Genomic DNA, 57,671 nt, shown 5'->3' with positions numbered 1-57,671 from the left:
CAGGCTATTGACAAAACCAACAGCGCCAACTTGCTGTCCATGCCGTCTATCGTCACGTTAGACAATGAAAAAGCCAATATCTTGGTTGGGCAAAACGTACCGTTTGTCACAGGTTCTTACACCACCAATGGCAACAGCTCAACCAATCCGTTTCAGACCATCACACGGCAAGATGTTGGTGTAAACCTCAACGTCATTCCACATATCGGCGAAAATGGCACAGTACGCCTTGAGATATCACAAGAAGTGTCATCATTGGTTGAAAGCACACTCAACAACACCAGCGGCGTGGTGACCAACAAAAACCTGATTCGTACCACCGTATTGGCAGATGATCAGCAAACCATCGCGCTTGGTGGCTTGATGCGCGACAACAGCACTTATAACCAACAAAAAGTCCCAGGTTTGGGTGACCTGCCAGGCATCGGCGGTTTGTTCCGCTCAAAAAGTAAAAATGCCGACAAAACCAACCTAATCGTGTTCTTGCAGCCAACAATTTTACGCAATGGCAGCGCGGTTGCCAGTGTCACCGAGCGCAGCCTTGACGGCATTCGCACCATGCAACTGGTGATTGACAAAAACGGCACGCTCAAGCAGCTACCGCTCAATGTTCCACCGATGTATCCAAACCCTGCACCTGTGCCACGTCAGGGCGAAATTAACATTGCAACCAATGATTTGGTACGCCCGACTGCACAAAACCTAACCAACACACCCGTTGCAGGGCGCAGCATATCCCAAACCGTCAACACACGTGATAACCCACCTGTCGCGCCTGTCAGCGTGACCGCGTCTGGTGCAAATAGCACACCGATCACCGTGATACCCACGCCACCTGCCGTTATCCCTGTGCTTGACACCACCGCGCCAAATCCCTAAACTTGAGCAAATTGCCCCCAAATAGCCACTTCAAATTGTCATAAATTCAACCATTTAAGAGATATTGCCATGTCTACAACGCCCACATCACCGACCACCCAATCACCCTTGACATGGCAGCTGATTGGCTTATCGCCCGCGTTGAGTGATTTAACCTTGGATATTGATCGCGACTTGACCGTCGGACGCAATGCACAAAATGATATCGTATTGGCAAGTGGGCAAGTCTCACGCCAACACGCACGTTTGACAGTACAAGATGGGCAAGTGTGGTTGCAGGATTTGGGTTCAGCAAATGGTACATTCGTCAATGGCAGCCGTATTGCAGATGCCCCTGTCGCGCTGCAGCCTGGTGATGAAGTCGCGTTTGCAGAATTGGCATTCGTAGTGGCAAGCGATGACTTAGCCGACGGTATGGACGCGCTTGAGGCGATGCTCACCACGCCTAATGCACAGACCACAGACGTTTATACCATCAGCCACGAATCACCGACAGCCAAAGATTTTGCCACAGATAACGCGATTCACAACACCGCCACCACCAATATCGACACACCAACCATCAGCCCCGTACCTGTTACCAAGCAGCCACAGCCTGCCCCTGTGCCAACGCCCACAGCAACTGATGATGTTATGCCCAAAGCCGCCGTACCTGCGCCAACACCCAGCGACCCTGCACCTGCATTATTGCCAACCGCCAGCGAGGATCACCACGAGCTTGCCAAACAAGGCAGCAAGCATAGCACCGTTGCTATTGCCGTCGTTGTGATCGTGGCGTTGATCATCATCGTGGCATTGTTTTTTCGCTAACCGTTCCGAAAAACCTACCTAAATCTACCAAATGGCAAAATTAGCGTTTTCTTTCTACTTCACCGTTGTTAGCTTGCTGCCATTGGGCTAAAGTCTTACATCAACTCCATAGACTGACACGGTGGAACTCACCGCCTTTTTAACTGTTAGACAGTTAAAACTTTTGTTGCGTTGTTTAAAATATTGATACTGGCATTGACATCACGGTCATGTTGTTTGTGACAGCTAGGGCATTGCCAGTTACGCACATTTAAGGTCAAATCCGCTTTAGCCATAACAAAACCGCAATTTGAGCAGGTTTTGCTTGACGGATAAAATCTATCCACTTCTTTAACGACTTTGCCCCATTGGTTTGCCTTGTAAATCAGTTGGCGTTTAAACTCGTAAAAACCTAAATCGCTAATGGCTCGGCTTAATTTACGGTTTTGCACCATGCCTTTTACGTTCAGATTTTCAATGCAAATCACATCATAGCCTTTAACAAGCTGTGTGGTGAGTTTGTGGCTAAAGTCTTGACGGATATTGCTGATTTTGGCGTGTAATCGTGATAGCTTGGTTTTCGCTTTGGCACGATTGTTACTACCTTTTTGTTTACGGCTCAGTTGTTTGCTTAGACGTTTGAGTTTTTGTAATTGCTGTTTAAGCGGTTTGGGTGCTTGGATTTTTGTACCGTCTGATAATACGGCTAAATCGGTAATACCTAAGTCTATACCTACCACTTTGCCTGTTTTGGGTATGGGCTGTGGTGTGTCTTGTAATTCAACAGCCACCGATACAAACCAGTGGTCGCCTTTTTTAAAAATCTTGGCAGATAGGATTTTACCATCATAGCGTAAGGGTTCACGCATTTTCACCCAACCAAGGTTAGGAATTTTGATACGTTTGTGGTCTATTTTAAATTGGTCGTTGGATAGGCTAAATCTGTCGTTTACGCCTTTTTTGCGAAATTGTGGGTATTTGGCTTCGCCTTTAAAAAAGCGTTTAAATGCGTCTCCTAGTTGCATGATAGCAAGCTGTGGACTACATTTAGTAACTTCCATCATAAAGGGAAATTGGGTGCGTTTGATGGCGTTCAGCTGTTTGCGTAAACTGCCTTGTGAGGGTTTGTTTAGTTTGGTGCTGTCAATTTCGATACCGTTTGCTAGGCAGTCGTCACGGTAGGCTTTATCTAATTTGTATTGGTTTTGCCATTCTGCCAATGCCCAGTTATAGGCAAGGCGAGCGACACCGCAAGCTTTAGCAAAGTAGGTGGCTTGTTTGTCGGTAGGGTCAAGTCGAATGATGTGTCCACGAATGACGGTCATTCTAAAACCTCTTTGACGGCTTCGAGTAGTTGTTTATTTTTTTTACTGCGTGAGCCGTAAAGCCGTGCTGAAAATACGGTGATAATTTCGAGTACGTCTTGGGCGAGTTCTTCTTCAAAGGATAGGTTTTCGCCTTGATTGATGCTTATTAATCTATTTATCATGGGTATTATTGAATAGATTTAGTTAGATTTCAATAAGCAGTTAGTAACCCTGCCACCAACGCATAAAAGCACTACCAAAATGCGCTGTTGCACCCATTTTAGCAAAATAAATGCAAAAAAATAAAAAAAACACTTGCAACCTGTGAAAATTTTGCTAAAATGCTCACCACTTTCAAGCAATGCCAAGCAAACGCTAGCCAATACAAACAGCAGCGTCGAAGGCAAAACTGCTAAGCCGGCTTAGCTCAGTTGGTAGAGCAACTGACTTGTAATCAGTAGGTCGCCAGTTCGATTCCGGCAGCCGGCACCATTTAGCAGATCAGTCTTGAAAGACCCTTTGGTGGGATTCCCGAGCGGTCAAAGGGGACGGACTGTAAATCCGTTGCGAGAGCTTCGAAGGTTCGAATCCTTCTCCCACCACCATATCTGCGATGTAAAGATGTAAAATCAGCTTGCGGGTGTAGTTTAGTGGTAGAACCTCAGCCTTCCAAGCTGATGGTGCGGGTTCGATTCCCGCCACCCGCTCCATACCTGCGCGCTTACATCTTGCCTGATAGCCAAAATGGCTCATCCTATGCTCATATAGCTCAGAGGTAGAGCACTCCCTTGGTAAGGGAGAGGTCCCGAGTTCAACTCTCGGTATGAGCTCCACGTTTGTGGAAATCCAATCCCCTAATTCCTATAATATTTTCAATTGCTAGCTTTGGTATATACCAATAAAATTTTTTACAAAAAAAATTAGCTAAACCTTACCAAAACCTAGTAAGATTTAATGTTTTGTGCTATATTATTTCATTCTAAACCTATAAATTTAAGATAAAATCCCCACATTAACAACTGTGCGATATTTTGTCTTAAACGCTTACTTGCGGCTTTAGGCAAGAATCGTTAAAATTGCGTCAAGCAATCACCCAAAGCGTTATCAAACGTACTGGGCTAACTTGAGAGGATAACACCATGGCAAAGGCCAAATTTGAACGCACCAAGCCGCACGTCAACGTCGGCACCATTGGACACGTTGACCACGGCAAAACCACATTGACAGCGGCGATTGCGACCGTTGCAGCCAAGAACTACGGCGGTGAAGCCAAAGACTACGCCTCAATCGACTCAGCGCCAGAAGAAAAAGCGCGTGGTATCACCATCAACACCTCACACATTGAATACGATACCCCAACGCGTCACTACGCGCACGTAGACTGCCCAGGGCACGCTGACTATGTTAAAAACATGATCACTGGTGCAGCCCAGATGGACGGCGCGATTCTAGTCGTATCAGCCACTGACGGTCCGATGCCACAAACACGTGAGCACATTCTACTATCACGCCAAGTAGGCGTACCATACATCATGGTATTCCTAAACAAATGTGACATGGTAGACGACGAAGAGCTACTAGAATTGGTTGAAATGGAAGTACGCGAGCTACTATCAAGCTACGACTTTCCTGGCGATGACACCCCAATCATCAAAGGCTCAGCTCTAGAAGCCCTAAACGGCAATGATGGCAAATACGGTGAACCAGCTGTTGTAGAACTACTAGAAACCCTAGACAGCTACATTCCAGAACCAGAACGTGCGATTGACAAACCATTCTTGATGCCAATCGAAGACGTATTCTCAATCTCTGGACGTGGTACCGTTGTAACAGGTCGTGTAGAATCAGGCATCATCAAAGTTGGTGAAGAAATCGAAATCGTCGGTATCAAACCAACCCAAAAAACCACCTGTACAGGTGTAGAAATGTTCCGCAAAATGCTAGACGAAGGTCGTGCAGGTGAGAACTGTGGTGTACTGCTACGTGGTACCAAACGTGAAGAAGTACAACGTGGACAAGTCTTGGCAAAACCAGGCTCAATCAAACCACACACCAAATTTGACGCAGAAGTATACGTGTTGTCAAAAGAAGAAGGTGGTCGTCACACTCCATTCTTGAATGGCTACCGCCCACAATTCTACTTCCGTACCACTGACGTAACTGGCGCGATCACTTTGCCAGAAGGCGTTGAAATGGTAATGCCAGGTGACAACGTTGAGATGAGCGTTGAATTGATTCACCCAATCGCGATGGACAAAGGCTTGCGCTTTGCGATTCGTGAAGGTGGTCGTACGGTAGGTGCTGGCGTGGTTTCTGAAGTAACTGCGTAATTGCACTTAGGTCATACACCTAAAAAAGAGCTGCCTGTTGGTGGCTCTTTTTTTTATGGATAGGCTTTAGGATAAATGAGAGTTATGTAGAGAATGCAAAACGCAGTAGGGCAAGTTAGTGATTTGATTTGGTTAAATAATCAGACAACGCAGAATAATCGCACCGCCAGTGCAAATCATATCCATCAGATAGCGCATTTAGAACGTGTATTATTCGATGATGCATGGACAGCATTGAGCATTGAACATTGGCTAAGTTTTACTGGGCATCTAGCGGCTGTGCGCTTATCACTCGACGGTCAGCTAATCGGCTATGCGTTGATTAGTCAAGTGTTTGACAGTGCAGACTTGTTGCGCGTTGGGATCGCGCCCGATTATCAGCGGCAAGGGATAGCGCAGCAATTGCTCACCACAGTGACGGCGCAGCTTAAGCAGCAATCTGTCGAAAGGCTATTGTTAGAAGTGCGCGAGGACAACACAGCAGCGCGTGCCTTATATGGCAAACTTGGTTTTCAGCAAATTCATATCAGAAAAAATTATTACAAAAATACCGATGGTAGCCGTTGTGACGCCCTGATTTTACAACTAGATCTGACCACTTGTAGATGACCAACTTAACGTTGCCAAGAATCACGATACCGCTGTTTGAGTGCCGCTTGCAAATACGGCTCAACGTCAGTACGGCTGACTTGGTGGTCAAAGTAATGCCATGTTTGGTTAATCAACAATTCGATGGGATAAAAATTGGTTTTATATTGCATTTTTTCGCTATCGGGTACCCAATAGCCCAAATACAAATAGTCCAGCCCTTGCTGCTTGACATAGTCAATTTGGCGCAAAATTGACAGTGTGCCAAGACTCAAGCGTGGTAATGCTGGATCATAAAACGTATATACCGCGGATAAACCATCGTCTAGCGCGTCGCATACCGCGACCATAACAAGTTTTTGATCTTGCCAAAATTCGATACAAAACGAATCGGTGAAGCTAAATTGCAAAAACCGTTGAAAGCTTGCATAGCTTGGCGGATACATATCGCCGTCGCTGTGACGCGCGCAGATATAACGCGCATAAAGCTGATAATGCACCTCGCTTAGCTCATTACAGCCGATCACATGGCTATGAATACCTTGTCCACGTTGTAGGACACGCCGCTGACTGCGACTGGGCATAAAGTCTTGCACAGGCACACGCGTGGTGATACAACGCTGACAATGTAAACACAGCGGACGGTATAGGTGCTGACCACTGCGCCGAAAGCCCAAGCGCGAAAATTGCGAAAACAACGCCATACCCATACTGTGTGCATCTTTAAGCTCAATAAACTCAAGCCGTGCTGCACGGTCAGGCAGATAACTGCATTGGTGTAACGGGGTAGATTGGCTGGCAAGTAAGCTTGGGATTGATTGGTTAAATTTATCCATCGTGTGTTATGACTGAATGTCAATGATCGCGTGGTTGTGGTATTGCCAGATGTTATCATTGAGCAAGTCTGCAAGACGATGAGGCTTGCCACTGATCGCTGACCAATTGATATTCGGTTGGGTCACCTGTTTTGCCAATTTGGACAAAAATTCATCGCGTGGTAGAATACTTGCGCCAAGGCTTAACAAGTGAGCATTGGGCAACTGACAATCCACCCACGCAAAACCCGACAACTTGGCTAAACGCATGAGAACAAAAAATGCTGCCTTGGATGCATCGGTTGCGCGATGAAACATCGATTCACCAAAAAATGCCTGCCCAAACTTTAAGCCATATAAGCCGCCAATCAAATTTTGATCGGTCAAATGATCGGTGGATAAGTCAGGCTTGTGCTGCCAAATCTCAATACTATATGCATCGCCGTGTGCATGCAAGTTTTGGTAGGCATCGATCATCGACGCATGAATCCACGTACCGTCACTATATGCTCGCGCCTCACTACAGGCATGGATAACCGCACCAAACGCGGTATTAATCGTTAGCCACCAATCGCTACGTTTTATACGTCGGGTAAGCGATTTGCTGGGTTTAAATGTCTCAGGATAAATAACGCAGCGCGGTTCAGGTGACCACCACATGATCGGTTCACCTGGGTTAAACCACGGGAACAAGCCCTGCTGATACGCACAGCGCAAGGTATCAACATCTAAATCACCGCCAATAGCGACCAACCCCGTACCCTCAGGATCGGCCTGTGTTGCGTCTGGAAATAAAAAGCGATAGTTTAAATCAGCCAACGTATTACCCAAGACCCATCAATGCTCGTGATCAATTTCGACATCGTCAGGGTGCGCTTGTCCTTGAGCCAATGCCAGTGCGTCGAGGTATTTTTCGGCATCCAGCGCTGCCATACAGCCTGTTCCTGCTGAGGTGATCGCTTGGCGATATTGGTGATCAGCCACGTCACCAGCGGCAAACACGCCTTTAACACTGGTGGCAGTGGCATTACCGTGCAAGCCGCTTTTGACCACAATATAACCGTTATTCATCTCCAGCTTGCCTGCAAAAATATCGGTGTTTGGCTTATGCCCGATAGCAACGAACATACCAAGTACATCAAGCTGCTTTTGGCTGCCATCTTGCACATTTTCAATGATTACGCCCGTTACGCCACTGGCATCGCCAACGACTTCTTTGACTTGGCTGTTCCACTCGATGCTAACATTGCCGATGGCTTGTTTTTCAAGTAGTTGATCGCGCAAGATTTTTTCTGAGCGCAGTGTATCACGGCGGTGTACCAAAGTCACATGACTGGCAATATTTGACAAATACAACGCTTCTTCAACGGCTGTGTTGCCACCACCAATCACCACCACGGGCTGATCTTTGTAGAAAAAGCCATCACAGGTTGCGCACGCCGATACACCCATACCCATGAACTTTTGTTCAGACTCTAGTCCCAAATACTGCGCTGATGCGCCCGTGGCGATAATCAGCGCGTCACAGGTATAAGTAGCATTGCCGCCTGTCAAGGTGAACGGACGCTTGTCAAAATCCACCGCGTTGATATGGTCATAAATCAGCTGCGTACCAAAGCGTTCGGCGTGTTGTTGCATACGCACCATCAGGTCAGGCCCCATCAAGCCCTCAGGATCACCTGGCCAGTTATCAACCTCGGTGGTTGTGGTCAGCTGTCCGCCAACTTGCATACCTGTAATAATGACGGGATTTAGGTTGGCACGTGCAGCATAAACAGCAGCAGAGTAGCCTGCAGGCCCTGAGCCCAAGATGATTAAAGAATGGTGAAAAGTATTAGTCATAACGTTATCCAATATGTCAAACGGTTTAAAAGCCATCAAATTAGGTTTAGCATAGAGTGTTGGCGATAAAATAACAAGTGTTAATTATTGATTGTATGGTTTAGTATTTTAAAACATTTATCGATTTTGTGTTAAAATTACAAATTTATCATTCGTTGCCGTAAAACCACCGACTTCAGGCGGTGGATATAAGGCAATTGTTAAATGCGATGAGTTTTGCTATACTCATCTCACTATATTCAATGTCTTACATTCCACAGTTAAGTTAAGACTAAATTGCGAGTACGCAGTAACTTAACTGGTAAGACGTTTCCAAACACACACTTAAGCTAATTCGTGTCTATGACAATCCTAACGGTAGGATTAGCTTAAAATAAGAACCTAAGATGTACGGTGTGTCGTACGGGCGGTTGCCATTGTCTTAGGTTTGCGGTGGGGCTTCACCGTCTTGCAGAAGGAATCCCCTCACTTTAGGGAGGGGAGGAAGTCAACTGAGATAAATATGCATTTTGCTCGATGCATTGCCATGCATGGCTGCAAAACCACCATGATTGCCCAATAAAAATTCCGCACAGCCAAGGTAAGTTTTGTTATCATAACGCCTTTAACCATGCCGTTTTGCAAGAGATTTTTACGACAGTTTGTTTGATAAACGGTTTGAAAAAATAGACGCTGGCCGGGTCTTTAAAAGACCACAGTAAGCGCAATATTGATTGATCGACGTGTGATAAAAAGGTGGGGCAAGTTGGGGTACTATGTTCGGCGCAGCGTGATAACGTGCTTGTGGTTGGTGGTGGCGTTGCTGCTTGCCATGGCATTGGTCAGTTATTCTGCCAATGACCCCAGTTGGTCGCATTTAAGTTCAACTGCCTTGGGCTCAACCGCAGTCGATTCGGCAGCATTGCAACCAAATGCGCTTTCCACCGCAACAAATGCCGATTCATCCGCTGCCACCGCGTCGATGGTCAGTGGCGATGATGTTAGCAATTTGTTGGGGCTGCGCGGTGCGTGGCTTGCCGATGTGCTGTATTCATTTTTGGGTGCGGCAAGCTGGTGGCTGGTGGTTATTGCAAGCGTCGAGGCGTATCGCGTTTGGCAAACCAATCCACAACCGATGGGCGCAATTCGTACGCTTGGCTATGGTTTTTTGATCGTTGCCACCGCCGCTTTGACAGGCGTGTTGGCACAATCGTGGTTGGCACAAGGTGTTTTGGGGCAGGTAGCGGCGCAAGGCTTGGTGAGCCTTTTGACCTATTGGGGCGCGTTGGTGTTTTTGTGTCTGTTTGTGTTGCTTGCCAGTATTTTGACGTTTGATATTCCTGTGGCGCGGCTATATCGCAACTGGCGCACGCGTGGATCAAATAACCAACCCACGGTTCAAGCTAGCGCAGTGCACAATAATGCGGCACAATCAACCACTTCTAAAGATATCATGCCCACCGCGTCCGAGGCGGTAAACGCATCGACAGCGGTTCATGCTAGCAGTACCGAGACAGACCACGCAACGCAGAATGCCAACATAATTGACGCGCAGCAAGTGCTAGCGCAATTTTTGGATGAAACGGGTTTTAGTGAGAGTCAACTGGGCGAGCAACCCGACAGTAATGAAGGCAATCGCCCGTTTCAGCCAGTTAATGCTGATGCGGCGGCAAACGTCAAAATTACCAAACGCTTAGACGGTCAGTTACAAAACGAGGTCATTCGTGTGCAGTCTGCCAAACCATCCTGCATGGAGCGCGCACCTGCCAGACCCACGCTAACTATTATCCCTGAAGCAGCCCAGCTCGTACCGTTGGCTACGAGTGCGGCAGATACCGCTAACGTTGCGCCTCAACCAAACCTTGCGCCAGATCTTAAAGCAAATCTTGAGCCAAATACTGCGCCTGTGTTTGATGTTCAAACTGACCCAATCGCGCCCCTTGCCCAAACACCGCCTGTATCATCGGCGCAAAACACACCCACGCCCTCTTGGCAATTTGCGCAAGACACCGACAGCGACCCTGTTGTCAATGACTTGACGGATAGCGCGCCAACTGTCGCTCTTGAGCAAGCACAAGCGGTACCACCCACCGACCAACCAGCTGTACAATCGGTAGCTGAAATTTTAGGCTTGCGCCAAATGGCAGTGGTGGAGCAAGAAACCACGCAAGATACACCACCCACGCAAGAGGTTTTGGTTAAAGCGCCTGCTGAGCCTGCTGCAGTGGGCAATATGCAAGCACCCATTGCACAAAATACGCAAACCGTCACACAAACAGCAGCACCTACTGATGCTCAAACAGCTTTTGTAACGCTATCTGAAACTGTATTAGCACCCACGATAGATTTAAGTGATACTGCTCAAACAAATAACACGACAATAGATACCAAGATAGATCCTGCCGAAGTATTGGCAAAAACCCCAATCGCGTCCAACGATACGGCACCAGCAAACACAGCAACGCGTGGTGTAGACCAACGTCCTGTGGAAATTGACAGCGCGTTATCCACACCACCTAGCCAACCTGCGCCTGTCAATCCTGCTGCTATTGAGCAGGATCACGCCAGCCACCGCCAACCATCACATGCCATGCAAACCGCGGCGTATCGTGCAAGCTTACCGCCTTTGCCCGAGCTTAGCTTGCTAGAATTGCCCGACCCCGACCGCAAACCCAGCTACAGCTTAGAAGCCTTGCAACAACTATCTGAGCTGCTTGAAATCAAATTGCAAGAATTTAACGTCAAGGCAACCGTTGTCAATGCCCAATTAGGACCTGTGGTGACGCGTTTTGAAGTAGAGTTGGCGGCAGGTGTCAAAGTCAGCAAGGTCACGGGCATTGCCAAAGACTTGGCGCGCTCGCTGTCGATGGCATCGGTGCGCGTGGTTGAGGTCATCCCTGGTAAGCCGTACATCGGCATCGAGGTGCCCAACCCCAAACGCCAAATGGTGCGCCTCATCGAGCTGCTACAAACCGATGCCTATCGTGACCCTAAAGCCCTGATCAGCATGGCAATGGGTAAGGATATCGCAGGCAAGCCTGTACTAACTGACCTTGCCAAAGCACCGCACATGTTGGTAGCAGGTACCACAGGTTCGGGGAAATCCGTTTTGGTCAATTCGCTGCTGTTATCGATGCTGCTTAAGTACACGCCGACCGAGCTGCGCTTGATTTTGATTGATCCCAAACAGCTTGAGCTTGCCAATTACAACGATATTCCACACCTCTTGACCCCTGTTGTCACCGATATGACCGAAGCTGCCAGCGCGCTGTCGTGGTGTGTGGGCGAGATGGAACGCCGCTATCAACTGATGTCGCTATTTAAAGTGCGTAAACTTGATGAATTTAATAAAAAAGTCATCGCCGCCGAAAACGAGGGACAGCCGCTACTTGATCCGTTGTGGCGACTGCATGACAGCGCAAGCCAAGACAAGCCGCCTAAGCTCAAACCCTTGCCCCAAATCGTCGTGGTGGCGGATGAATTTGCCGATATGATTATGCAAGTTGGCAAGCAAGCTGAGGAGCTCATCACGCGATTGGCGCAAAAATCGCGCGCGGCAGGCATTCATCTGATTTTGGCAACCCAGCGCCCATCGGTAGATGTCATCACAGGTTTGATTAAAGCCAATATTCCTGTACGTGCTGCCTTGCGGGTCAATTCAAAAGTCGATTCACGCACGATTTTGGACGCAGGCGGTGCTGAGGACATGCTCGGGCACGGTGATATGCTATTTTTAGGACCGGGGCAAAACGAGCCAATTCGCGTGCATGGCGCATTTATCAGTGATGCCGAGGTCAATCGCGTGTGTGATGCGTGGCGTGAACGCGGTGCGCCCGATTATATCGACAATATGTTTGATAACTTTGAGTTGTCCTCATCGAGCAGCGGAGATAGTAGCAGTGCAGGCACACTGGGCGATGATGACGCGCTATACGATGAAGTCGTGGCGTTTGTCATGGAAACGCGCAAGGTGTCCGCGTCTAGCATTCAGCGCAAATTTAGCATTGGCTATAACCGCGCCGCGCGTATCGTCGATGCCATGGAAGAAGCAGGTTTGGTCAGCCCCATGGGCAAAAGTGGTAAGCGCGAATTGTTGGTTTAAGCAAGCGCATCATCCCCAGATGTGTCCATACCAGATGCGGCTAAAACCAAATCTTGCACCAACGCGCCCAGCACCACCGTGGCAAAGCTACCTGTAGGCAAGTCAAAACGTAAGGTCAGCGTTGCATTATCGTGCCAATTTGCCGTCAGACGCTGAGGGACAACACGCATGGCGCGGCGTTCTTGGTGTATACCAAACGCCGCCAACCCCTCGGCAAGGGCCTGGTAACATTCGTTGCTGCCGATGACTGCCAGTTCCAATGCTTGGACTTGTGCGCTACTCATCGGCAAGCCGTCGCCCCACAACGCGGCGGTGAGGTAAAGATCGCCTGCTACCAACCGTGCGCGCAGGCTATCATCAATGGTTGGCGCAGTAAATACACTGTGACTGCCTGCCAAGTTCATCACTTCGCCGTCCAAAGGGGTTTGCCATGTGCCATCTTGCACACGTTGAGCAACCATCGCATTAAACAACGCACCACGCGCCGCCGATAAATACAATCCTGTGGCGTGACGCATTGCGTTTTTACGTTTGCTCGGTGTACGCGATTTGGCATTTGTCTTGGCAAACCACGTCAAAGCGTGAGCAAGATTTTGCCCATCATACCCAAAGCGTTGGCTGCCAAAATAATTGGGTACGCCGTCATGTGTGATTTGCGTCAGCTGCTTGTTGAACGCGGCACGGTCAGCGCATTGCACCTCACGCAGGGTAATGTCAAAACGGTTGCCTGTGTGCGTGCCGCGCTGAAGTTTTTTGCCATGCCAGTGTTGTGCTAACATCGTGATGCGCTCGCCATCGGCAAGCGTGGTTGCCATAGATTGAGCAAAATCAGCCGCAGGTAAGTGCTTGTGTGGCAAGCGCAGGCTAAACCACTGCGTCGTCACAGCGTGGCGGTCTTTCAATCCCGAATAGCCAACGTCTTTGACAGGAATTTGCGCCCATTGCGCCAATAATCGCGCCACATAAGCGGTGTTTAGCCCCGTTTTTTGTAACTGTAGCCACAGGTGTTCACCTTGTTCGCTAAAATCAATAGTTAATTGCTCTTCAACGATAAAATCCTGTGAGTAAGTTTTATAGATTGCGCGTGCAATCGTGGGTGTTTGCGGATACAGCAGTGGCGGCAGGTGCATCGGTGTGGTCATAACGCGGTTGTTCGGGCAAAATTTTAACAATTAAAATGTGCATGATAGCAAACCCACGGCTTGAAGTAACGTGGTTTAGCCCAATTTAGCTCAAAGATTTTGGGCATGGTCAGCTGTCAAAACGTGCCAAATTTTGCTATCATAGACCGCTTTTTTGCCAGTTAATCAAACAGCGTGTTTTTAGCACAAGCCTTTGTTTTTAGGAATATTTTTATATTATGCAATCGCCAATATCACCCATCACGCAGCCTGCGCCCACCGAGGAGCAACAACAGGCATTACAGATGGCGATGGCACGACAATCGTTTAAAATCGTCGCTTATGCAGGGGCAGGCAAGACCACAACGCTGAATTTAATTGGCAACCAATTGCGTGGGCGCGGTTTGTATTTGGCATTTAATAAAGCCATTGCCAGTGAGGCTCAGCAAAAATTTGCCCGTCATATCGACTGCCGCACGTTTCACTCATTGGCGTTTCGTCACACGTCGCGTGATATCACCGCCAAGTTGCGCCTACCACGGTTTTCACCGACACGATTAGCGCACGATTTGGGGCTGCATCCGCTGCAAGTGCGCCGCGTGATGGATGGTAAAAACCAATCCGTCACGCTATCGCCTGAACGCCAAGCGCGGATGGTTGCCGATGCGGTCAGCCAGTTTTGTAGTACCCACGCCAGCTACCCTGCACCGCGCCACTTGCTGCTGCCCAGCTGGCTGTCACCCAATGATGCCGAGGAGTTGCGCGAACAGCTGTATCCGTACGTTGAAAAACGTTGGCTGCAATCGATTGACCCACGCCATCCTGCAGGCATTGGGCATGATATTTATTTAAAACTGTGGGCGTTGTCTAAGCCAATTATCCCCGCCGATTTTATTTTGTTTGATGAAGCGCAAGACGCTGATCCGTTGATGATGGGCATTTTGACCCAGCAGCCGACACAGGTGATTTATGTGGGTGATGCCCACCAGCAGATTTATGAGTGGCGCGGCGCGGTCAATGCCATGAAGCGTTTGCCACTACCGCAAACCTTGCTCACGCAATCGTTTCGCTTTGGCGATAAAATCGCCGAGGTTGCCAACACGTTTTTGTCAGCGTTGCAAGAGCAAGTACCATTGCGCGGCAACCCTGTCATGCCTTCAACGTTGGCAAAACAACAGATGCACGGGCAAAAAGACGCCATTTTGTGCCGCACCAATGCCAATGCCATGCTGCGCTTGCTAGATGGGCTTAAGATGGGGCACAAAGTCGCCCTGCAAGCCGATACCGACCGCCTGCTTAAATTCAGCCAAGCCGCCGAACGCTTAAAAAAAGGACAAACCGCGTTTGGCGTACCAGAGTTGGCGTATTTTAATAATTGGCGTGAGGTGCAAGACTACAGCGAAACCAGCGAGGGCAGTGATCTCAAAACATGGGTCAAGCTGGTTGAAGAACACGGCACAAACACGCTCAACGACGCGATTGCTAGCCTCAGCGACAGCCAAAGCGCGGATTATATTATCTCAACGGCGCACAAAGCCAAAGGTTTGGAGTGGCAGCGCGTGCAAATCGACGATGATTTTTTGTACGATGTCACGCAGCAAGCGGTCAAAATCAGCCCCGAGGAGCTGCGCCTGCTGTATGTTGCCTGTACGCGGGCCAAGATGAATTTAGACGTGTTTCATATTCAGCCGTTACTCAACGCCCTGCAAGCCGATACCAAGGTAATTTATCAGTAACTTGTCGCTGAAAAATCTTTGTTTAAGTATGAAAAAATCACCAGTGATTCAACGTTTTAGCACGAGTATGCAAATATTTTGTTAAAACCGTTTAAAATCGCGTAACAAAAAGCGCGTGGTTGTCATTAAAAGTACACATTTTTTCATCAAAATTACACATTAGACAAAAACTGTATACGTTGTTGCCTGATTACGTGGTTTATCACTAACCATTGTCTATTCGTCACTCACATCTTGAGGTCATCATGGTAGATTCTGCTGCCACGCTGGGCGCACCGCACGACCCCTTTGCGGATTCACGCCCCCAGCTTCATCATAAGCCACACATAGCGACCGTCATCGTTTTCTTCGGCGTATTGATTGCAGGTTTGGTGTATATGTTTTTTAATGTGCATCATGACATCAGTATGGCGGCGGAAGCGCCGACCACATTGATGCCATATGTGCTACTTGGCGTCGCGCTGCTCATTGCGTTGGCGTTTGAGTTTGTCAATGGTTTTCACGATACCGCCAACGCGGTGGCGACTGTGATTTATACCCACTCACTGCCTGCGCCTGCTGCGGTGGTGTGGTCAGGGTTTTTTAACTTTTTGGGTGTTTTAACATCCAGTGGTCTGGTGGCGTTTGGGATTATTTCGCTGCTACCTGTTGAGCTGATTTTGCAGGTTGGCTCTGCTAATGGTTTTGCGATGATTTTCGCGCTGCTATTTGCTGCGATTTTGTGGAACTTGGGCACATGGTTTTTTGGTCTGCCTGCGTCCTCGTCGCATACGTTGATTGGTTCGATTGTCGGTGTGGGTATTGCCAACGCGATGATGCACGGACGCGGCGCGACAGCAGGTGTGGACTGGACACAAGTCGAAAAAGTCGGTATGTCGCTGCTGCTATCGCCGATTGTTGGCTTTGGTTTGGCAGCGGTGTTGTTGATTGTTTTGAAAAAAGTGTTTGCCAAACACCCTGAATTGTTCCAAGCACCTAAGGGTAACAAGCCGCCACCCACATGGATTCGCGGTTTGCTGATTTTGACCTGTACAGGTGTGTCGTTTTTTCACGGCTCAAATGACGGACAAAAAGGCATGGGCTTGATCATGTTGATTTTGGTCGGTGTGGTGCCGATGGCATACGGTTTGAACCATGCCATTTCACCACAAGAGAGTGCGCAATTTGGCGCATTGGCTCAGGTGACCGCGCAAGAGCTACGCCAAGTTAGCAATCCTAACGCGTTGGCAGGGATTAATGACCAAAACAGCCGTCAGATTTTGACCACGTTTGTACAAAACAAACAAATGAACGATAAAGTTTTACCTGCATTGGCACATACGGTTGATAGCATCGGCGAACAAGCGCGTGCTGAGCCTAATATGCAGCGTTGGAACAGCCAAGTGGTTGGCAACATCCGTAACGACATGTATTTGACCTCTGAGGCAATCAAAAACCTAAAAGCCAAACAGCCTGAGCTGCTGCAAGGTAAGTTGGGCGAAGATGTGGACGGCTTTAAACGCAATATCGATAACGCTACCAAATTCATCCCAACGTGGGTTAAGGTGATGATCGCGATTGCTTTGGGACTTGGTACGATGGTTGGTTGGAAGCGTATCGTGATCACGGTGGGTGAGAAAATCGGTAAAACTCACTTGACCTATGCGCAGGGCGCGTCAGCTGAGTTGGTGGCGATGTCTACCATCGGTATGGCGGACGTTTGGGGCTTGCCTGTTTCGACCACACACGTGTTGTCATCGGGTGTGGCAGGGACGATGTTTGCCAACAAAAGTGGCTTGCAAAAATCGACCATTGTCAATCTGTTGATGGCATGGGTATTGACTTTGCCTGCGGCGATTATTTTGGCGGGCGGCCTGTTTTGGTTGTTTAGCACGTTGTTTGCTTAAGCCCAAAGCCAGTTAAGCACCGCAATCAAAAAACCCTCAAACAACATTGGGGGTTTTTTTATGCACCACAAAAAGCCAGATATAAAAAAGCCTCTTGGATGTTAAGAGGCTTTTTTGCACGGGTAAAAATGCAATTATTTAAGCATTGTACCATCTGCAGTCACAACTGATTTGTGCGAGTATTCACTGCGCGCAGGCAGGCTGATGGTGGCTTGTTTTTTGATGTAATCGACCAGTGACTGGGTGTATAGCAGCTTGGTGTCTTCAACGCGGCTTGGATCTTTGAAGATAGGCGCAAGGCTCAGATAACCGTCTTTACCGCTTGCGATGTAGTCGTTGGTCACCATGATATAGGTTTTGTTTAAATCAATCGGTGCCCAAGTGCCTGTTTTGCGGTCACGCACTTCTACGTTTTGTACGCGGTTGCCTTTGTTTTGGTTTAAGCGCAAGTCCCAACGCAAGCCATCGGCATATGGATGCGCGCCTGTTGAGGCTTTGTTGCCATTTTGCCCAAAGCTTGCGTTTTCAACCGCGTCTTCTAGCGTGGCAACGACTTCTTTACCCGTGACGGACAGATTGACCAGCGTATTGCTAAATGGCAGCACTTCATTGGCATTGCCGTAGGTGATATCACCTGACTTGAGCGCGATGCGTACACCGCCTGCGTTTTGTAGGGCAAAGTCCGCACGAAGGCTTGCGTCCAAGAACGATTTGGCGACCAATTGTGCCGCATCGCTACCACGTGCTAAGAATTTGCTGTCTTCACAGCCTGCAACGTTACCTGAGTTCGTGGTGCCAGGTACACGCACCAAGCAGAACGTGTCTTTGGCAACACCGATTTTTTCGGTAAGCTTATCTTTAAGCTGGTCTTTATATTTGGCAAGGACGGCTTCTGCCGCTGCGTTTGGTGTGACAGGATACAGATAACTTTGTTTTAACAGTGCGGCGTTGTTATTTTGCAAACGTGCGATCAACGCTTGGTTGTCAGCAGCATTGATGGTTTCATAGGTTTTGCCGTCGCTGCCAAGTTTTTTAAGCGTCATCCCGATCGGCAAAATGCTAGAGCCTGTGCAGCTATCAACCGCGCCTTTGTTATTGAACTTGACGTTCATCACACCGACAGCTTTGGTGTATTCCCACGCTTGTCCCACACACACGGTGTCGCCGTCTTTGTTTTTGACCACGGTTGGGTATGGGCCTTGTGAGCCAAAGTTGGCTTTATTGTCATAGGCTTTGTAATCACCCAACAAGGTGTGGGTGTCACCACCAATAATTACGTCCACACCTGTTAAAGCATTGGCAAGTTTGACATCGTTTTCATAGCCATAGTGTGACAAAATAATGATATGCTCAATGCCTTGTTTTTTAAGCACATCAATATATTTTTGCGCGGTGGTGGTTTCATCCAAAATCTCGGTGGTTGAAAGTGGGCGCGACGAACCTGCTGTTTTGCCGCGTACCTCAAGCCCAATGATACCGACTTTCACACCCTCTTTGGTGGTTTTGATGGTGTACGGCTTGATATAGTCATCGCTCTTGTTGGGAGCCAGTGGGGTGCCAACTTTTGGCACGACGTTAGCACCTAAAACAGCGGTTTGGCACGTGCCGCCGTGCAAGCGGTCAATGAAGCGTTTGAGCACCGCATCAGAATCGTCAAATTCATGATTGCCCACCTCAAACGCGTCAAAACAAATCGTATTCATCATGTCGGCATCGGCATCGCCCAAATAAAAGCTATAGTAGCTCGTACCTGTGACTGCATCGCCTGCGTGTAGTTTTAAGAAGTTTTGTCCTGCAAATTGGTTTGACAAGTCGTTGAACAGTTGGGTCACGCGTGCAAAACCGCCCAGTTCAGCTTGATAGGTTTGCCCGTCTAGGGTGAAGGTTTGGGTAGCGTCAGACTCAAGGTGTGAGTGGTGGTCGTTGATATGCGCTAAATTGAGCGTGACGGGTGTATAGGTCTGGGTATTGACGCTGGCAGGAGTTTCAGGATTGACCGCAACGATTTTGGTTTCGTTGTCGTCATCATTACAACCTGTCAAAGCGGCAACCATCACCGCTGCCAATGCGCTGATTTTAAATAATGGCTTCATAAAAAATCCGTGATATTTAAAAAATATAAAACAAGGGCTTAAAAGCATTGCTAAAAACACTTAAGCAATAGTACGCAACCTAACATAACAACGTGTCAATTTTGTGAAAAATTTGCGTGAGCGATGATTTTTGCCCGCACTACATCACACCCAATGTCATCACAGTGTCATCAATCTATTGGATAATGAACCGTTAAAAATTAGGTTATTTTTAAAACTCAAGGGAATATGATGATGTTAAAATCAGTATCCGCGTTACGCCTAAGCTATCTTGCCATTGCAATAGGGAGTGCTTTGGCCTTATCTGCGTGCGGCGATGATGACAATGAAACCAAAATTGTTGCCGTTAATACCGACACAGCGACCAATACAGGTACACCAAATAACAACACCAATAACAACACCAATAACAACACAGGCACGGCGGATACGAGCACACCGCCTACGCCACCCAAAACTGTGACTTATGAACAAATTTTGGCAAACATTGCAGGTCAAGGCGTTGATTTACCTAAAGTTAATGCCAATTTACTAACGCTTAAAGACAAAGACGGCAAAACCGTAGTGATTCAACAAGGTGGCTATGGCTCAGACGCATTTGTCAATCCCAATAACCCTAAACAGTTCTATGCTATCACTGACCGTGGTCCCAATGCCGATGTTAAAAATGGCATGGACAAAGCCGATGCCAAAGCCTTTCCTGTGCCTAAATTTGCCCCACAAATTGGCTTATTTGAACTACAAGACAGTGGGGCTATCAAGCTGATCAAAACCATCACGCTCAAGCGTCCTGACGGCGTGACTGAGGTCACAGGCTTACCCAATCCAAACTTTGGTGCGACCAATGAATTGGCGTACGGTAAAAATTTAACGGGCGATTACTTTGACCGCTTGTTGCTCAAAGACCCTAGCGAACCCTACAATGCTAGCCTCAACCCGACCCAAACCGACGCCTACGGTATGGATAGCGAAGGCTTGGCAGTGATGAAAGACGGTACATTCTGGATCAGCGATGAGTACGGTCCGCATATTGTGCATTATGATGCCAATGGTAAAGAACTGGCGCGTATTAACGCGTTTAGCGGCAATGAAGCAGGCGCAAGTACGTTTAAGGTCAATGGCAAAACCATCTATCTGCCTGCTGAATTTAAAAACCGTCGCCCTAACCGTGGTATGGAAGGCTTGACTGTAACACCTGACCAAAAATACTTGGTTGGTATCATGCAATCAGCGATGGAAAATCCCAAGTCAGCTGCCAAAAAATCTAACATGACGCGCATTGTACGCATCAACTTGGCAACGGGCGATATCGAACAATTCTTGTATCGCCAAGAACGCGCCGCGGATGGTTCAGTGCTCAGTGATTCAAACTCAGGTCTGGTTGCGATCAACGACCATGAATTCTTAGTGGTCGAGCGTGATGGCAAGTCGCTTGTCGATGATGCCAACGCTACTAAAATGATTTATCGTATTGATCTCAATGGCGCGACTAATATTGAGGCGATTAAAGATAGCGGTGATATCAAACAAGATGCTGATCAAGGTTTGATGATCGGCGGCAAGACACTTGAGGCGTTGACTGCCGATGAAACAGGCTGGGATACACTCAAAGCGCACAATATCACGCCAGTGGGCAAAAAGATGTTCATGGATTTGGTCAAAACTTTTAACTATCCGCATGAAAAATTTGAAGGTATCTTGCTGTTCCCGAATGGACAGGTTGGCGTAATTAATGATGATGATTTTGGTATCAGCTCACAAAACGACAAAGCCAATAAGCGCGATTATGTCACCCAAAAGTATATGGATAAAGCAGGCACTCAAATCGAAACCAACCGCATTTATATCGCGCCGTTAAACCAGTATCAAGCCAAATAATCGCGCATCTTGCGGCAATTTCAACCAAAAAAACCGCCTCTTATCAAGAAGCGGTTTTTTTAATGGAGGCAATGACTAGTGATCGCTTGGCGCCGCCGCTCCAATACCCGTCAAGGAGCGAACATATTGCGCATCGTAGCCAGCTTGGTCAATCGCTGCCCGTGGTGACTTGACCACTACACACCAAGCGCGCCATAAAAGACTAAGTCAGAGACCATGTCGGTGGTCCAATTGTCGCGTTTGGTACTGCGATACCAAGCCAAACCGTAAGCGGCAGCAAAGGCTAGCAAATACATTAGCGCATACCAGTGCACTTCCAATGGACCCAAGGAAAGCGCTACGGGATCATACTGAGGATGAATCATCATAAAGGCATCATAATTATTGGTAATAGAATGTATGAAATAGGCTTATATAAGAAATTTTTTGTCCAACAGTTGAAAAGTACAACTATCGCAAGTCAGAATCTCATCTTATGGATAGAGAGACCTTCCAAGTAAACTCGCCTTCGATCTAATCTGAGCGGTTCATAGACAGTATGAAGCTAGTTACTACCTGGCAATCAACAACTTTACAGCAACCTCAAAAAGACACTCATCTTTGATAGTAATACTAACTTTGCCATTATGAGCATTGGCGATAGCTTGCACAATAGATAAGCCTAAGCCTGTTCCTGAATGCATCGTATTCGTTTTATCATGACGATAGAATCGCTCAAACAGTTTATCGGCTTCAATCTGATTTAATGGTTTGTCTAGACGGTTGGTCATAGTTATTCTTAACCAGAGCTGCTCTGGGGATTGAATATCGTCTTTTGGCGCATTAAGCGAGGTGCTTGAAGTGAGGACAGTAGCGGATATCATAATAGTGCTATTACTAGCCGCATAATAAATCGCATTTGACATCAGGTTGGCAAACAGCCGTTGCAATAAGCCTTTATCACCTAGTACTGTTTTAAAATCACCCGATTTTTCAAAGATTATCTCACGATCCTCAGCAATCATCTCATAATAATCTATAAGCTTTGTGATCAAGCTCTCTATATCGACATGACTGATTTGCGAATCACTCAGCTCTTTTTGAGTTTTTGCCAGTAATAACATATCGTTAATCATGGCGGATAACTGCTTTAACGTATCATGCTGATGATGCAATTGCTCAATGTATTCGTCGCTTTCTCTTGGCTTAGTTAACATGACTTGCGTTTGCGTACTCAGCGTCGCTATTGGCGTACGTAGCTCATGGGCGATATTGTCTGAAAACCGTGATAATGATTCAAAGTTACTTTCAAGCTTGGCCATCATAGAATTATAAGACTCCGTTAGTGGACGTAATTCTAACGGCATATCGCCAACCACAATTCTTTCATCTAACCTTTGAAGATTAATGCCTTTCATCTTTTGTACGATAGTAGCTAGGGGAGCAAAACCCCAGTGTACACTTAGTGCTGCTACTGAAACCAATAATAAGGTAATGGCGATAAGTATCAAGCTCAGCTGGCGATTAAACTGGATAAGATATTGATGATGCACATCGATAGGTAGAGCAATAAATGTCAAAACCTTTTGATGTGTAATGATAATGGCTCGGTAATGCCTATTATTTATCTTGATCATAAACTGCTGATCGCGATAGTCCTGCAATAGTTGTAACAAGCTAAAATCTGCTGGTAGATCATTGATGAAATTACTGGGATCGCTGGACAATAAATTGCCGTTTTTGTCTGATATTAACGTTTTTAAATCATAGTCTAACCAAGAAGAATGTAGATGATTGGCATCAATTAGCGCTTGCGACTTTGATACTGTGAATGGTTCTATGTGATCTTCCAAACTAACCATACGTTTGCGCAGGTTAAAAGCTGCATGAGTAAGGATTTCTGAGTCCATTTGCTCAAAGTGTCCACTCACAGAGCGCTGAACCCATGCGTAGATAATAACCTGAGAGATAATAACGAACAATGTCAGTAAAAAAATAGTTCGCCATAACAGTGACCAATGCCAATTCTTAGATTTATGTCTCATTTGATGTCAGACTGTCTTTATTAATACTGTCGTCGCCCATGCCACTATCCACGTCGACAGCCAGTGGCTCTAACTTGTAGCCCATTCCGCGTACCGTATGAATCAGCTTTATATCAAATCCATCATCAATTTTTATCCGCAGGCGCCTTATAGCCACGTCAATGACATTCGTATCACTGTCAAAATTTATATCCCATACTTGCGAGGCGATCACAGTGCGCGGCAGTACCTCACCTTGACGTTCTAAGAAAAGTTGTAATAAAGCAAACTCTTTAGCAGTCAATTTTATATTAGTGTTGCCTCTATGAACGGTGCGTTTGGCAATATCCATTTTCAGATCAGCTATGTGTATGACCGAGCTTTTATAATCAGATTGATTGGCACGGCGCAATAGGCTTTTTATTCTAACAATCAGTTCAGCAAAAGCAAAAGGTTTGGTCAGATAATCATCGCCACCAATTTCAATACCTTTGATCCGATCGCTTAAATCATCTTTAGCCGTTAAAAATAAAACTGGCGTATGCTTTCCAGCAGCTCGGTAGCGCTGTACCAACTCAAAGCCACTGACGTCAGGTAGCATGACATCCATCAAAACCACACTAAAATCTTCAGTCATTAACGCATGATAGCCATCTAAACCTGTCATGTGATGATCCACGATGAAACCGGCCTCAGTTAAGCCTTTCTTAATATATTCTCCAAGGTTTTTCTCATCTTCTACTAACAGTACTTTCATCGTTGCTTACCTTTATATCATTATAGTTGTCAACAGCGTATCACTATGAACCGTCCTGGTTTTATCGGAGACAGGTTTGCTTGAGTCAGGCAGCATAGCCTGACGAAATTAATGAACAATAGTAGATATTTTCCGCATCAACAGGCGATACATATCCATTGGTAGAATGCAATCGTTCATAGTTGTACCAGTGTACCCAATCAAGGGTTGCTAGCGCAACATCATTTAAGCCATCCCATTCCTGTTTCAAATAATCAATCACCTCCGCTTTATATAGCCCATTCACACTTTTAGCTAGGGCATTATCTGAGCGAGGAAATAGCGAAGCACTGCTTCGCCCGAGTGCAAGACGTAGGGCTATGCCCGAAGTGGAGTCACCAGTCGTACCCACTGATGCAGCAAGCCCCGATTGTTTAAGCCATTCACCGTACTTAATCGATAGATACTGACTACCTTTATCAGAATGATGAATTACCCCGCTTGGTCTACCTCTAGCGTCTAAGGCTTGATTTAGGGCATCTAGGACTAGCTGAGTGTCCATATGATTCGATACTTTCCAACCCACAATAACTCGCTTAAATACGTCAATCACAAAGGCGGTATAGACCCGGCCTGATTTAGTTTTAATGTAGGTAAAATCAGCGACCCACAGCTTGTTTGGGCTATCTGCAGTAAAGTTGCGTTTAACAAGGTCATTCGGCTTGTCTTGGTCGTCTCTCTGCTTCATGGTGATTTTGCCTTTACCCCGCCATACGCCTTGAATACCAAGCTGTTTCATCAGGCGTTCAACGGTACAGCGACCAAGCTTTGGCAGGTCGGCTTGTTTGAGTTCTCTGATTTCTCGCTCAAGCTCAGCGATACGAGCGGCTTGGCTTTCAGTGCTAACCGTCACAGGATTTTGCTTAGCTAGGTGCTTTTGATGCCACGAGCGTAGGGTTTCGGGTGTGCAGCCAAATTTGGGGGCGATAGCTTGGATGGCCGCCCATAATGAGGGATAATCTTTTTGTGATTCAATCAGTAATTCGACGGCTCTTTTCTTAACTTCTGTTGGGTATTTTTTGCTTTTCATAAGGGTATTGTCTCAGAGTTTTAGGTCTCCGACAATCCTGGGACGGTTCACTAACATTGTTAGCTTATCAGCCATATATTTATCAGGAACCCTTGTTATAACAGTGTTCTTTGGATAAAGACAGATGCTGGTATTTGGTTTTAATGACAAGAAGATGACAATATTATGCTGTTCCTAACGAACATGTAATATCCGTGTCATCTAGCTGTCAGCCACCATTTAGTATTCTAAATCAACGCCGCATACTGGCTTGTCTCTGATACAGACTACCTCTACGAGTAAAGCAATTATCCTACTTAAACAGTTTGTTATTTATCTTTAAAGGGTCTTATATGAAAAATTATAGTTCATTAAAAAAAGCAGCTTTACTTTCAGTATCGATGTTAGTGGCATGTTAGCGGCCAATGCGCATACCACAAACTTAGATGCTTCTGTTCTCGGTAATTGTGATGCGCTCACTAGTTTTGCAAGGAACGCAGATCATAACGATGCACAGATTTCTAGCGCGCAAATGAAAGGCTATGTTGATGCGAGAGTCGCGTGTCAGGTACAGCATCAAGATCAACATTTGCAGTCTGAAAAGTATTTTTTGAAAAAATATGGTAGCGATCGTGATACAAATGCTGAAGCCATATTAAATGAATATATCGCGCATTAAAATCTAAAGCGGTAAGAATGACAGCATTGTAATCTTAACGTCATCTACCAGTCAGAATGATTAATGTATCATTTAGGCTAGTTTAACAGCTATTGAACTCAATAGCCTTTAATCCAAACAATAGGAATTAATCATGTCACAATTTAAATTACTGTCTAAATCAATCGCAATGACGGCCATCGCTCTTGTCGTATCGACCTCAGCTATGGCGCATGATCCAAAAATGCATGATGAAAAAGATCAAATGAACTGTGAAAAGATGAAAAAGCATATGGATATGATGGGAAAAATGGATCATAGCAAGATGGACATGAGCGATCCTGCCATGAAAGCGATGATGGCTAACATGGGTAAAATGAAGCAAATGTACCAAAAACACTGCGTTACTAACGACAGTAAATCTTAAAAATTTTAGCTCTGTTAAATAGCAGTCAACACTTAACGGAAATAAATTTTTAGGAAAACATATGAAATTTTTATTGGGTGCGCTCTTTACCGTATTTGTGGCAATCGTTAGCGTGTTTGCGGTTGTTACTAGTGGCGTTGTCAATGTGTGGGAGCTGACCAAGAGCATAGCCCAATGATGTTTAGCTTTTTAGAAACCGCTCGCAATCGTTCCATAGCAAATGCCAGTAAAGATATTGTGGTACCAGATTTAGAGAAGGTTGAGCTAATCAGTTCTGGTGGCGCGGACTATAAGGATATGTGTGCAGGCTGTCACTTGTCTCCGGGAGTGGCACAAACTGACTTTAGTGAGAGCTTATATCCAAAGCCGCCCAACTTTACCAAGGCTGATATTGTCAAACGTTATCAAACAGAAGACGGTGCAAAGCAAAGCTTTTGGGCAATCAAACACGGTATTATGGCATCTGGAATGCCTGCGTGGGGCGCGTCCCATGATGATGCTAGAATGTGGGCAATGGTTGCTTTTATCAGATCGTTACCTGAATTAGATGAAAGCCAATACACGATGCTAACCACTAGGATAGATGGCGATATGATGGACATGTCATTTGATGGTGATATGAATATGTCGGATGATGGATCTGGAATGCAGCATTAATACTTTCTAGATATGAAAGCCTCCTAACTCACGGTTGTCGCTATCACCAATGTAGTACTGAACAGTGTCGCATTTAATGTTTTTAGTTAAGTACATAAGAATTCAAATATAGGGTGTAAGTTTTTAGAATATCGAGCATAACAATAGACGTTTAGGAGTAATTTAATGAGACATTACACACATGTGTTTTCTAATGGACATAACTGGTTATCCGGTCGTGTCCTTTTATTGGTGGTGACATCGTCACTCTCGTTAACGCTAGCCGCTTGCAGCCAATCTAATACCAGTGGCTCTGATTCTCAACCAGTAAAGGTTGAACAGTCTGCTGCCCAGAATGCACAAGTACAGAATGAAAGTTCTGCTCCTGCAAATGCTCCCGTTAACAGATCGTCATCATTACTCAAAAACGTCTCAGCCACGGTTTATAAAGATGCCAACTGCGGCTGCTGCAAAGAGTGGGTAGGCTATGCAAAAAACAATGGATTAAGTGCAACCACGCACGATGTGGAAGATCTATCCTTATTTAAGGAGCGTTATGGCGTACCACAGCAAATGCGCTCTTGTCATACCACCGTTACCACCGACGGTTTTGTCTTTGAAGGGCATGTCCCTGCTAAACACATGGCTGAATTCTTAGCAAACCCTCCTGCACAAGCTATTGGACTTGCCGTACCGAGTATGCCGGTTGGTAGCCCCGGTATGGAGTATGAAGGTAAATTCATGCCTTATAAGGTAATGCAGCTTAATAAAGACGGCACCACAGAAGTCTATGCTGCTATTGATTCTCCTCAGCAGCAGCTGTAGTGTTGGCTTAGATGTGAATAGATTCTGTTAAATATCGAAAATATTGTAACTATAGGCTTAACCACCATCTCTCAAATTAAATCAGGTTATCATTATGAATAAACAGAACATACTGAACCGCCGACGTTTTTTAACCGGATCCTCTGCTGTCCTTGGTGCCTCCTTGATGCCGACTATTGCTAGTAGCGCACTGGGACAATCGAGTCGCTCAGGCAGTCAGGGCGCTACTATTAATAGTGATCAAAACGTTCATAAAGTACCTGTATTGACAGGCAAAGAGTTTGATTTATACGTCAGTAAACAGTCCGTTATTGTGAACGGCAAAAAGAGCATGGCGACGCTCATCAATGATTCACTACCAGCACCGACGCTAAAAATGCGTGAAGGCGATACGGTGGTGATACGTGTTCATAATCAGATGGATGAATCAACCTCTATCCATTGGCATGGACTACTAGTACCGTTTGAGATGGATGGGGTGCCGGGCATTAGCTTTGATGGTATTCCTGCGCACAGCACCTTTACTTATAAATTCAAATTAAAACAATCAGGCACTTATTGGTATCACTCACACAGTGGGTTCCAAGAACAAACCGGTATGCTGGGTGCCATTGTGATTGAACCTAAAGGGCGTGAGCGTCATCCTATCGACGAAGACCATGTGATCGTGCTTAGCGATTGGACCAGCCGCAACCCGCATAATCTCTTGAAGCTGCTCAAACAGCGCGCCGACTTTGATAACTACCATCTACCAGACTTCAAAAAACTGCTTGTTGATATTGCCGAAACGGATATGAAAACCGCGTTTGATAAGCGCAAAATGTGGAATCAGATGCGCATGATGCCCACTGATTTTACGGACTTGTCGGGTGAAAACACATTTACCTACCTTATCAATGGCAAAACGACCGCAGCTAATTGGGCGCAAATCGTCAAAGCAGGACAGCGCGTTAAATTACGCTTTATCAATGCCTCAGCGCAAACCATCTTTGATGTGCGCATACCCGGTCTCAAAATGACTGTGGTGGCAACCGATGGCATTGATGTCGCCCCAGTTGCGATTGATGACTTTCGCATTGGCGTGGCTGAAACCTATGATGTCATTGTCACCCCGACCAAAGATGCGCATACCATATTTGCCCAAAACATAGACCGTTCGGGCTATGTCGCAGCAACGCTTGCCACCAAAGAAGGTGCTCGTGCGGCAACGCCTGCTATGGACAAAATTGAATGGCTCACCATGGCAGATATGATGGGTGCTATGGGTGCTAATGGTTATAAAGCTAAGCACGCTAAAACAGAATATGACTTTAAGTCTGATATGCGTGTGGACAGTCCACGTATGAACCTTGACGATCCAGGTATCAACCTGCGCAATATTAATAGAGAGGTATTGAATTATAGTCAGCTACGCTCTGTCGATGAGGCAATATTTGCGGAGCAGCGCAAGCCTACCCGAGAGATCGAGCTACATTTAACCGGTAACATGGAGCGCTATATTTGGGCGTTTGATGGGGTTAAGTTCAGTGAGGCCACGCCGGTCAATATCAAGCCGGGTGAGCGCGTGCGTATTACCTTAGTCAATGACACGATGATGAATCATCCGATGCATTTACATGGGATGTGGAGCGATTTGCGCATGCCTAACGGTGAGTTTCAGGTGCGCAAGCATACGATGATGGTGCAACCAGCTCAAAAAATTAGCTTTGATGTCACAGGAGAAGCTGGTCGATGGGCATGGCATTGTCATCTGCTCTATCATATGGAAGCCGGTATGTTTAGAGAAGTGGCGGTCGTTTAAGCAAATCTTTGGTTGATAGGTGAGAGATGAGATGAAAATACATAAAGTGGGTTTACGGCTCGCTGGGGTATCATCATTGGTATTACTAGCATCATCATTTGCTAATGCTGCTGACCCTGCCACTGCTAAAAAAGACATGACTATGTCAGATATGGACCGTAGTAGTATGAACATGTCGGATATGGATCATAGCAAAATGGATATGTCTGGTATGGACATGTCGGATATGGATCACAGTGGCATGGATATGTCAGGCATGGACCATGGCAGTATGGATATGTCAGGTATGGACCATGGCAGTATGGATATGTCAGGTATGGACCATGGCAGTATGGATATGTCAGGCATGGACCATGGCAGTATGAATATGTCAGGTATGGACCATGGCAGTATGGATATGTCAGGTATGGACCATGGCAGTATGGATATGTCAGGTATGGACCATGGCAGTATGGATATGTCAGGTATGCAAGGTGGTAAAGCTCCAGCTGATGCTCGCAGTCCTGACTATTCAAACGGTGTTCCCTATGGACGCTATGGTCAGCCTATGATGATGGGTGATATGCCATTATGGGGCGTTTCTGTAGACGATTTAGGCTATCAGTTTGATGACGATCAGATTAATTATGAGGTTAGTGCTTGGTATGGTCTAGATGAGCGCCGTCTATCTTTACGTAGTGAAGGTAGTGTTCAGACCAAAGATGAGAAAGACATTGATAGTCTGACCTCATTGTCTTACTGGAAGCCGCTAAGTATTTTTTGGAATGGCGAAGCAGGGGTCGCCTATGATACCAAGAATGATAAGCCTGCCATTATGGCCGGTATTGTCGGCACAATGCCTTACTTTATTGAAACAGATGCTAGAGCATATCTCTACACCGATGGTCAAGTTAGGCTTGATCTTGGTGCAGAATATGAATGGCGTTTGGGTCAGCACTGGGTTGTGATACCGGAAGTTGGTCTGTCAGCTTTTAGTAAAGACGATATTGACAATCATATCACCAAGGGATTCAATGAATTAAAGACTGAAGTTAGACTGACTTATGAAACCTTAGGTCGTCAACTGGCACCTTACGTCGGTGTGAGCTATGAGACGGCTCTTGGCAGTGCGCGTGGCCAGCGGCGTCAAGAAAATGAATCGGTTGATAGCAGTAGTTTGACTGCCGGTGTTAAATTCTGGTTCTAACATTGTCAAAATTATAGGAGATATATTATGAATACTTCTGATCAAAACAGCATGAATCATCAAAGCCATCAACAGGGCATGAATCCTTATGTGAAGTTCACTTTGATGATTCTGACGTCTACGATTGTAATGTTTATCATGATGTATTTTAATACCTATCAATTGGATCATGTTTATTTTAGTGAGACCCGAGCTTATATGGCATTATATATGGGCGCAGTCATGGCGATTATCATGCTCGCCTTTATGGGTAATATGTATAAGAAGACCAAGGTAAATCTACTGGTTTATGGAATAAGTGTAGTAATGTTTGCTGTAGGTATTTGGGGTGTGCGTTCCCAAGCAACGGTTGATCAAGTCGATTGGATGCAAGCCATGATACCGCATCACTCGATTGCCATTTTGACGAGCTCAAGAGCAGATATTGAAGACCCTAGAGTACAACAGCTCGCTGACGATATTATTAAGACGCAAAAGCGTGAAATCGCTGAGATGCAAGCGCTTATTGAAGAGCTCGAATAGACGGCTATATAATATAGAGGTATGGCAAGCTAAGAAATTGATTATGAAAAAATGGTGATACCTGGTATCAGCGCTATAGTCTTCGCTGGTACCTTTACCTTAAAAGGACAGATTGCACAGATAATTAATGTGATTTTTTACCTACCCCTTCAACTGCAGTAACTGCTCTTTGTTTTACTGTACTTATTATCAATATTTATTGTCTTCAAGGAGTGGTTTTATGAAACATATTGCCGATGAAAAATCTATCAAAGGTGGTCAGTACGATAAAGTACCGGAAAATTATAGCGGTACGGTCTATATTTGTCCTATGCATCCAGAAGTAAGAGATGTTGAAAAAAGTGACTGCCCAATATGTGGTATGTTTCTTAAACCTGAAGACGAGGTTGCTGAATCCAATAACCATGAAGATAGTCATGCGCATTGTCATGGAGCGGATGCTAATAATAGTAATGAGGTAAATTCTGTCGAAGACGATAAGTACGACAAGATACCGGAAAATTATAGCGGTACGGTCTATATTTGTCCTATGCATCCAGAAGTAAGAGATGTTGAAAAAAGTGACTGCCCAATATGTGGCATGTTTCTTAAACCTGAAGACGAAGTTGCTAAAGATGATAGTCACGCTAGCTGTCATGGAAAGGATACTGATAGTAGCGGAGTAAAATCTGTTAAAGGCGGTAAATACGATAAAGTACCTGCTGATTACGATGGCACGGTATATACCTGTCCTATGCATCCTGAAGTGAGAGACGTTAGAAATAGCGGTTGTCCGATATGTGGTATGGCGCTTGAGCCCGAAACGCTTACTATCGGTGAAGAGGACACCTCAGAGCTTGACGACATGACTCGTCGTTTTTGGATATGTACCGTGTTGACTGTACCGCTATTAATATATGTGATGAGCGGTATGTTTGGAGTTGACTTTAGTCAGTATGGTATACCTTCACAGGTTTTACAATGGGCTGAGTTGGTGCTTGCGACACCTGTAGTGCTTTGGGGGGCCGCCCCGTTTTTCGTTCGTGGCTGGCAGTCTATAAAAAGCCGCAATCTTAATATGTTTACTTTGATTGCGATAGGCGTAGGCGCTGCTTATATTTTTAGTATTGTCGCGACCTTTTTTCCCGATATTTTCCCAGACAGTTTCAGAGATGCCTCTGGTCAAGTCGGAGTCTACTATGAAGCAGCAGCGGTCATTGTGACCTTGGTGCTACTGGGTCAAGTATTAGAGCTCAAAGCCAGAAGTCAAACTTCAGGTGCGATTCGAGCTTTGCTTGAGCTAGCTCCACCGACTGCAAGACGTGTCGATGAAAACGGTGAAGAAGTCGAAGTCTCGCTTGATGAGGTCGTCACTGGCGATAAGCTACGGGTTAGACCAGGTGAGAAACTACCCGTAGATGGTACAGTGATCGATGGTAATAGTAATGTTGATGAATCAATGGTGACGGGTGAGCCAATCCCTGTATCAAAAGTAGCAGGAGATACAGTGACTGGTGGTACGGTAAATGGCACCGGAACGCTATTAATCGAAGCGGTCAATGTTGGAGCAGATTCAGTATTATCTAAAATTGTACAAATGGTTGCTGAAGCCCAGCGTAGCCGCGCACCTATACAGAAATTGGTAGATAAGGTAGCTGGGTGGTTCGTACCGATCGTGCTTATTTGCTCCGTCATTACCTTTATTGTCTGGGCAATATTTGGCCCTGAGCCCGCTATGGCCTATGCTTTGGTTAACGCGATTGCGGTACTGATTATTGCTTGTCCTTGTGCCCTTGGTCTAGCGACCCCGATGTCCATTATGGTTGGTACCGGCAAAGGCGCGCAAAACGGCGTCCTCATCAAAAATGCTGAAGCGTTAGAGAGTATGGAAAAAGTCGATACCATTGTCGTCGACAAGACCGGAACACTGACCGCTGGTAAGCCCGAGCTTACCGCAATTGATGCGCAGGTAGGTCAAGATGAAGACGAGTTCCTCGCATTGGTAGCCTCAGTAGAAAGCGCTAGCGAGCATCCTTTAGCAGAAGCTATCGTTAGAGCAGCTCAAGAAAGATCACTCATTATTCCTAAAGCTACTGACTTTAATTCGACTACTGGCGAAGGCGTACAAGCCGTGGTCGATGGTAAGAAAGTCGCTATTGGTAACTCTAAGCTTATGGAAAGCCTAAATAGTTTTGATAATGAGCTGTCCACTAAAGCTGATGTCCGTAGAAAAGACGGTGAAACGGTAATGTTTGTGGCTATAGACGGTAAAGCTGCTGGTATTATTTCAGTTGTTGACCCTATTAAACCAAGCACTAAAGAGGCTATTTCACTGCTTCATGACGCAGGTTTAAAAGTTGTGATGCTAACCGGTGACAACGAAAAAACCGCGCAGGCAGTCGCCAATAAACTAGGTATTGATGAAGTTCATGCGGATGTCTCACCAGAGGATAAAAACCGTATCGTCAAAGAAATGCAAGACAGCGGTAAATTGGTCGCTATGGCGGGTGATGGTATCAACGACGCACCAGCGCTAGCGCAAGCTAATGTTGGTATCGCTATGGGAACCGGTACCGATGTGGCGATGGAGAGTGCGGGCATTACCCTGCTAAAAGGTGATTTAATGGGCATTGCCAAAGCTTATAAGCTTAGCCACGCCACCATGCGCAATATCAGACAGAATCTGTTTTTTGCCTTTATCTACAATGCACTTGGTGTACCTATTGCCGCAGGTGTGCTCTATCCCATATTTGGGCTTCTGCTCAGTCCGATGATAGCAGCGGCAGCGATGAGCTTGTCGTCATTCTCGGTGATTGCTAACGCGCTGCGATTGCGCCGTTTGAAACTATAATTCTGGTACGGTAAAAAGTGTTCTAAAGCACACTGACACATACTGGTCTAAACAAGATCACAAAATATAAGGATACCGTTATGGGCAGCTTTTCTATTACACATTGGCTGATTTTATTGGTCGTAGTGGTGGTCGTATTTGGTACTGCCAAGCTTAAAAATGCAGGTAAAGATCAAGTTCGATTATGTCCTAGCCGATTCATGGTTTTCAGCCAATGCAACATTCAAGCACATCCGTAAAGCCAAAAAACACTTTATCTTTGCATTAAAGTCAAATCGCTTGGTGGCTTTAACACCTGATGATAGACAAAAAGGTAACTTTGTACGTATTGATGAATCTAATCTACCCGATAATACCCCTGTTCACGGCTTTTTAAATGACTACCATGATGAAGTCTTGTTATTACGCCGAGTCTTTACAAACAATGACGATTCGACAGGGGTACTCTATCTGGTGTGTTCGGATTTGCAATGCGACAAGGATACGTTTATCAACAGCTATCAAAAACGATGGCAGGTTGAAGTGTATCATAAGTCGTTAAAGCAAAATGCCAATTTGGGTAAGTCGCCTGCTCACAGCCAAAGGGCTCGGTTTAATCATGTCTTTTTAGCCACGTATGCGGTGTTTAAGCTTGAGTGTTTGAAAATCAAAACTAAGTTAAATCATTTCGCTTTGCGTTTTAAGTTACTCGTATCTGCTAATCAGTCGGCTTTTGCCCAGCTTAAGGCTATGAGCGGTGCGTAACTTCAGATAATATAATAACTGCTAGTTTTCTTTTAAACATAAAATTTCCTTTACCATTATAACCACTTTGATAGCAACACGCCTAACGCAAACAGCGTCACGGGGCGGTCTGACATTCCTTGTCAGTGGCTTTAGGTATTATTCACACAAGCAGAATCCTGTGCTTGCCAAGCTATTATTGAACAAAACCTTACATAAAATCCAGTGGATTAACAAAAAAATTGCTGAATTGATAACGATAAATTTAACAATTTGCTAAATATAACTAACTTTATATTCAATTTTATACCAATTTTACACACAATATTGTCGAAAACTGCACAGACGTTGGTTAAAATAGCGCACAGTTTGCTGTAACGGATAGAAAAAAGGGTGATGACACAACGATTAAATGCCAATACTGGCGTAGGGCTATGGCTCAAATGGACGCTGCTGGTGTGGATGAACGCTATTGTCGGTCTGGTGGTGACGTGGGATAACATGCGTCAAGATGGCGTGCTATACTGGCTGGGTGTAGGTTTGGGCGTGTGTGTGTTTATTCCACTGTATGCCTTGGCGGAGCGTAGCTTACGACGGCGCGGTGTGCGCGGTATTGGCAAGGCATTAACCATTGGCGTTATCATCCGTGCGCTGCTGCAAATTGCCGTCGTGGTCGATGTCTTGGCAGGCATGGTTGGTATCAGTGTGGCAGAAAACGTGGTCGGCGCAGCACCAGGTGACGCAAAGCAGGAGTTTGGCTTTTATTTTGTCACCACTGTGGTGACAGGTGCGCTGCTGTCTGTGGTTGCGTGGGTGCTGACTGCTTTGGTACTACTTGGCATGCGGTTGGTGGCGCGTAGACGGCAGCCACCTTTAGTTACTGATACCACCGACCCAACACAAACCACCGTTGAATAACGAATGCCACAAAAATTGCGACCAATACCGCTAAACCAATACCGCTAAAAATTTAGCCATATCCAGAAATAATATTGATAAAAATTATCATTCGTATTATTATAGCGAATTTCTAGGCGAGTCTATCGACTGCCGCTATCAAAATGATATTGGGGCTTTTTGGGTATGTCATCCGCCACCACACCACCGCATTCGCTGATTGCTCATAAAACACGGCTGGCTACCTGTATTGGTGTGCTGTTGCTGCATATAGCGGTGGGTTGGGCGTTGTTGCATATGCCCGTTGTGTCGCTACAACCGCCCAAAACCACGCCACCGCTAGAGATTGCTTTTGTTGATCTGACTCCTAAAGCTAAGCCCACCGTAACACCGCCTGAAAAAACCAAACCTGTGCCCGTGCCGCCAGTTGAAACTGACCCACCACCACAACCTGAGCCGCCAACTCAGCAAAAGACACAAGCTGAGGTCAGCCCATCTGGCGTAAAATCGGTGACAAATTCGCCTTTACCTGTACCGATGCCTGAACGTGAGCCTATCAGTGAGCCTAAACCGCAACCTACCGCCGCGCCACCAACGGATGTCGAGCTTTTGCCCGATATTCCTTTAGCCGATGCTAATGACACGCCGCCACCCGAGCCGACGCAAGTAGAATCAACGCCAGTATTGTCCGAGGCTGAACCCGTATTGCCCCCTGAAACTGCGCCCATAGCGCACCCTGCTATAGACCAACAGGCGATTTTGGCAGCTCAGCAAGCCGCTCAAGCCGAACTGACTGCCCAACAAGCGCGTGAACAAGCCGAACGCGAACGCCAAGCCCAACAAGCCCGTGAGCAAACCGAACGCGAACGCCAAGCCCAACAAGCACGTGAACAAGCTGAACGTGAACGCCAAGCCCAACAAGCCCGTGAACAAGCTGAACGCGAACGCCAAGCCCAACAAGCGCGTGAACAAGCTGAGCGTGAACGCCAAGCCCAACAAGCCCGTGAACAAGCTGAGCGTGAACGTCAAGCTCAACAAGCCCAACAAGCCCAACAAGCCCAACAAGCCCAACAAGCCCAACAAGCCCAACAAGCCCAACAGCCACAAACCGTCACATTCGGTAGTGGTGACGCACGCTGGCGCGTGATGCCAAAAACCAACTTCACAGGCAGTATGGCGCGGTTAATTGAGAGACAACAGTTGACCCAAGTCGAGGCACGTCTACAAATCAGCCCACAAGGCGATGTTACGGCCGTCAGCATTGTTACCTCATCGGGCAACAGCCAAGTTGATAACGCCTTACGCCAACGCTTACTGGCGGGTAAACTGTATCCGCACCCCACGCCGCGTGTCGGCAACCTATTGATTAATCTCAACTGATCTTAAAAACATGTTGCGCCTGCCGCGCCATTTTTGGAGGAATGATGGATTTTGCAAGTTATTGGCAGTACACCGACGCGGTGAGTAAAACATTATTTATCGTTTTGGTGCTGTTATCGTTGGCATCGTGGATCATCGGTATCATGCGGCTGGTCGGTAGTCGGCAGTTGGCACGTTGTGTTAGCCAAGAACTACGCAGCCAACACCAGCAGCAGGTAGGGGCATGGGCAAACTTAGCACCCGACCAACAACGCGCCGCCGCTGAACAAGCCTTATTGCAATACATCAGCCGCTACCGCTACCAAAGCGAGCAAGGCTTAAGCCTGTTGGGTACGACTGCCGCCATTGCGCCGTTTATTGGACTGTTTGGTACGGTGTGGGGGATTTTTCACGCCCTGCACAGCATTGGCGAGACGGGGCAAGCAGGATTGGCGCAAGTTGCTGCGCCTGTGGGTGAAGCACTGACCATGACGGGGTTGGGCTTGGCGGTGGCGATACCTGCTGTTGTACTGTATAACATCGCCATGCGCTTTAATCGCGCCGCCATGTACCACGCCAATGACACCGCGCGCGCCTTACTGACTGAGGTCATCACCGCGGCACGCCAACTTTAAAATATCTTTTTAATAATAGTAGCACCTAACAAGGAGCGAGTATGGCATTTCAACTGGGCGATGATGAAACGCAAGGCATTCATGAAATTAACCTCATTCCGTTGATTGATATCATGCTGGTGCTGATGATTATTTTTTTGGTCACCGCAACGGTGCTAAACCCCACCGTACCGCTTAACTTACCCAAAACCACCGCATCGGTCAATAACGCGCCGCCGCAAGTCGTGCAAATCAGCATTGACAAAAACGGGCAGCTGTTTTGGGATGATACCGCCATCACACTTGCTGAGCTTGACACACGCTTTGCCGAGCAGGGCAGACTTGCCGAACCACCCACCATCCAGCTTCGCGCCGATCAAGACAGCCGCTATAACACCGTGGCGCAAGTACTTGCCACGGCTAGCCAAAACCAACTGACCAAAATCACCTTTGTTAGTGATCCGCAATGATATTTGGTTAAAATTGCATGCAGATGGTAGCTGATTACCTACTGCCGCTAAACATGTGGTGTGAAAAACGTCAGCAAAAAGTGTAGCGATTTGTTACCGCCGCGCCAATATGCCCTTGCTTATTGTGGTGTTATTCGGTTTAATACCGCTGAACTTGGGCGGCAAACCTTGGCTCAGCAAGCGCCGCGATTTGTAGAAAAAATTTTAAGTTTAATGGACTTGCGCGGTACGAACCTGTGGCATTTGCCACTGTGTTTGTGCGGTGCGATGGGTAGCCTATGCGACATTTTTATTTTGATATAGTGTTTACTGCTGTTGCGCTTGTCTTGGCAGCGTGGTGGGGCTTTTCGCACGGTGGGGCAGGTGCGGTGCTCTCGGCGGTGTTTATCACGCTGATTTTGGCGGTGATGGAGATTTCACTGTCATTTGACAACGCGGTGGTCAATGCTTCAGTGCTCAAGCATTGGGATGAGTTTTGGAAAAAGATTTTCTTGACCGTCGGGATTTTGATTGCCGTGTTTGGTATGCGGCTGCTGTTTCCGATTGTGATTGTTGCCTTGACTGCCGACATGGGTATGATGGAAGTCGTTGATATGGCACTGCACAATCCCAAAGAATACTCTGCCAAACTGATTGCCCACCATGCTGAGATTGCCGCGTTTGGCGGTATGTTCTTGTTGTTGGTGTTTTTAAACTTTTTGTTTGAAGATAAAGATATTCTGTGGTTTGAATGGCTAGAAAGCCGCTTGGTGCGCCTAGGCAGAGTCAATGCCATGAGCGTATTTATCGCATTGATTGTGCTGATGATTTCGCTATCTTGGGTACCTGTGGCAGAAAAACACGCCGTCTTGGTGGCAGGCGTGTACGGGGTTTTGGTGTATTTGGGCACCAATGTGCTCTCAGGCTTGCTTGAGGGCGATGACGATGAGGCGCAGGACACGGACGAAGCCACAGGCGGTAGCGACACCAAAGCCGTCACGGGTGCGATTGCGCGCGGCGGCATTGCAGGCTTTTTATACCTTGAGATTTTGGACGCATCGTTTAGTTTTGATGGCGTGATTGGTGCATTTGCCATCACCGATGATGTCATTATCATCATGCTGGGGCTGGCAATCGGCGCGATGTTTGTGCGTTCAATGACACTGTTTTTGGTTGATAAGGGCACGCTTGATGAGTTTGTGTATCTTGAACATGGGGCGCACTATGCCATCGGCGCGCTTGCTATCATCATGTTATTGTCCATGCGTTATGAGATTCCCGAAATTGTTACAGGTTTAATTGGTGTGGCATTTATCGTGTGGGCGGTGATAAACTCAATCGCGTATCGCAAACGCCATGCGGATGCCTAAGTGTGCGCAAAACGCGGTTGGTGTTGGTGTGCATCAAATTAATTGGGCTAAAAAACGTCACACAATCATAACAACCGCGTAAGGCAAACGCCTAGACAAAATTTGATCATACCGCTATAGTAAACGTGAGTGTTGGCTCACGTTTTTTTATGCCGCGCGTTTTTAAACCAGCTCACAAAGCATAAAAAAATGCGCCGAACCGTTAGCGTTTTTACTGGATGCAATAAAACAATTTTAGGATATAAGGATAGCACGATGGCAATCAGCTTAACCAAAGGCGGCAACGTCAATCTGTCAAAAGAAGCCCCAAGCCTTACCAACATGACAGTAGGTTTGGGTTGGAATCCACGTGCGACCGACGGGCAAGCATTCGACCTTGACGCGGTGGCATTTTTGGTGAATGATGCAGGCAAAGTACGCGCCGATAGTGATTTTATTTTCTTTAATAATTTAAAATCTAGTGATGGGGCGGTTGAGCACACAGGCGATAACCGCACGGGCGAAGGCGATGGCGATGATGAAACCATCAAGGTTGATTTGACGCGCTTGCCTGCCGATGTCAGTAAAGTGATATTTTGCGCAGTGATTTATGATGGTCAAAACCGCAAGCAAAATTTTGGGCAAGTCAGTAATGCTTATATCCGCATTGTTAATGCCAATGCCGGCAGTGAGGTAGCGCGTTATGATCTGTCTGAGGACAGCAGCACAGAAACTGCGATGGTGTTTGGTGAGTTGTATCGCCACAACGGTGAGTGGAAATTCCGCGCCGTGGGGCAAGGCTTTGCAGGTGGTCTAGGACCGCTGGCAGCCTCGTATGGTGTGGCGGTCTAATGATCTAGGCGCGTCAAGTATATAGCAAAAAGCCGCTGATGATCGTCGCGGCTTTTTTTTAAATTTTCAAATAGATTGTTAAGATAAGTCTTTAAAAAAACAACAGTAAGCAAAGGAGGCAACGATGGCAGCAACTTTTACCCTAATTGGCACGATAGAACCGTTTTTACATTGTAACCTCAAACAGGGTGACCGTGTGCATTGCGAATCCAATGCCATGGTGATGATGGAGAGCAATCTTGAGCTGAAGGGGCAGATGCGCGGCGGCTTTATGCAGTCGATGTTGCGCCGTTTTGCCACAGGTGAGTCGATTTTTCAGCAGCAAATTGAAGCGGTACGCGGCGAAGGCGATTGTCTGCTCGCGCCAACGTTGGACGGTGATTTGCAAGTGTTGGAGATCGGTGCAAACCAGTATATGCTTAGCGATGGCGCGTTTGTTGCTTGTCATGATACGGTCGAGATTCGCGCCAATGTGCAGTCAAACATCGGTGGCGCGCTGTTTGGTAGTACGGGCGGTTTTGTCATTATGCAAACGCAAGGCCACGGGCAGGTGGTGGTGTCAGGCTTTGGCTCGTTGTTTGAAATTGAAGTCACCCCTGATAAAGATGTGACGATTGATAACGGGCATGTGGTGTGCTGGGACAGTCGCCTAAACTACAGCGCGTCACTGGCAACGGGGCAACGCCAAGGCCTCTTGGGCAACATCGTTAATTCCATGACCAGTGGCGAAGGTGTGGTATTGCGTTTTTCGGGACAAGGCAAGGTAGTGCTTTGCTCGCGCAATCGCAACACTTATCAAGGCTGGATTCAAAGCTTGCTGGGCAGTAACAGCGGTGGGCGTGATAGTGGCAGGTCGTTGGGTGACTTTTTATAATTATAAATCAAAATTTGATACATAAATAAAAGTAAAGGAGATAACATGGCAGTTTCATTGCAAAAAGGACAGAAAATTTCTTTAGAAAAAACCTCAGGCGGTGCGTTAAACCAAGTGGCGATGGGCTTGGGTTGGGACGTGGCGCAGGCGAACGCAGGCGGCGGTTTTTTGGGTAAGCTATTTGGCGGTGGCGGCGGTAGTGTTGATTTAGACGCATCGTGCCTGCTGTTTGATGCCAACAAAAACTTGGTTGATGCGGTATGGTTTCGTCAGTTGCGCTCCAACGATGGCAGTATTTACCACACAGGCGACAACCTCACGGGCGTAGGCGATGGTGATGACGAGGTCATCATGGTGGATTTAATGCAGGTGCCGGCGCAGGTGCAGGCGTTGGTATTTACTGTCAATAGCTTTACAGGGCAAACGTTTGAGCGCGTGGCAAACGCGTATTGCCGCATCATCAATGCCAGCAATCAACAAGAAATCGCGCGTTACAACCTATCAGCGCAAGGTGGACATACCGCGATGGTGATGGCAAAGGTATATCGGCACAATGGCGAGTGGAAAATGCACGCGATCGGCGAAACCGCGACGGGGCGCACGTTTGACAATTTAGTGCCGTTGATTTTACCGCATCTTTGAGTGCGTAAGGCGTGGTTTTGACCGTAACTGGCTCACAAAAGCCCTTGGTTTGACTAAGGGTTTTTGTGTTTTGCCACTTGTTTTTTTGTTGGGCTTGCGTTAGTTTAGGCGATTTGGCAGTATTTGGCACAATCTGGCGTTGATGCGCCAAAACGTGCTGGTTTTTATGGGCTGAATGGGCTGATTGCCCAATTTATAACTTTACACATAAAAAGGAAGCGCAAAATGACGCAAAGCCGCTTGCAACCGTTGCTGATTGCCGCGCTGTTGCCGCTATTGGGGTTTGCTTGGTTTAGCCGCCCTGTGGTAGGTCAGGTGGATTTTTGGCTGTTGTGGTTGGTGGCGATGACATTGGTCGGCTTGCCATTGGTGTTTGCTGAGGTTGCTTTGGCGCAGCGCAGCCGTTTGGTGCCGTTGGTCGGTCTGCCCAAGCTGACCCGTGAAGCTGATGTGCCCACTGTGTGGCGCGGCTTTGGTTGGCTGACGATCGTGCTGCTTGCCTTGGTTGGTGGGCATTTGTTGGCAAGTGCAGGCGAGGTGCTACAACCGATACTGGCAGGGCAACATGCCAATGGTGGCATGGCAATGCCTGTCTTACTGGCGATTTTGCTGCTGATCACGATGGCAGCAAGCCTTGCTAAGCGTTGGATGGGTTGGGCAGCGTTGGTGCTTAGCACGCTTGCGCTGATCACCGCACGGGTGCACGATCCAAGCACGATGTGGCAAATGACTTCAACGTCATTGGCAGAATGGTCGCTGGCAGTGGTGCTGGCGTTGGTTTGTGTGGGTGCAGGTACAGGGTTGTTTTGGTATAGCCGCGCTCAGCAGCTGCAGGTTGATGGGCTCGGTGATCACCAAGCATCGCAAGCAGTGGTAGTCAGTGCTAGCCGTGCGGTGTTACCGATTTGGGCAGTGCAGTTGGTGGTTGGTGGGTTGGTTGCGATGAGCGTTGCGCCTACGACCACGTTTGCCCGTATCAGTTACGCGCTTGCGATGTTGGCAGGTAGCGGCTATCTGCTGGCGACTTTGACCGAGCAGGTGGCGCTGTTTACCGTGCAGCGGCGTTTTCATCTGCTGGCTATGGTTGGTCTGGCGGTGGTGATGTACGTGTTGGCATTGTTGCCGACCACGTGGCTCAATCAGCTGCTTATTTCAATCAGCTTTATCAGCGCGATTTGGTTGGCAGTATTTGCAGGTTGGCAAATGAAAATCAGCCACTTGCGTAAGGCGATGAATTTTGGCAGCGAGGCAACCTACAATCTGTGGCGTATTGCTGTGCGTATCATTGTGCCGTTGGCGATTTTGTTGGCGGTCATCGGCTGGGTTGGCAGCTTATTGACGTAACGGGTGCTTGTTTGGTTATGATTTTTAAAAATTTTTTCAATGACTGTTTATTCAATGATTTTTGCTTAAAAAATACCGCTATGCCCAATCAATCAAGCCAAAGTATCGCCATCACGCTAGCCTTTGCCCCAGATCGCGTCACCCAACTGCATGAGCGGTTAAGCGTGCCGGTGGGCTGCACCGCCGCCCAAGCCTTAGCATTAAGTGACTGGCAAGTGCGTTATCCATGGGTAACACAATGCCAAATCGGTGTGTTTGGGCGTAAAATCGACTGGCAAACACCGTTACAAGATGGTGACCGTTTAGAATTTTATCGTCCCTTGATGATTGACCCCATGCGCAAACGCCAGCTTAAACTGGCGCGCAAAGCGAGCAAAAACTAAAGATTGTAAACGCTAAAATGGGCGCGCGTTGCTCAACTGATGTACGTTGCTAATGTGCGCTGGTGGGGCGTTCAATACGACTGACATTGCCTGCGCTGTCAAAGTAAATTTTGACGTATTGCTGAGCATTGTGGATATCAGGCTTGCCCTCACGTTGGGCGATTTTGCCTGCAGTGAAGTCATAAATATAATCCCAACGGTTTGGGTTGAGCGTATCGCGCACGGCAGGGCTACCAAGTAAATACAACACTTGGTTTTGGTTCATGCCGACCTTGACTTGCGCCAACTGATTGGGATTAATCGGCGTGCCTTGGGGAATGTCGATTTTATACACGCTTAGCCACGTACACGCAGGCAACACTGCAGATGTAAGCACCGCCGCAAGGGCAGCCACAGGCAATAGTCGAACTTTGTTGGTCATCACAAATACCCAAATCGCACTTAAAAAACGTGTTTATCATACGCTATTTGGTCGGTATTGCCTACTGTTTTTGTTGCTGTTTTTATCATCCGTTGCCGTAAACCTGCGACTTTAGGCGGTGGATATAAGGCAACTCCGAAACCATGCTTACACACAGAAACTTATTAAATATGTTAAACTAACCCCATGAAAACCCTCAAGCTACGCATAAAAGACAAACACACAGCAAAGCTTAACCGCCTAAGCGGTTCGGTCAATTTCGTGTGGAACTATGTGAATGACTTGAGTTACAAATACCTGCAAAAAACAGGCAAATTTCTTAGTGCCTATGACCTAAACGAATACACCAAAGGTAGCGGTGAACTGCTAGGCTTGCATTCTCAAACCATACAAGCCATTAACGAAACTCACGCCAAATCGCGACGCCAATTCAAAAAGGCTAAACTATCATGGCGAACCAACAACCCAAACTCAAAGCGTAAAAGCCTAGGTTGGATTCCATTTAAGCAATCCGCAATCAAGTTACTGGCTACTCATCAGACGGGTAAAAAAGGCTTAAAATCAACCTTACAGCTTAGTTTAGCCAAAGGGCAGAAGCTCATCATCGACCTATGGGACAGCTATAACTTATCGCTATATAGTATTAATACTTGTGAAATCGTCCAAGACAGCCGTAACCGTTGGTATGCCTGTATCACCGTTAAAGAATACCCAAAAACCGAGTGTGGAACAGGTAGTGTCGGCATAGACTTAGGCTTAAAAGACAGTGCCACCGCCTCAAATGGCGATAAACTTACCATCAAGCAGACGCTCAAATATGCTAAAGATTTAGCCATTGCTCAACGAGCCAAAAATAAAAAACGTGTTAAGGCTATCCACGCCAAAATCAAAAACACACGCCAAGACCTCATCCACAAATTCACCACAGGGCTAGTTAAAAACAATGCCCTAATCGTGGTCGGTGATGTAAAAACCACCCAATTCAGCCGTAAAAAAGGCAAACTAGCCAAAAGCGTATATGACGCAGGTTGGTTTGAACTCAAACGGCAACTGACCTACAAATGCAAGCATGCAGGTTGCCGTTTTGAAATCGTAAATGAGAAATACACTACCCAAACTTGCTCGTGCTGTGGCGATATATCCAGTAGTCCGAAAGGTAGAGCAGGTTTGCGAATAAGAGATGAGAACGGATAAGCAAAGCACTGCTTTGCCCGTTCGCAAGACAAGAGCTATGCTCGCAGTAGACTTGTGCAAAGTGTGGCACATGGCATGATAGAGATATCAACGCCAGTAAGAACATTCTTGCGGTCGGGCTTGACCGTCTTGTAGAAGGAATCCCCTCACTTTAGGGAGGGGAGGAAGTCAAGGGACAAACTTTGCGCAGACAATGGCGGTAACTACATAAAGTCACGGTTTTTATGGCAAAAATATTTTATAATACGTAAATGATAAACAAAAGATAATAGGAATTGCTATGTCTGTGAGTACCCAAGATTTGCGCCGTGCAGGTCTCAAAGTCACCCTGCCACGGTTGAAAATCCTACAGCTGCTAGAGAGCACATCGAAACATCACATGAGTGCCGAGGACGTGTACAAGGCGTTGATTGAGCAGGGCGAGGATGTCGGGCTTGCGACCGTGTACCGCGTTTTGACGCAGTTTGAGCAAGTCGGTATCGTTGAGCGGCACAACTTTGACAATAATTTGTCGGTGTTTGAACTGGCGCATGATAGCCACCATGACCATTTGGTATGCGAACAATGCGGCAAAATTATTGAATTTCATAATGAACAAATTGAGCAGCTACAACGCCAAGTTGCCGCTGAGCACAATTTCACCTTATCGGGGCATTCGCTGGTGCTGTATGGCGTGTGTGATGACCCTGAGTGTCAAGCTGCAGGCAAAAAATAACCGAAACCAAGTGCGATAAAAACGAACATTATTTGGCAAGCAGCGGCGGTGTCAACACAGTCAAGCGTACGCCAACTGCCAACAATGTGACGGCATATGCCAACGCTCCACCAACGCACAAGGCAGCCAGTGCCAAAATTTGTGTCATGTGTGAGCCAGTCAGCGGAAAGTACGCTACGCTAATCAGCAATGCCAACAGCATGGTGGTGTTGGCAGCCAATAATTGCCAACCAAACCGCCGCCATGTACGCGTTAGTCGATATACACCATGGCGGTGTAGCCTGTTGTATAACAGCGCAGCATTGGTAAGCGCGGACGCCGAGGTAGCAAACGCCAATGCGGCATGCAAGGCAATGCCAAGCCAATGAAACAATGCGATCAACAACGCACAAGCCAGCGCATTAACCGCCACCGCCGCCATGCCCACGCGCACAGGCGTGTGGCTGTCTTGACGAGCAAAAAACGCAGGCGCGAATACCTTAATCAACATAAAACCCAGCAGCCCTGCCGCCATGCCTTTAAGCGCGAGCCCTGCCATCTGTGCGTCATACAGGCTAAACTCACCATGGGCAAATAGCGTCACCATCAACACATCGCTAATCACCATCAGCGCACCCGTGGCAGGCAAGCCAATCAACACCACCAAACGCACCGCCCAATCCAACGTTTGAGCGAAGTTCGCCGTTGGCGTATCCGCGCTTGCCGTACGTGCCAATACGGGCAAAATCACCGTACCAATCGCCACCCCGATCAACCCAAGCGGCAATTCGCTCACGCGCTCTGCCGCGTACAACCACGCCACCGAGCCATCGACCATCAGCGAAGCAAGCAGCGTATTTAACAACAGATTGATTTGCAGCACCGACACGGCAAACACTGCAGGCAACAGTAGGCGCAGCATTCGGCGTACGCCCGTATGGGCAAAATCAAGCAGCGGCAGCACCAACAGCCCAAGCGCGCGCAAAGCAGGCAGTTGCAGCACTAATTGCACCACGCCTGCCAATGTCACCGACCATGCCACGACAACCAGCGGCTGGGCGGTGTGCGGTGCGACCCACCACGCCGCACCGATCATCATTACATTGAGTACCACAGGCGCAAAGGCAGGCGGTACAAAACGTTGGTAACTTTGTAACACGCTACCTGCCAATGCAGTCAAGGTAATCAGCAGCCCAAATGGTAGCATCACGCGTACCAGTTGTACCGCAGCATCAAACTTAGCAGGCGAATCGACAAACCCCACCGCCAAACCATGCACCAACCACGGCGCAGCCCATATACCAAAAGCTGTGATGATACCCAAAATCAGCAGCAACGCACCTGTCACCCGCTGTAGCAACCCTCGCAGCGGCGCAAGATCGCCCGTGCGTTCGGCAGCCGTTTGGTAATCCATCAACACTGGCACAAACGCCTGTGAAAACGCCCCTTCGGCAAACAATCGGCGAACAAAGTTTGGCAAGCGAAACGCGACCAAAAACGCATCCATCATGCCGCCACTGCCAAAGCAATGCAGCAGCACGCCATCACGAACCAGCCCAAGTACGCGTGACAGCAAAGTCAGCGCACTGACCACCGCAGCAGACGACAACAAGCCGCGTTTGTTAGGGTCATGCCTGTCGCGGTTATTTGGTTTGATCGCTATTTTTACCAAGTTGGCTGTCCTGTCATCACACGCCCAACACGCGTTCAATCTAAATATTGTGCGATCAGCCGCCGCAAACGCAGCCAGTCAAATTCTGCACCAGGGTCGGTTTTACGTCCGCGTGCGATATCACTATGTCCTGCCAAATGATGGCGCGTTTTGGGATACGTGCGATTGATTGCCGCCACCACTGCCGCCAATGCGTCATACTGGCGCGCGTCAAACGCCGTGTAATCATCGCCTTCAAGCTCAATGCCAATCGAAAAATCGTTGCAATTTGCCACGCCCAAATACCGTGATTGCCCAGCATGCCACGCGCGATCAGCAAAATTCACAAACTGTGTCACCTGCCCATCACGCTCAATCAACACATGCGCTGACACCTGCTGTTGATAAATTTGGGCAAAATACGGATGATCAGCAGGATCCAGCCGATTTTGAAAAAACGCCTTAACATAATGCTCGCCTGCGGCATTGGTTTTGCCAAATTCACTGGGCGGTAAGCTGATGTTATGAATCACAATCAAACGCAAATTGGCAGCAACATCATACGGTGCAGGGCGCGCGCCAAAATTTGGCGATGGCACAAACGCCGCAGGCAGCAATCGCCCGTCTTGGATGTCAAAATGGGCTAAAGTGTTGGCAGATGGGGCAGGGGTGGGCATGATTTTTCCTATTGTCTGGCAAAAACGGATCTATTTGATTACCAGTATAATCCAAACGGCAGCCAACTGTTAGTCGGCGCAAGACCACCTCACACAAAACGTTACCCATTTTGCTGTCAAATCAGCGATAATAGCCCAAGCGATGTTTAAACATTGCAGATTTAACTGTCAAATGATGTCATTGTCACACAGAGGAAACACAAAAAATATTATGTCGCAGCCGCCTGTTATCTCGCCCGCGTTACGTCTTGAGCTAACCAAGCAAGTCGCGCAAGCCTTACAAGAGGACATCGCCACAGGCGATATCAACGCCGCGCTGATTGCTGCTAGGCAACGCGACCGTGCAACCATCATCAGCCGTGAGCCGATGGTATTGGCAGGACAGGCATGGGCGGACACTGCGTTTCGTTTGCTTGACCCAGCCATGGATATCGTGTGGCACGTGTCAGATGGGGCGCAGGTTGCCGCCGATACCGTGTTGGTAACCTTGCAGGGCAATACGCGCGCGCTGTTATCAGGTGAGCGTACCGCGCTCAACTTTTTGCAAACCCTATCTGCTACCGCAACCAGTGTTGCCCGTCACGCTGCGCTAATCGCCGATTTACCGACCCAACTGCTTGACACGCGCAAAACTTTGCCGTTACTGCGCCATGCCCAAAAATACGCCGTGCGCTGCGGTGGTGGGCACAATCACCGCATTGGGCTGTTTGATGCATTTTTGCTCAAAGAAAACCATATCATGGCAAGCGGTGGCATCGGGCAGGCGGTGGCAAATGCGCGCCGTATCGCTGATTTGCCCGTTGAGGTTGAAGTTGAAAACTTTGATGAGCTTGAACAAGCCATTGCCGCGCGCGCCGATATCATCATGTTGGACAATTTTTCATTAGCAGACACGCGCACCGCTGTGACACGGGTGGCAGCATTGGGCAAGCCGTGCAAACTTGAAGCCTCAGGCGATATCAATGCTGACAATTTACGCGAGGTCGCCTTGACGGGTGTGGATTATATTTCTCTTGGTGCATTAACCAAGCATGTTCGCGCGGTGGATTTATCCATGCGGTTTGTCAAACACGATTTGACGATTGCATAACGCCGCGCAAAATTTCTTGTATAACACGCAGATAAAAAGCTCTTTAGGCAAAACTATGACCATAACGACAGACCAAGCCCATTATCTCATGATTGGCGTGGGTGCGATCGGCTTACCGTTGGCAAATCGTTTGGCAACCGATGGCTATCGTGTCACGGCGGTTAGCCGTTCGCCAAAAACCGATTTGGCAGCCAGCATTGGTCATCTTTGCGCTGACGCACGTACGTTGACTGCCGCAGATTTGGGGCAAGCACGGCACACCATTAGCCATGTTGTGATCATCGTTACACCGTCGGGTATGGACGAGCAGGCATATCGCGACAGCTATTTGGCGATTGCGCAAGCGGTGGTACGGCTGGGGACGGATTTGCCCAATTTACAACGCGTGGTGTATGTATCATCAACAGGTGTGTACGGGCAGCATGCAGGTGAGCGTATCGACATCGACACACCGCTAGCACCGCCAACTTCAGCGACCAACCAAGTGTTGTTACAAACCGAGCAGACGCTACAAGCCGCATTTGGCACGCGCTGCACTATTGTACGCGCTAGCGGTATCTATGGGCGTGAGCGTCGCCGCTTGCTTGCTATGGCGCGTGATATCGCTATAGGCGCACGCCCTGCCACGTCAAATAACTGGAGTAACCGCATCATGGACCGCGACTTGGTCAATGCGCTATACCATATCATTACCGCCGCTGCGCCGTTGCCCGTGTATTTGGCGACTGATAGCCACCCCGTACCGCTGCACGAAGTGTTGGCATTTATTGCCGCGTACATGGGCTTGGATACAGCAAATTTTGCCAGCCAAAATTCTGCCAACCATGTCGCACCGACCACGGGTAAGCGGCTATATGGCAACTTACCTACCGACTGGCTAGAATATCCCGACTACCAAGCAGGCTACCGCGATATTTTGACCCACAGTAAAGCAGAATAAATCAACCCATGCCAACGTTGTTACCGCTTTATCGCTTGCGTCACCCAAACGTCATGACCGATGCCGAACACCATGCCTTGCCCGATCCACGCCGACCGATCGACGCGCCCAGCGACATGGTCAATCACGCGTGGCAAGACTGGCTGCAATATGAGCTCAGCGGTACAGCCACTTGGCAGGCGGCAGGTTTTGGCGTGTATGATCACAACAACGCGACACACGACACGAAGACACGTGCTGATACAAGCGACGATGATTTTCCCTACCACACGCTAGCCAATATGCTGCATGATCAACGCGCCTTGACCCAAGCCGCCGCCGACCCGTATGCGTGGCGATTGCCGTTGGCGTGGTTGCCTGTCATGGTGGCGCGTTTTGACCAAACGTTATTTAATACGCTGTGGCAAACACAGCCTGATGCGGCACTGTGGTTACAAGCGATGGATGGCGAGCGTTTGCCATCCGAGTTGCCGCCTGATTATATGACGTGGCGGCTGTTGGTTGCCAAGCATCGTTACCCTGTGATGCTATGCGTGTGGGCGTTGTGCCAATGCCGTACGCGCCAAAGCGTCAATCCCCGTGCGACCTTGCAAGCACTGGCGGATGCGCTGACGACATTTGCCGCCGACCATCGTCAAGCTTTGCGCGCACTTAGCCGTGAGCGCGATTGGCAGATTTTACCCAGTCATGTTGAGCTGGCGTTATTTGCCATGGGCGTGCACATGACTAAGCCGATAGGGCATGATATTAGCAGCCGCCGTAGCGCGATTGCTGCGCACAGCCCACTAACGTTTTAGTTTTTGTCCGTTGAATATTTTTACCAGTTAAAAAAGGAAAAAGCCATGACCCAAGCGTCAGCCAACCAAACTGCCAGCGCGATTTTTAGCCCACAGGCATTTATTGAAGCCGCCTTACAAAACGGTGTGCTCAAATTTGGCGAATTTACCCTCAAGTCTGGGCGCGTCAGTCCGTATTTTTTTAACGCAGGGCTATTGGCAACGGGCGAGTTGCTAAGCATACTGGCGGCAGGTTATGCCGACACGCTCAAACAACACGCAGACACACAAAACTTAACGATTTTTGGCGCGGCATACAAGGGCATTCCACTGGTTGCCGCCACCGCTCAGACGCTATGGCAAGCACATGGCATCAATGCCGATTGGGGCTATAACCGCAAAGAGGCCAAAGATCATGGTGAAGGCGGTACGTTGGTTGGTGCCGATCTACACGGACGTGCGGTGTGGGTGCTAGATGATGTCATGACGGCAGGCACTGCCATGCGCGAAGTTATGGCATTGTTGGACAATGCAGGCGCACGCGTTGCAGGGATTATCGTCGCGCTAGACCGTCAAGAAAAGGGGCAGGGCGAGCGTTCTGCCATGCAAGAGCTTGCCGAAGCCTTTGGTGTGCCTGTATTGGCATTGGTGAGCATGACGGATATCATCACGTATGTCGAGGCGCACGGTGCACCCGAACAGCTTACTAAAATGCAAGCCTATCGTCAGCAATACGGTGTGTAACGCATTATTTTTATTCATTTAATTTGTGTAAAAAAAGAGAGAATACCATGCCTCAGCGCCAATTTTTGTTTGTGATGGATGATATCGCCACGGTGAACTATGCCAAAGACACCACCCTTGCCATGTTGTGGGCGGCGCAAGCACGCGGACACGCGCTGCACTATTGCCAAATTCATGACTTGTGGCTGGCAAACGGGCAGCTAAACATTGATAGCCAACCGCTGAGTGTGGCGCAAGATCCTGCCAATTTTTATCAGCTGGGCGAAAAAACCACCCACGCGGCGACAGATTTTGACGTGATCGTTATGCGCAAAGATCCACCGTTTGATATGCGCTTTTTGTACGCCTTGTATTTGTTGGAATACGCCCAACGTGCAGGCGTGTTGGTTGCCAATGACCCACGCAGCGTGCGCGATTGCAATGAAAAACTGTTTGCCACCCAGTTTAGCGAATTGATGACCCCGACCATTGTCAGCGCGCGCCAAGCGCCTATTCGCGCGTTTATTCAGGTACACGGTGATGTGATCGTCAAACCACTTGATGGCATGGGCGGTATGGGGATTTTTCGCTTGCAAGCCGATAGCCCCAATATCGGCTCAACGCTTGAGCTTTTGACCCAGCTTGAGACCCTGCCGATTATGGCGCAAAAGTATATCCCTGCTATTCGTGAAGGCGACAAGCGCGTGTTGATTGTTGGCGGCAAGCCTGTTCCGTATTGTTTGGCGCGTATCCCAAACGCAGGCGAGACACGCGGCAACTTGGCAGCAGGCGGGCGCGGCGTTGCCATGCCACTATCGGCGCAAGAACGCGAACTTGCCGAAGCCGTCGCGCCTGTGTTGATGGAAAAAGGCTTGTGGTTTGTTGGGCTTGATGTGATTGGCGGTTATATTACCGAAATCAACGTGACCAGCCCAACATGTGTGCGTGAAATTGATCAGCAATGCGGTACACACATTGCCGATGATTTTATGGTATTTCTTGAACAACGTCTGGTTGACTTCCTCCCCTCCCTAAAGTGAGGGGATTCCTTCTGCAAGACGGTGAAGCCCCACCGCAAACCTAAGACAATGGCAACCGCCCGTACGACACACCGTACATCTTAGGTTCTTATTTTAAGCTAATCCTACCGTTAGGATTGTCATAGACACGAATTAGCTTAAGTGTGTGTTTGGAAACGTCTTACCAGTTAAGTTACTGCGTACTCGCAATTTAGTCTTAACTTAACTGTGGAATGTAAGACATTGAATATAGTGAGATGAGTATAGCAAAACTCATCGCATTTAACAATTGCCTTATATCCACCGCCTGAAGTCGCAGGTTTACGGCAACGAATGATAAAAACTAAGATTTATCCATGACTTTGGCTAGCCCGACAACTTTTTGGTAGCCCTTAGGCAGTGCCGTACCGCGCTGGGCGCGTTTGCCCGTGTGGTTGGCAAGGTCGGCAGGCTTGAGCGTCAAGGTGCGTTTGCCTGCGGTGGCTTGTACGCTGTCGGATGCGCCAAAGGTTGTTAGGGCGACGATGGTTTCATTGCCTTTTAAATCCATCAGTTTATTGCCTTTGCCGCGTTTGAGCGTGGGCAGATCCGCCAGTGGGTAGCACAACACATTGCCTGCCGTGCTGGCAACGGCAATTTGAGTGTCGTCGCTATCGATCAGGTGCGCCAGTGGCGTTTCGTCATCGCTTAGGGTGATCAGCTGTTTGCCTGCTTTTTGGTTGGTATCAAGGCTGCCCAATTCGGTAATAAAGCCATAGCCTTGCGTGCCTGCCAATAGCAGCATTTGCGCGTCTTGCCCCATCAAGGCGTGGACGATGGTTGCCCCTGTGGGTAGTTTTAGCAAACTGGTCAAAGGCTCGCCTTGTCCGCGTGCTGAGGGCAAGTTGTGCGCGTCTAGCCGATAGCTGCGCCCTGTGCTGTCAAGCAAATACACCTTATCGTTGGTTTTGCCAAGTGCGTGGGTCAGGTAGCTGTCGCCTGCGCGGTAGTTCATACCAGCAGGGTCGATGTCATGCCCTTTTGCCGCGCGTATCCAGCCTGCTTGTGATACAATCACGGTGATAGGCTCGCTGGGTGCCAGATCGCTGTCTTTGAGGGCGACCGCCTCGCTGCGCTCAACCAGCGGCGATAAGCGTTTGTCGCCGTGTGCTTTCATGTCGGCGGTTAGCTCGTCAATCAATAAGCCTGTCAAGCTGTCGGGGTCATTGAGATAACCTTCAATTCGTTGCTGCTCACCTGTGAGTTCGTCTTGCTCGCGCTTGAGTTCAAGCTCTTCAAGTTGGGCAAGTTGGCGCAAGCGAATATCTAAAATTGCTTGGGCTTGGCGTTCGCTCAAATCATAACGGCGCATCAGCTCAGCTTTGGCATCATCGACCTCACGAATGAGCGCGATGATATCGTCCAAATGCACATACGCCACCAACAAACCTGCCAAAATGTGTAGCCGCTCGGTGATTTTATCCAACCGATAGCGCAAGCGGCGCGTTACCGTATTGCGGCGCACCAAAAGCCATTCGGTCAAAATCTCGCGCAGCCCCATAACTTGCGGCTTGCCGTGGCTACCGATGATATTAAGATTAACGCGGTAGCTGGTTTGTAAGTCCGTGCTGGCAAACAAATGCCCCATCAATGCCTCAATATCCACACGGCTTGAGCGCAGTTCAATGACGATACGGCAAGGGTTTTGGTGGTCAGATTCGTCGCGAATATCGGTGACCCACGGCAGTTTTTTTTGTCCGATTTGTTGGGCAATTTGCTCGATCACCTTGTTGCCTGACACTTGATAAGGCAATGCGTCGATGATAACCAGATTTTTTTCGTGTTCATCAATATGATACACAGCGCGCATTTTGTAGCTACCGCGTCCCGTTTGGTACATGGCAAGCAGCTCGGCAGGCGGGGTGATGATCTCGGCATGTGTCGGCAAATCAGGCGCAGGGATATACTTTGTCAGTTGCTTGTCGGTCAAATTTGGGTTTTTTAACAGCGCGATACAGCCCTTGACCACCTCAGTCAGGTTATGTGGTGGGATATCAGTTGCCATGCCAACGGCGATACCCGTGGTGCCATTGAGTAAAATATTGGGTAGGCGTGCAGGTAGGGTCACAGGCTCTTGTAATGTACCGTCAAAGTTGTCTTGCCAATCGACCGTGCCTTGCCCCAGTTCTTGCAGCAGCGTATTGGCATAATTGGATAGTTTTGCCTCAGTGTAGCGCATGGCGGCAAAGGATTTGGGATCATCGGGTGAGCCAAAGTTACCTTGCCCACTAATCAGCGGATAACGATAGCTAAACGGCTGACTCATGAGTACCATGGCCTCATAACACGCGCTGTCACCGTGCGGATGGTATTTACCAATGACATCGCCGATGGTACGCGCGGATTTTTTGGGTTTGGCGGTGTTTTTGAGCCCCAGTTCACTCATGGCATAAATAATGCGGCGTTGCACAGGCTTGAGCCCATCGGCAATATGCGGCAACGCGCGATCCATGATGACGTACATGGCGTAGTTCAAATACGCCTGCTCGCTAAACTCCGCCACCGAGCGCGTCAGGCTTGGGTCATGGTTTGGCAAGGTTTTAGGCAGCGTGTTGTCGGCGGTTGCAAGTTCAGTCATGGTTTTTTTATCCTATCTTCAACGGCATTATGATAAAACAGGATAAAATAAACGCAAGTTAAAAACACATGCACCGTTTTTTGGACGACAATATATGTCGTTTGGTAAAACTTGGCTAAAGTCCCAACCAAAGTTTTGCCTTAGATTTTACCCACGCAAAACAAGATAATCTGCTTGAGAAATGGCGCAAAGTTTAGTAAGGTAATGCCATTATCCAAATCTAAACTTAGCTTAGCACCAAACTTAGTTTGGTTGTGCGCCACGGTGACAAGGAAGTGATTGCAGCACACGGGCGCAAAAGTCGAGGTTTGTTGGCTGTTTTGCGATGGAGAGGTTGAATGCTCACCTAGCCAATCAAAAACTGACGTATATTTGGCAAATTTTTCACCAAAAATTTTAAAATTAAAAATTTTTTTAAAATAGTTGTGATGCCTATATTTGACAAATACCAACCACCGATTTTACGCTAGCCAAGTGAGAATTTAAACGTGTGAACCAACACTTACTCACGCCCATCATGCCTATAATGTAGCAAGGAATTTGCAATGACTGACCAACCCACCACCAACGATAACGCCGACGTTACCCATTCAACTGCCGCACCGCGCCTTGCCACACGGCACGAAAAACCGTGGCTCAAAACCTACCGCGACCACGGCATGAGCGCAGACTTTACCCCACCGGCTAACGATGTCACATTGATGAACGTGTTTGAAAACGCGTTTGAACGCTTTGGCAACAAACAAGCCTATGTCTGCATGGGCAGCGGTATCACGTTTCGCCAGTTAGACATCTATAGCCGCCAAGTTGCCGCGTATTTGCAAGGCTTGGGTCTAAAAAAAGGCGCGCGCGTTGCTGTGATGATGCCCAATATTTTGCAATATCCTGTGTGTATGATGGGGATTTTGCGCGCAGGCTACACGCTTGTGAACGTCAATCCGCTGTACACCGCGCATGAACTTGAGCACCAATTGCAAGACGCGGATGTTGAGGCGATGTTTATCCTTGAAAACTTTGCCCATACTTATGAGGAAATCGGCAAGCCGTTGGTGCCGCATGTGGTGGTTTGCCGTATGGGCGATTTGATGGGAACAGTCAAAGGCTTTATCGTCAATGCTGCCGTGCGCTATATCAAAAAAATGGTACCAAAATGGCGCATTGCAAATGCGGTGTCATTCAAAACCGTGCTCGATGCCTCTGCCACACACTACCACCGCCCCGATGATTTAACGGGCGATGATATTGCCGTACTGCAGTATACAGGCGGCACAACAGGCGTTGCCAAAGGCGCGATGCTCACCCATCATAATTTGGTGTCAAATACTTATCAAGCATTGGCATTTGTTCGGCAGATGTTTGCTGAGGATGACAACGAAGGCTATGCCTTGATTGCCTTGCCGCTGTATCATATCTTTTCGTTTACCGCGTGCGCCTTGATTTCCATGAAGCAGGGTCTGACGGGGCTATTGATTCCTGACCCACGTGATTTAGACGGTTTTGTCAAAGAGTTGGACAAGTACAAGCCACGGTTTTTCCCTGCTATCAACACGCTGTTTAATGGCTTAGCGCACCACGAAGGCTTTCGCAAGATGAACCATGACTACATCGAGCTGTCGCTAAGCGGCGGTATGTCGGTGATGTCATCAACCGCAGCAGAATGGAAAAAAATCACGGGCACCGACATCGTGGAGGGCTATGGCTTATCAGAGACTTCACCAATTGCGACCTTAAATATGCTTGATACAGGCTTTACGGGCAAAATCGGCGTGCCATTTCCAGGTACCGATATCAAGCTGATTGACGATGACGGCAACGAAGTGGCGTTGGGCGAGCGCGGTGAAATTGCCATCAAAGGCCCACAGGTGATGAAAGGCTATTGGAAACGCCCCGAAGCCACGCGCGAATCCATGACCGATGACGGGTTTTTTAAATCAGGTGATATCGGCATCATGGATGAACAAGGCTTAATCAAAATCGTGGATCGCAAAAAAGACATGATTTTGGTGTCAGGCTTTAACGTGTATCCCAACGAAGTCGAGGACGTACTTGCCTCACACCCTAAAGTTTTAGAAGTTGGCGTGATTGGTGTGCCAAGTGACAAAAGCGGTGAAATACCAAAAGCCTATATCGTGCGCAAAGACCCAAGCCTAACCGAAAAAGAAATCCTTGATTACGCGCGCAAAGAATTGACAGGCTACAAACGTCCTCGCGCCGTGCAATTTGTCGATGAGCTGCCCAAATCCAACGTTGGCAAAATCTTGCGTAAAGAAATCCGTAAAATGGAAGAAGCGCAGCGCGCTAAAAATGAATCATAGCTATAATTTATGATTTAAGTTATTTTTATA

General features: G+C 47.7%; 47 protein-coding genes, 4 tRNA genes and 4 pseudogenes (1 of these 55 running past the window's edge). 40 read left to right on the top strand and 15 right to left on the bottom strand.

Going from position 1 to position 57,671, the window contains the following annotated elements; genetic code table 11:
- Together gspD and MA2_RS05205 are read left to right on the top strand one after the other, a co-directional pair.
- On the top strand, positions 1-879 hold the final stretch of the coding sequence (gene gspD / locus MA2_RS05210; RefSeq protein WP_067057553.1) for a type II secretion system secretin GspD. It extends 1,515 nt beyond the left edge of the window; 879 of the gene's 2,394 nt are visible here — the last part of the coding sequence; the start codon falls outside the window, past its left edge; the stop codon is at positions 877-879.
- 69 nt (positions 880-948) lie between these two features.
- Positions 949-1,689, top strand: coding sequence for an FHA domain-containing protein (locus tag MA2_RS05205; RefSeq protein ID WP_067057550.1), 741 nt, complete (start codon positions 949-951; stop codon positions 1,687-1,689).
- Between the two features lie 146 nt (positions 1,690-1,835).
- Here the strand turns inward: MA2_RS05205 and MA2_RS05200 are convergent, their stop codons facing one another.
- Together MA2_RS05200 and MA2_RS10890 are read right to left on the bottom strand one after the other, a co-directional pair.
- Positions 1,836-2,993, bottom strand: a complete 1,158-nt coding sequence (locus MA2_RS05200) for an RNA-guided endonuclease InsQ/TnpB family protein (RefSeq protein WP_067057547.1) — start codon at positions 2,991-2,993, stop codon at positions 1,836-1,838.
- Positions 2,990-3,145: pseudogene (locus tag MA2_RS10890) on the bottom strand (IS607 family transposase); the annotation flags it as partial. The gene MA2_RS05200 and the pseudogene MA2_RS10890, both read right to left, overlap by 4 nt.
- 246 nt (positions 3,146-3,391) lie before the next feature.
- On the opposite strand from MA2_RS10890, the gene MA2_RS05195 reads away from it, so the two are divergent.
- The 6 genes from MA2_RS05195 (at position 3,392) to rimI (ending at position 5,914) form a co-directional block, all read left to right on the top strand.
- Positions 3,392-3,467: transfer RNA gene (locus MA2_RS05195), tRNA-Thr, on the top strand.
- 29 nt (positions 3,468-3,496) lie between these two features.
- Positions 3,497-3,580: transfer RNA gene (locus MA2_RS05190), tRNA-Tyr, on the top strand.
- Positions 3,581-3,611: 31 nt separating this feature from the next.
- Positions 3,612-3,685 (top strand) — tRNA-Gly (locus MA2_RS05185).
- Between the two features lie 48 nt (positions 3,686-3,733).
- Positions 3,734-3,808, top strand: a tRNA-Thr gene (locus MA2_RS05180).
- Positions 3,809-4,114: 306 nt separating this feature from the next.
- Positions 4,115-5,305 (top strand): elongation factor Tu, encoded by a 1,191-nt coding sequence (gene tuf, locus MA2_RS05175; protein WP_067057544.1) that lies wholly within the window; start codon positions 4,115-4,117, stop codon positions 5,303-5,305.
- 93 nt (positions 5,306-5,398) lie between these two features.
- A complete protein-coding gene (rimI, locus tag MA2_RS05170; protein WP_079351944.1) occupies positions 5,399-5,914 on the top strand; it encodes a ribosomal protein S18-alanine N-acetyltransferase in 516 nt (171 codons plus the stop codon).
- A 5-nt stretch (positions 5,915-5,919) separates the two neighbouring features.
- Here the strand turns inward: rimI and MA2_RS05165 are convergent, their stop codons facing one another.
- Genes MA2_RS05165 through trxB form a run of 3 tightly spaced genes read right to left on the bottom strand, consistent with a single transcriptional unit; the run spans position 5,920 to position 8,550 of the window.
- Positions 5,920-6,729: an arginyltransferase gene (locus tag MA2_RS05165; protein ID WP_067057541.1), complete on the bottom strand. Its 810-nt coding sequence runs from the start codon at positions 6,727-6,729 to the stop codon at positions 5,920-5,922.
- A gap of 6 nt (positions 6,730-6,735) precedes the next feature.
- On the bottom strand, positions 6,736-7,527 hold the full coding sequence (gene aat, locus MA2_RS05160; protein WP_079351947.1) for a leucyl/phenylalanyl-tRNA--protein transferase: 792 nt from the start codon (positions 7,525-7,527) through the stop codon (positions 6,736-6,738).
- 18 nt (positions 7,528-7,545) lie between these two features.
- Entirely contained in the window at positions 7,546-8,550 is a 1,005-nt protein-coding gene (gene trxB / locus MA2_RS05155; RefSeq protein ID WP_067057718.1) for a thioredoxin-disulfide reductase, read from the bottom strand.
- A gap of 745 nt (positions 8,551-9,295) precedes the next feature.
- On the opposite strand from trxB, the gene MA2_RS05150 reads away from it, so the two are divergent.
- Positions 9,296-12,631: a DNA translocase FtsK gene (locus MA2_RS05150; RefSeq protein ID WP_245945285.1), complete on the top strand. Its 3,336-nt coding sequence runs from the start codon at positions 9,296-9,298 to the stop codon at positions 12,629-12,631.
- On the opposite strand, the gene truD is transcribed toward MA2_RS05150, so the two are convergent.
- A complete protein-coding gene (truD, locus tag MA2_RS05145; protein ID WP_245945286.1) occupies positions 12,628-13,773 on the bottom strand; it encodes a tRNA pseudouridine(13) synthase TruD in 1,146 nt (381 codons plus the stop codon). The two genes, MA2_RS05150 and truD, sit on opposite strands and share 4 nt — an antisense overlap.
- 218 nt (positions 13,774-13,991) lie before the next feature.
- Here truD and MA2_RS05140 point away from each other — a divergent pair, with 218 nt between their 5' ends.
- Both MA2_RS05140 and MA2_RS05135 read left to right on the top strand, forming a co-directional pair.
- Complete coding sequence (locus MA2_RS05140; RefSeq protein WP_067057535.1) at positions 13,992-15,488, top strand: UvrD-helicase domain-containing protein; 1,497 nt, start codon at positions 13,992-13,994, stop codon at positions 15,486-15,488.
- Positions 15,489-15,733: 245 nt separating this feature from the next.
- The gene (locus MA2_RS05135; protein WP_067057532.1) at positions 15,734-17,374 is read left to right on the top strand and encodes an inorganic phosphate transporter; all 1,641 of its coding nucleotides are present in this window, start codon (positions 15,734-15,736) and stop codon (positions 17,372-17,374) included.
- Positions 17,375-17,508: 134 nt separating this feature from the next.
- On the opposite strand, the gene MA2_RS05130 is transcribed toward MA2_RS05135, so the two are convergent.
- Positions 17,509-19,467 (bottom strand): bifunctional metallophosphatase/5'-nucleotidase, encoded by a 1,959-nt coding sequence (locus tag MA2_RS05130; protein ID WP_067057529.1) that lies wholly within the window; start codon positions 19,465-19,467, stop codon positions 17,509-17,511.
- 231 nt (positions 19,468-19,698) lie between these two features.
- On the opposite strand from MA2_RS05130, the gene MA2_RS05125 reads away from it, so the two are divergent.
- Positions 19,699-21,345, top strand: a complete 1,647-nt coding sequence (locus tag MA2_RS05125; RefSeq protein WP_158080590.1) for an esterase-like activity of phytase family protein — start codon at positions 19,699-19,701, stop codon at positions 21,343-21,345.
- Between the two features lie 179 nt (positions 21,346-21,524).
- Here the strand turns inward: MA2_RS05125 and MA2_RS05120 are convergent.
- The 4 genes and pseudogenes from MA2_RS05120 to MA2_RS05105 form a co-directional block, all read right to left on the bottom strand.
- Positions 21,525-21,713, bottom strand: a pseudogene (locus tag MA2_RS05120) (prolipoprotein diacylglyceryl transferase family protein); the annotation flags it as partial.
- A gap of 183 nt (positions 21,714-21,896) precedes the next feature.
- A complete protein-coding gene (locus MA2_RS05115; protein WP_067057521.1) occupies positions 21,897-23,369 on the bottom strand; it encodes an ATP-binding protein in 1,473 nt (490 codons plus the stop codon).
- Positions 23,359-24,105, bottom strand: a complete 747-nt coding sequence (locus MA2_RS05110; protein WP_067057518.1) for a heavy metal response regulator transcription factor — start codon at positions 24,103-24,105, stop codon at positions 23,359-23,361. Before MA2_RS05110 ends, MA2_RS05115 begins: the two co-directional genes overlap by 11 nt.
- 85 nt (positions 24,106-24,190) lie before the next feature.
- Positions 24,191-25,174 carry an IS3 family transposase gene (locus tag MA2_RS05105; RefSeq protein ID WP_079351943.1) on the bottom strand — a complete coding sequence of 328 codons (984 nt, stop codon included), beginning with the start codon at positions 25,172-25,174 and terminating at the stop codon, positions 24,191-24,193.
- A 391-nt stretch (positions 25,175-25,565) separates the two neighbouring features.
- On the opposite strand from MA2_RS05105, the gene MA2_RS05100 reads away from it, so the two are divergent.
- The 20 genes and pseudogenes from MA2_RS05100 (at position 25,566) to MA2_RS05005 (ending at position 43,524) form a co-directional block, all read left to right on the top strand.
- Entirely contained in the window at positions 25,566-25,832 is a 267-nt protein-coding gene (locus MA2_RS05100) for a hypothetical protein (protein WP_245945288.1), read from the top strand.
- 133 nt (positions 25,833-25,965) lie between these two features.
- Positions 25,966-26,238, top strand: coding sequence for a hypothetical protein (locus MA2_RS05095; RefSeq protein WP_065253219.1), 273 nt, complete (start codon positions 25,966-25,968; stop codon positions 26,236-26,238).
- A gap of 174 nt (positions 26,239-26,412) precedes the next feature.
- Positions 26,413-26,895 carry a c-type cytochrome gene (locus MA2_RS05090; RefSeq protein WP_245945289.1) on the top strand — a complete coding sequence of 161 codons (483 nt, stop codon included), beginning with the start codon at positions 26,413-26,415 and terminating at the stop codon, positions 26,893-26,895.
- A 165-nt stretch (positions 26,896-27,060) separates the two neighbouring features.
- Positions 27,061-27,699 (top strand): DUF411 domain-containing protein, encoded by a 639-nt coding sequence (locus MA2_RS05085; RefSeq protein WP_067057514.1) that lies wholly within the window; start codon positions 27,061-27,063, stop codon positions 27,697-27,699.
- 94 nt (positions 27,700-27,793) lie between these two features.
- Entirely contained in the window at positions 27,794-29,500 is a 1,707-nt protein-coding gene (locus tag MA2_RS05080; RefSeq protein ID WP_067057510.1) for a copper resistance system multicopper oxidase, read from the top strand.
- 31 nt (positions 29,501-29,531) lie between these two features.
- Positions 29,532-30,686, top strand: coding sequence for a copper resistance protein B (locus MA2_RS05075; RefSeq protein ID WP_067057507.1), 1,155 nt, complete (start codon positions 29,532-29,534; stop codon positions 30,684-30,686).
- Between the two features lie 27 nt (positions 30,687-30,713).
- On the top strand, positions 30,714-31,208 hold the full coding sequence (locus tag MA2_RS05070; protein WP_067057504.1) for a DUF305 domain-containing protein: 495 nt from the start codon (positions 30,714-30,716) through the stop codon (positions 31,206-31,208).
- A 220-nt stretch (positions 31,209-31,428) separates the two neighbouring features.
- The gene (locus MA2_RS05065; protein WP_115253999.1) at positions 31,429-34,038 is read left to right on the top strand and encodes a copper-transporting P-type ATPase; all 2,610 of its coding nucleotides are present in this window, start codon (positions 31,429-31,431) and stop codon (positions 34,036-34,038) included.
- Positions 34,039-34,118: 80 nt separating this feature from the next.
- Positions 34,119-34,211, top strand: a pseudogene (locus MA2_RS10885) (twin-arginine translocase TatA/TatE family subunit); the annotation flags it as partial.
- A complete protein-coding gene (locus tag MA2_RS05060; RefSeq protein WP_245945290.1) occupies positions 34,198-34,782 on the top strand; it encodes a transposase in 585 nt (194 codons plus the stop codon). The pseudogene MA2_RS10885 and the gene MA2_RS05060, both read left to right, overlap by 14 nt.
- A 375-nt stretch (positions 34,783-35,157) precedes the next feature.
- Positions 35,158-35,679, top strand: coding sequence for a hypothetical protein (locus tag MA2_RS05055; protein WP_067057501.1), 522 nt, complete (start codon positions 35,158-35,160; stop codon positions 35,677-35,679).
- Between the two features lie 165 nt (positions 35,680-35,844).
- Positions 35,845-37,038 (top strand): TonB C-terminal domain-containing protein, encoded by a 1,194-nt coding sequence (locus tag MA2_RS05050; protein ID WP_067057498.1) that lies wholly within the window; start codon positions 35,845-35,847, stop codon positions 37,036-37,038.
- A gap of 44 nt (positions 37,039-37,082) precedes the next feature.
- On the top strand, positions 37,083-37,652 hold the full coding sequence (locus MA2_RS05045; RefSeq protein ID WP_067057495.1) for a MotA/TolQ/ExbB proton channel family protein: 570 nt from the start codon (positions 37,083-37,085) through the stop codon (positions 37,650-37,652).
- A 41-nt stretch (positions 37,653-37,693) separates the two neighbouring features.
- A complete protein-coding gene (locus tag MA2_RS05040) occupies positions 37,694-38,101 on the top strand; it encodes an ExbD/TolR family protein (RefSeq protein WP_067057493.1) in 408 nt (135 codons plus the stop codon).
- Positions 38,102-38,379: 278 nt separating this feature from the next.
- Positions 38,380-39,450, top strand: coding sequence for a DUF475 domain-containing protein (locus tag MA2_RS05030; RefSeq protein WP_067057486.1), 1,071 nt, complete (start codon positions 38,380-38,382; stop codon positions 39,448-39,450).
- Positions 39,451-39,705: 255 nt separating this feature from the next.
- Positions 39,706-40,281 carry a TerD family protein gene (locus MA2_RS05025; RefSeq protein WP_067057484.1) on the top strand — a complete coding sequence of 192 codons (576 nt, stop codon included), beginning with the start codon at positions 39,706-39,708 and terminating at the stop codon, positions 40,279-40,281.
- Positions 40,282-40,405: 124 nt separating this feature from the next.
- Entirely contained in the window at positions 40,406-41,155 is a 750-nt protein-coding gene (locus MA2_RS05020) for a TIGR00266 family protein (protein WP_067057481.1), read from the top strand.
- A gap of 45 nt (positions 41,156-41,200) precedes the next feature.
- Positions 41,201-41,797, top strand: a complete 597-nt coding sequence (locus tag MA2_RS05015) for a TerD family protein (RefSeq protein WP_067057478.1) — start codon at positions 41,201-41,203, stop codon at positions 41,795-41,797.
- A 225-nt stretch (positions 41,798-42,022) separates the two neighbouring features.
- Positions 42,023-43,141, top strand: coding sequence for a hypothetical protein (locus MA2_RS05010; protein ID WP_067057703.1), 1,119 nt, complete (start codon positions 42,023-42,025; stop codon positions 43,139-43,141).
- An 80-nt stretch (positions 43,142-43,221) separates the two neighbouring features.
- Entirely contained in the window at positions 43,222-43,524 is a 303-nt protein-coding gene (locus MA2_RS05005; RefSeq protein ID WP_079351945.1) for an RnfH family protein, read from the top strand.
- Positions 43,525-43,573: 49 nt separating this feature from the next.
- Here MA2_RS05005 and MA2_RS05000 read toward each other — a convergent pair whose 3' ends face one another.
- Positions 43,574-43,945 carry an outer membrane protein assembly factor BamE gene (locus MA2_RS05000; RefSeq protein ID WP_067057475.1) on the bottom strand — a complete coding sequence of 124 codons (372 nt, stop codon included), beginning with the start codon at positions 43,943-43,945 and terminating at the stop codon, positions 43,574-43,576.
- Positions 43,946-44,131: 186 nt separating this feature from the next.
- Here MA2_RS05000 and MA2_RS04995 point away from each other — a divergent pair.
- A pseudogene (locus MA2_RS04995) lies at positions 44,132-45,294 on the top strand (RNA-guided endonuclease InsQ/TnpB family protein).
- A gap of 125 nt (positions 45,295-45,419) precedes the next feature.
- Positions 45,420-45,854: a ferric iron uptake transcriptional regulator gene (fur, locus tag MA2_RS04990; protein ID WP_067057473.1), complete on the top strand. Its 435-nt coding sequence runs from the start codon at positions 45,420-45,422 to the stop codon at positions 45,852-45,854.
- Positions 45,855-45,882: 28 nt separating this feature from the next.
- Here the strand turns inward: fur and murJ are convergent, their stop codons facing one another.
- Positions 45,883-47,505, bottom strand: a complete 1,623-nt coding sequence (murJ, locus tag MA2_RS04985) for a murein biosynthesis integral membrane protein MurJ (protein ID WP_373279753.1) — start codon at positions 47,503-47,505, stop codon at positions 45,883-45,885.
- A 35-nt stretch (positions 47,506-47,540) separates the two neighbouring features.
- The gene (gene ampD / locus MA2_RS04980; RefSeq protein WP_067057470.1) at positions 47,541-48,161 is read right to left on the bottom strand and encodes a 1,6-anhydro-N-acetylmuramyl-L-alanine amidase AmpD; all 621 of its coding nucleotides are present in this window, start codon (positions 48,159-48,161) and stop codon (positions 47,541-47,543) included.
- 211 nt (positions 48,162-48,372) lie between these two features.
- On the opposite strand from ampD, the gene nadC reads away from it, so the two are divergent.
- The 5 genes from nadC to gshB are packed head-to-tail and all read left to right on the top strand — an operon-like array spanning position 48,373 to position 52,730.
- The gene (gene nadC / locus MA2_RS04975; RefSeq protein ID WP_067057467.1) at positions 48,373-49,251 is read left to right on the top strand and encodes a carboxylating nicotinate-nucleotide diphosphorylase; all 879 of its coding nucleotides are present in this window, start codon (positions 48,373-48,375) and stop codon (positions 49,249-49,251) included.
- A gap of 55 nt (positions 49,252-49,306) precedes the next feature.
- On the top strand, positions 49,307-50,191 hold the full coding sequence (locus tag MA2_RS04970) for an NAD-dependent epimerase/dehydratase family protein (protein ID WP_143821854.1): 885 nt from the start codon (positions 49,307-49,309) through the stop codon (positions 50,189-50,191).
- Positions 50,192-50,199: 8 nt separating this feature from the next.
- Positions 50,200-50,988 carry a hypothetical protein gene (locus MA2_RS04965; protein WP_067057461.1) on the top strand — a complete coding sequence of 263 codons (789 nt, stop codon included), beginning with the start codon at positions 50,200-50,202 and terminating at the stop codon, positions 50,986-50,988.
- A gap of 45 nt (positions 50,989-51,033) precedes the next feature.
- Complete coding sequence (gene pyrE, locus MA2_RS04960) at positions 51,034-51,711, top strand: orotate phosphoribosyltransferase (RefSeq protein WP_067057458.1); 678 nt, start codon at positions 51,034-51,036, stop codon at positions 51,709-51,711.
- A 47-nt stretch (positions 51,712-51,758) separates the two neighbouring features.
- Positions 51,759-52,730, top strand: coding sequence for a glutathione synthase (gene gshB / locus MA2_RS04955; RefSeq protein ID WP_067057455.1), 972 nt, complete (start codon positions 51,759-51,761; stop codon positions 52,728-52,730).
- Positions 52,731-53,052: 322 nt separating this feature from the next.
- Here gshB and parC read toward each other — a convergent pair whose 3' ends face one another.
- Positions 53,053-55,326 (bottom strand): DNA topoisomerase IV subunit A, encoded by a 2,274-nt coding sequence (parC, locus tag MA2_RS04950; protein ID WP_067057452.1) that lies wholly within the window; start codon positions 55,324-55,326, stop codon positions 53,053-53,055.
- Positions 55,327-55,871: 545 nt separating this feature from the next.
- Between parC and MA2_RS04940 the strand changes: the two genes are divergently transcribed.
- A complete protein-coding gene (locus tag MA2_RS04940; RefSeq protein ID WP_067057446.1) occupies positions 55,872-57,641 on the top strand; it encodes an AMP-binding protein in 1,770 nt (589 codons plus the stop codon).
- Positions 57,642-57,671 lie beyond the last annotated feature (30 nt).

The organism is Moraxella atlantae NBRC 14588 (assembly GCF_001591265.1).
GTDB classification, from domain to species: Bacteria; Pseudomonadota; Gammaproteobacteria; order Pseudomonadales; family Moraxellaceae; genus Faucicola; species Faucicola atlantae.
The sequence above is the reverse complement of the archived record's forward strand: the minus strand, read 5'-3'. Positions and strand labels throughout refer to the sequence as shown.

Bases quoted from the DNA above. Each gene is read 5' to 3' on its own strand.
- MA2_RS05205 (WP_067057550.1), top strand. From the start codon at position 949: ATGTCTACAACGCCCACATCACCGACCACCCAATCACCCTTGACATGG.
- MA2_RS05200 (WP_067057547.1), bottom strand. From the start codon at position 2,993: ATGACCGTCATTCGTGGACACATCATTCGACTTGACCCTACCGACAAA.
- tuf (WP_067057544.1), top strand. From the start codon at position 4,115: ATGGCAAAGGCCAAATTTGAACGCACCAAGCCGCACGTCAACGTCGGC.
- rimI (WP_079351944.1), top strand. From the start codon at position 5,399: ATGCAAAACGCAGTAGGGCAAGTTAGTGATTTGATTTGGTTAAATAAT.
- MA2_RS05165 (WP_067057541.1), bottom strand. From the start codon at position 6,729: ATGGATAAATTTAACCAATCAATCCCAAGCTTACTTGCCAGCCAATCT.
- trxB (WP_067057718.1), bottom strand. From the start codon at position 8,550: ATGACTAATACTTTTCACCATTCTTTAATCATCTTGGGCTCAGGGCCT.
- truD (WP_245945286.1), bottom strand. From the start codon at position 13,773: ATGACCACACCGATGCACCTGCCGCCACTGCTGTATCCGCAAACACCC.
- MA2_RS05140 (WP_067057535.1), top strand. From the start codon at position 13,992: ATGCAATCGCCAATATCACCCATCACGCAGCCTGCGCCCACCGAGGAG.
- MA2_RS05135 (WP_067057532.1), top strand. From the start codon at position 15,734: ATGGTAGATTCTGCTGCCACGCTGGGCGCACCGCACGACCCCTTTGCG.
- MA2_RS05130 (WP_067057529.1), bottom strand. From the start codon at position 19,467: ATGAAGCCATTATTTAAAATCAGCGCATTGGCAGCGGTGATGGTTGCC.
- MA2_RS05125 (WP_158080590.1), top strand. From the start codon at position 19,699: ATGATGTTAAAATCAGTATCCGCGTTACGCCTAAGCTATCTTGCCATT.
- MA2_RS05115 (WP_067057521.1), bottom strand. From the start codon at position 23,369: ATGAGACATAAATCTAAGAATTGGCATTGGTCACTGTTATGGCGAACT.
- MA2_RS05110 (WP_067057518.1), bottom strand. From the start codon at position 24,105: ATGAAAGTACTGTTAGTAGAAGATGAGAAAAACCTTGGAGAATATATT.
- MA2_RS05105 (WP_079351943.1), bottom strand. From the start codon at position 25,174: ATGAAAAGCAAAAAATACCCAACAGAAGTTAAGAAAAGAGCCGTCGAA.
- MA2_RS05100 (WP_245945288.1), top strand. From the start codon at position 25,566: ATGTTAGCGGCCAATGCGCATACCACAAACTTAGATGCTTCTGTTCTC.
- MA2_RS05095 (WP_065253219.1), top strand. From the start codon at position 25,966: ATGTCACAATTTAAATTACTGTCTAAATCAATCGCAATGACGGCCATC.
- MA2_RS05090 (WP_245945289.1), top strand. From the start codon at position 26,413: ATGATGTTTAGCTTTTTAGAAACCGCTCGCAATCGTTCCATAGCAAAT.
- MA2_RS05085 (WP_067057514.1), top strand. From the start codon at position 27,061: ATGAGACATTACACACATGTGTTTTCTAATGGACATAACTGGTTATCC.
- MA2_RS05080 (WP_067057510.1), top strand. From the start codon at position 27,794: ATGAATAAACAGAACATACTGAACCGCCGACGTTTTTTAACCGGATCC.
- MA2_RS05075 (WP_067057507.1), top strand. From the start codon at position 29,532: ATGAAAATACATAAAGTGGGTTTACGGCTCGCTGGGGTATCATCATTG.
- MA2_RS05070 (WP_067057504.1), top strand. From the start codon at position 30,714: ATGAATACTTCTGATCAAAACAGCATGAATCATCAAAGCCATCAACAG.
- MA2_RS05065 (WP_115253999.1), top strand. From the start codon at position 31,429: ATGAAACATATTGCCGATGAAAAATCTATCAAAGGTGGTCAGTACGAT.
- MA2_RS05060 (WP_245945290.1), top strand. From the start codon at position 34,198: ATGCAGGTAAAGATCAAGTTCGATTATGTCCTAGCCGATTCATGGTTT.
- MA2_RS05055 (WP_067057501.1), top strand. From the start codon at position 35,158: ATGACACAACGATTAAATGCCAATACTGGCGTAGGGCTATGGCTCAAA.
- MA2_RS05050 (WP_067057498.1), top strand. From the start codon at position 35,845: ATGTCATCCGCCACCACACCACCGCATTCGCTGATTGCTCATAAAACA.
- MA2_RS05045 (WP_067057495.1), top strand. From the start codon at position 37,083: ATGGATTTTGCAAGTTATTGGCAGTACACCGACGCGGTGAGTAAAACA.
- MA2_RS05040 (WP_067057493.1), top strand. From the start codon at position 37,694: ATGGCATTTCAACTGGGCGATGATGAAACGCAAGGCATTCATGAAATT.
- MA2_RS05030 (WP_067057486.1), top strand. From the start codon at position 38,380: ATGCGACATTTTTATTTTGATATAGTGTTTACTGCTGTTGCGCTTGTC.
- MA2_RS05025 (WP_067057484.1), top strand. From the start codon at position 39,706: ATGGCAATCAGCTTAACCAAAGGCGGCAACGTCAATCTGTCAAAAGAA.
- MA2_RS05020 (WP_067057481.1), top strand. From the start codon at position 40,406: ATGGCAGCAACTTTTACCCTAATTGGCACGATAGAACCGTTTTTACAT.
- MA2_RS05015 (WP_067057478.1), top strand. From the start codon at position 41,201: ATGGCAGTTTCATTGCAAAAAGGACAGAAAATTTCTTTAGAAAAAACC.
- MA2_RS05010 (WP_067057703.1), top strand. From the start codon at position 42,023: ATGACGCAAAGCCGCTTGCAACCGTTGCTGATTGCCGCGCTGTTGCCG.
- MA2_RS05005 (WP_079351945.1), top strand. From the start codon at position 43,222: ATGCCCAATCAATCAAGCCAAAGTATCGCCATCACGCTAGCCTTTGCC.
- MA2_RS05000 (WP_067057475.1), bottom strand. From the start codon at position 43,945: ATGACCAACAAAGTTCGACTATTGCCTGTGGCTGCCCTTGCGGCGGTG.
- fur (WP_067057473.1), top strand. From the start codon at position 45,420: ATGTCTGTGAGTACCCAAGATTTGCGCCGTGCAGGTCTCAAAGTCACC.
- ampD (WP_067057470.1), bottom strand. From the start codon at position 48,161: ATGCCCACCCCTGCCCCATCTGCCAACACTTTAGCCCATTTTGACATC.
- nadC (WP_067057467.1), top strand. From the start codon at position 48,373: ATGTCGCAGCCGCCTGTTATCTCGCCCGCGTTACGTCTTGAGCTAACC.
- MA2_RS04970 (WP_143821854.1), top strand. From the start codon at position 49,307: ATGACCATAACGACAGACCAAGCCCATTATCTCATGATTGGCGTGGGT.
- MA2_RS04965 (WP_067057461.1), top strand. From the start codon at position 50,200: ATGCCAACGTTGTTACCGCTTTATCGCTTGCGTCACCCAAACGTCATG.
- pyrE (WP_067057458.1), top strand. From the start codon at position 51,034: ATGACCCAAGCGTCAGCCAACCAAACTGCCAGCGCGATTTTTAGCCCA.
- gshB (WP_067057455.1), top strand. From the start codon at position 51,759: ATGCCTCAGCGCCAATTTTTGTTTGTGATGGATGATATCGCCACGGTG.
- parC (WP_067057452.1), bottom strand. From the start codon at position 55,326: ATGACTGAACTTGCAACCGCCGACAACACGCTGCCTAAAACCTTGCCA.
- MA2_RS04940 (WP_067057446.1), top strand. From the start codon at position 55,872: ATGACTGACCAACCCACCACCAACGATAACGCCGACGTTACCCATTCA.